Here is a 57,671-nt window from a genome sequence, read left to right on the forward strand (position 1 = left end):
TGTCGCCGTTCTGGCAGAGCGCCCTCACGGGCCTCGTCATCCTCGTCGCCGTCCTGATCAACGCCCGCGGCGCCGGCCGCCGCAGCCGCCAGATCTTGCCGCTGCACGGCACCGCCGCCCCAACCCACCGGAGTGCCGCGTGAACCCGACCACCACGATGCAAACTGAAAAAAACCCGGCCGCGACCTCGCGCTACACGATCCTCGACCGCGAAACGCCGCGCCTGAAGACCCTCCTCGGGCGCTGGGAAAGCCTGCTGGCGATGCTGTTCGTCGCCGTGTTCGTCGTCGACAGCATCGCGCTGCCGAACTTCCTCGACCTGTACAACCTGCTGGACGGCACCCAGAACTTCAGCGAAAAGGCGCTGATCGCGCTGCCGATGGCGCTGTTGATCATTTGCCGCGAGATCGACATCTCCGTCGCCGGCACGCTCGCGCTGTCGTCGGTCGCGATGGGTCTCGCGCAAGGCGCCGGCTTCCCGCCCGCAAGCCTGGCACTCGTCGCGCTGGCCACGGGCACCGCGTGCGGCTTCCTGAACGGCGTGCTCGTCACGCGCTTCGCGCTGCCGTCGATCGTGGTCACCATCGGCACCGTGTCGCTGTTCCGCGGCCTCGCCAGCGTCGTCCTCGGCGACAAGGCGTTCACCGGCTATCCGCAACTGATGGCCGACTGGGGCCAGGGTTACTTCTTCGGCATCGTGCCGCGCGAATTCGTCGTGCTGCTCGTGTGCGCCGCGCTGTTCGCCGTGCTGCTGCACACGACGAGCTGGGGCCGCCGCATCTACGCCATCGGCAACAACCCGGAAGCGGCGCGCTTTTCCGGCATCGCCGTCGACCGCTACCGCCTCGCGCTGTTCATGCTGACCGGCGCGATGGCCGGCCTGGCCGCATTCCTGCTGACGGGCCGCATCGGCAGCACGCGCCCGAACATCGCCACCGGCTGGGAGCTGGAAGTGATCACGATGGTGATCCTCGGCGGCGTGTCCATCGCCGGCGGCGCCGGCACGATCGCGGGCGTGATGCTGGCCGTGCTCACGATGGGCACAGTCACGTATGGCCTGTCGCTCGCCAACATCCCCGGCATCTACATGACGATCGTGGTCGGCGTGCTGCTGCTGGTGACGATCGCGCTGCCGAAACTGCTGCGCATGCGGCGCGCGCGATGAGCACCATGCACGACGCCCTGCTCGTCCTCGACATCGGCAAGACCAACGCCAAGCTGGCGCTGATCGACGCGTACGGCGCCGTCCTCGCCGAACGGCGCCGGCCGAACGCCGTGCTGGCGGACGGACCTTACGCCCACCACGACACCGACGGCCTGTGGGACTGGATGGTGGCCGCGTGCCGCGACTTCGCGACGCTGGCGCACGTCTCGGCCATCGTGCCGGTCACGCACGGCGCGACGGCCGCGCTGGTCGACGGCGACGGCCTCGTGCTGCCCGTGCTCGACTACGAGGCGGCGCTGCCGGGCCTGGACTACGCCGCGCTGCGCCCGCCGTATGACGAGACATTGTCGCCCGGCCTGCCGGCGGGCCTGAACCTGGGCCGCCAGCTCGCGTGGCTGCAGGCCCGCTTCCCGGCCGAATTCGGGCGCGCGCGCCACATCCTCATGTATCCGCAGTACTGGGCCTGGCGGCTGTCCGGCACGGCCGCGTCGGAAGCGACGTCGCTCGGCTGCCACACGGACCTGTGGAATCCGCGCCAGCAAACGTATTCGAGCCTCGTCGAGCGCATGGGCTGGACGGCCTTGATGCCGCCGCTGGCGCCGGCGCATGCGGCGCTCGGCCGGCTCCGTCCCGACATTGCGGCTGCCACCGGGCTGCCGGCCGACTGCGAGGTCTTGTGCGGCATCCACGACAGCAACGCGTCGCTGCTGCGCTACCTCGGCAACGACACGGGCACCGTGCTGTCGACCGGCACGTGGCTGATCGCCGCCGCATTCGGCGCGCCGCTTGGCGGCTTGCGCGAGCAGGCCGACATGCTGGCCAACACGAACGCGCTGGGCCGGCCCGTGGCCTGCATGCGCTTCATGGGCGGGCGCGAATTCGGCGAACTGGCCGGCGCGGCGCCCGTGCCGTGCGGCTTCGGCGACATCGAACGCCTCGTCGCGCAGGGCACGCTGGCGCTGCCCTGCTTCGCGGCGACGGGCGGCCCGTTCGCCGGCCGCGCGGGCACCATCGACGGCCCGCCGCCGGTCGACGCACGCGAACGCTATGCGCTGGCCACGCTGTACTGCGTGCTGATGACGGATTACTGTCTCGATGCGCTGGGCGTCGCGGGGCCGCTCGCGGTCGAAGGCAGCTTCACGGCGAACCCGTGGTTCGGGCCCCTGCTGGCGGCGCTGCGGCCGCAGCAGCCTGTGTCGTATTCGGACGATGCGAGCGGCACCACGTGCGGCGGCTGGATGCTGCGCTACCGCGACGCCGCGCCGCCCGGCACCAGCACGGCGATCGCGGCCCGGCTGCCTGCCGGTTTCAACGCATACAAGGCCCGCTGGCGCGCCGCGCTCACCTAACGCCGGTGGTAGACTGGACGGATTTCACGCCACGGAAACCACGATGAGCCTCGCCACCGTCACCGCCTTTTTCGCCAACCACGCGCCCGACATCGCGGTCGAGCGCTACGCCACCAGCACCGCGACCGTCGCCCTCGCCGCCGCGGCACTGGGCGTGGCGCCGGGGCAGATCGCCAAGACGCTGTCGCTGCGCCTGGACGACGAGGTGGTGCTGCTCGTCACGCGCGGCGACGCCCGGCTGGACAACCGCAAATACAAGGAACGCTTCGGCCAGAAGGCCCGCATGCTGGGCCTGGACGAGGTGGAGCACGAGACCGGCCACCCGGTCGGCGGCGTGTGCCCGTTCGGCCTGGCGCGGCCGCTGCGCGTGTTCTGCGACGTGTCGTTGCGCGCGTTCGATGTCGTGTTCCCCGCGGCCGGCGCGCCCGATGCGGCCGTGCGCATCACGCCGGAGCGGCTGGCCGTCCTCACGCAGGCGGCGTGGGTGGACGTGGCACAGGATGCGGCTGTCGTCGCCTGAGCGCGTCGTGGGCACGGGGTGCCCACCCTACGGCATATCGAGGTTATCTTGCTGATTTCGCGCCGTGGGCACGGGGTGCCCACCCTACGACATCCGACGTTACCTTGCGAAATCGATCGACCGTGCCCGCGCGAACACAGGCACCGCGCGAACATCTACACGGGCGCCGCCACCGTAGCGCGCTCCAGCCGCGCGATCAGGTCCGCCAGCGGCATCGGCCGGCAATACAGATAACCCTGCATGCACGGCCGGCCATTCTCCGCCAGGAAGCGCGCCTGCGCCTCCGTCTCGATGCCTTCCGCGACGACGCGCAGGCCCAGGTGGTCGGCCATCGCGAGGATCGTCTGCACGATCGCCGTGCCGTTGGCGTCGTGCGGGGTGTCGCGCATGAAGCTCTTGTCGATCTTGAGCTCGTACAGCGGCATCTTTTTCAGATAGCCCAGGCTCGAATAGCCGGTGCCGAAATCGTCGATCGAGAAGCGGATGCCGAACGCCGCCAGTTCGCGCATCTTCGCCGTGATGACGTCGAAGTCCTCGACGAGCAGGCCCTCCGTCACCTCGAACACGAAGGCGTGCGGCGCCACGCCCGATTCCGCGAACGCCGCCTGCACCTGCGCGACGAATTCGGGCTGGCGGAACTGGCGCGGGCTGACGTTGACGGACAACTGCAGCGGATGCCCCGCCCGCTCCAGCGCGAGGCGCGCCTGGCAGGCCTGGCGCAGCACCCACAGGCCGAGGGGAACGATGAGCCCCGTCGTTTCCGCCACGGGAATGAAGATGTCGGGCGGGACGAACGTGCCGTCGCCGCGGCGCCAGCGCATCAGCATCTCGGCGCCGACCGGCCCGCCCGCCGCATCGACCTGCAACTGCAGGTGCATGGACAGCTCGCCGTTGTCGAACGCGGCGGAGAGGTCGCGTCCCAGCGTGAGCTGGCGTTCGGCCGCGGCCAGCATGGGCGTCTCGAACACGGACACGCCGTTGCGGCCCGCCGCCTTGGCGTGGTACATCGCGAGGTCCGCGTCGCGCAGCAGGTCGGCGACGGACTGGCCGGGGCGCGTGGGCAGCGCCACGCCGATGCTGGCGGTCGAATTGTAGCTCTGGTCGTCGATCGTGACGGCGTCCGCCAGCGCGGCGCGGACCTTGTCCGAGACGGCCAGCGCGGCGTTCGTGGCAAGGGCGATGTCCGTCCCCAGGCCGTCGAGCAGCACGACGAATTCGTCGCCGCCCAGGCGCGCCACCGTGTCGCCCTTGCGCACCACGTTGGCGAGGTTCTTCGCGGTGTGCTTGAGCAGCGCGTCGCCCGTCGCGTGGCCGCGCGCGTCGTTCACGTGCTTGAAGTTGTCCAGGTCGATGTACAGCACCGCACCGAGCCCGCAGCCGGCGTTCGCCGCCGCGACCAGCGCGTCCAGCCGCTCCGTCATCAGGCGCCGGTTCGGCAGGCCGGTCAGCACGTCGTAGTACGCGAGGCGGTGGATGGCGTCGGCCGAGTGGCGGCGCTCCGTGATGTCGCGGCCCACGACGACCCAGTGGCTGATGCGCCCCGCGTCGTCGGTGAACGGCATCAATTCCATCTCGACCCAGTACGGATCGCCGGACTTCGTGTAGTTGACCATTTCCGCCGTCGCGGCCTGGCCGTTGCGCATCGACTCGACGATGCGTTCCACCACGGCCGGATCGGTGCCCGCGCCGTGCAGCACGCGCATGCTGCGGCCGACGATGTCGGCGTCGCTGTACCCCGTGCGGCGCTGGAACGCTTCGTTGGAAAAGATGATGGGCTGGTCGCGGTCGGGCGTGTCGACGGCGCGCGCGATCAGCACCATGTCGTTCAGGCGCGCCAGCGCGGCCGACGTCAGGCGCAGTTCGGCGTTCAGTGCCTGCAGCGCGTCCTGGCCCGTCTCCAGCGACTTGGCGAAGCCGCGCACCTCGTCCAGCGAACGCGAAAGGCCCTTGAGCATCGTGCCGCACGTGAGCGTCAGCAGCGCGCCCACGCAGGTGAAGTTGAGCGCCACGAGCAGCGCCGTCACGAGCGGGTCGTGGCCCATGTCCACCAGCGTCGGGTGGAAGTGGCTGATCCCGAGCACGAGGATGACGGCGCTGGCGACCAGCGCCGCCAGCGCCGGCGCGGTTCCGAGCAGGATCGCCGCCAGCACGGGCGGCGCCATCAGGTAGTTCTGGCTGACCGGTCCCACCTTCAGCATCAGGCAGATGGCCACCATGTAGATGATGGCGAGGAAGTTCAGGACGCGGAAGGTGTAGGGCAGGCGCTCCAGGCGCCACAGCACGAACAGCCATGCAAGCGCGGCGCCGTCCATCACGGCCACGGTCCACACACCGTGGCGCAACACGACGATCACGCTCGGGATGGCAGCCACCGTGCCCAGCACGAGCACTATCGCCAGCAGGCGCGAGAAGATCCGCGCGCGCCATTGTGCGATATCGTCGAAGCCTTGCATCAAACTGTTTCCTCGCGGCGCGCCCGGAGGAGATCCGGTCCGGCCAATGTTCTCGTAAGGCAACATTGTAAAGGCCGGACCCGGGACCTGTCACTTCTTTACTCCAAGGTGTTGCGCGCGGGTGACTGATAGTTCAATATCTCGACCCGCCCTGGCCGCTTTCCCCTTCGCCGGCCACGCCGCCGCGCGCGGCGCGCAACACGACGAGCCGCACGGGTTCCAGCGCGTTCGCCGGCTTGCCGTCCGTCGTCACCGCGAGGGCGATCGTATTCTCGCCGTGCGGGTCGAGGATGCCCGGCGGGATCACGAACACGCGTTGCGGCCCCACGCCGGCGATGAACTGCCCCATGTTCCAGCCGTTGACGAAGATGAGGGCGCGGTTGTCGCGGTCCGAGCGCGGGCTGCTCGTGTCGCCGAACGCGAGCCCCAGCTGGACGTCGTGGCCGCGCGGCAGGTCCAGTTTCACCTGCGTGCGCAGCCAGTACGTGCCGGGAGCGGGCGGCGCGTCCCCGACATGCGCTCTGGTCCATCCTTGCGCCGGCGCGCCCGGCAGATGCCAGCCCGAGCGCTCGCCGTACAAGCCGCCGTCATTGAGCGGACCGCGCATGCGATCGGCGATGTCCTCGCCGCCGCGGTTGCCCTGGATGCGCCAGCGGATCGGCACAGCGAACCGGCGCCCGCCCCGCGCCGTCAGCGCCGCCGCGATCAGCCCGCGCGCCTCGCGGTGCGCATCGTCGGCCATCAGGTCCCAGTTGTGCGAATCGTTGCGCACCATGACGGCGATGACGTGCGGTCCCGGCGCCAGCTTGCCGAGATCGAAGCGCACGCTGTCCGTCGTTTCCGGGAACGACCGGCCCGTGTCCAGCTCGTGCTGGCCGAGGAAGCGGCCGTCGACCCAGGCCTGCAGCATGCCCGCGCCGCCGCCGCCGTAGAACAGCTCGAGCCGGTTCGCGGCGGGATCGGCCACGTCGACGCGTCCCCGGTACCACACGTCGCCGTGGTGGAAGCCGTAGTCGCTCATCGCGAGCGTGGGCTGGCCGCGCTCCGGCTGGGTCCACGTCTGCGCGGCCGACGGACGGGCGTCCGCCCGCACCCAGTCGCGGTCGTCGAAGCCGGGCTGCGCCTCGACGCTGTCCATGCGCCGCGTCCACGCCAGCTTGCCCAGGTCCGGCACACTCACGCGTGCCGGACCCGCCAGCGTGGCGGCGCGCAGGCTGCCGTCCGGCTGTGGCGCCAGCGCGAGCGCCGCGCCGTTGAACGATGCCGCCGCGATGCCCGGCCCCCAGATCTCGAGCGGGCTGTCGGTCTCGGTGTCGCCCGTCAGCCGCAGGACGCCGGCGTCGATGCGCGCCGTGCGCACGAGCGCCGGCGTCAGTTCGAGCACGCGGCCCGCCGGGGTCTCCTGCGTCCAGAAGCGTTGCGACGTCGCCTCGTCGGCAACCAGGAGCAGCAGCGGCGCGCGCCCGCCGCCCGTGACGCGTACGCGCGCGAGGCCCGTGTGCGCATACACGAGCTTCAGGTCGCCGCGCGCCGCGTCGAACGTCGAACGGACCTCGCCCGCGAGCACCTCGACCTTCGGCGCCGATGCGTAGCGCAGCACGGTCTCGCCTTGTTCCCCGCTGCGGCCCTGCAGCAGCACGACGTCGCGCGCGCCGTCACGCATCTGCGCCTGCAGCTCGGAGGTGGAATACACCAGATGCTGGCGCTCCATGTCGTAGGCGGCCAGCAGCATCTTGGCATCCTGGCCGTTCAGGCGCGACGCGATCGTGTAGCGGCCGTCGCGCGTCTCCAGGTCGAACGCGAATGCGTCGTCCGTCACCAGGTCGGACGGGCCATGCACGGCGAACAGCACGTGCGCGCCCAGTTCCGTGTCGACGTTGTGGTACAGCCGCACGCGCGCGGACGTGGTCTCGATCGCCGGTCCCTTGTCCATGTGCACCAGCACGGCGCCGGCGGCCTGGACGAACATTCCCTGCTGCTTCAGCGCCAGCGCCTTGGGACGCAGTCCGCGGTCTTCCGCGATCGGCGCGCCGTAATCGTAGGAGGTGTACACGATGGGCCCCGGCAGCCAGCCCCACGAGGTGCCGCCGAACGCCATGTAGATGTTGTGGATCGTGATGCGGTTGATGAGGTTCGTGCCGTAGAACACGCGCTCGTAGCCCTTGCCCTGGCGTTCGGCCGTGCAGGCGTACGTGCCGTTCGAGCCCCAGTAATCGAACCAGCCGGCGCCCACTTCGGCCGCGAAGCCGGGCGTGCCGGGCGAGGACAGCGCGCCGGCCTTGGGTCCCGGCGCGGCGTAGATGCCCCAGTCGGGCGCCTTGTTCGGTCCCGCCGGATTCGCATGCACGTCGCAGCTGCCGCCCGGGTAGCCGTCGAACGCATACAGGTCGGTCGGCCCCGGATTCGCCCACGGCGCGCTGGACTTGGCCGGCGTCCAGTCGGGCAGGCGGCCGGCCGCGTTGTGGAAGAACGGGACCGTGATGCCGTCGGCGCGCGCCTTCGCGGCCAGGTGCGCCATCTGGCGCGCATGCTTGGGCTCCACCTTGCCCAGCTCATTCTCGATCTGGTAGGCGATGACGGTGCCGCCGCCGGTCGTCACCTGGTGGCGCGCGACGATGGCGTCGATCTGGGTCATCCATTCGTCCACGGCCGCGAGATAGGCCGGATCGTCCGTGCGCGCTTCCGCGCGGTTGCGGAACATCCAGCCGGGGAAACCGCCGCCGGACAGTTCCGCGTTCACGTACGGTCCCGTGCGCGCGATCACGTACATGCCCTCCTCTTCCGCGATCTCGAGCGCGCGCTCGACGTTGCGCACGCCGGAAAAATCGTACACGCCGGGCGCCGGCGAGTGATACGCCCAGTCGAAATAGAACGACACGCCGTTGAAGCCCAGCGCCTTCATCTTCTGGATCACGTCGCGCCACTGCGCCGGATCCGGCAGGCGGAACGGGTGGATCTCGCCCGACCAGACGACGACGCGTTTGCCGCCGATGATCAAGGAGTATGGGTCCCAGCCGACTTGTTGCGGCGCGCGCGGCGGACGCACGGCGGCGGCGACGTCGCCGGCCCGTTCGGCCAGCAGGTCGGGCGCGCCGACGCCCGCCGCGACGCCGGTCAAGGCCCGCTTCGGCGCCCATGTCCGCAGGCCGTCGCGGCTGTCCGCCTGCCACGCGTGGCCCGCCGCATCGGCGAAGACGGCGCGCCAGGCGCCGTCGGGCAGGCGCACGAGGTCCGCGCCGGCGGCCACCGGTCCGATTGCGTCGACGGCGCGCTCCACGGCCCACGGACCGGCCGGGTCGGGCGCGCGGGCGAGCGCCGGCACGCCATCGCCGCGGCGCCGCACGAGGGCAACGTAACCGACGCCGTCGCGCGCCACGGCCGCGTCCTCGTACGCATCCTGCAGCCCGGCCAGCGGACGCGGCGCGGACCAGTGCGCGAGGCCGGCGTCCGCCTCCACGAGCCAGGGCTGGAACCGCGCCGCGGCACCGTCCCGCGCCAGCGCCACGACGAGCGTCACACCGCCGTCGCGCGTCCGCAGCCAGCGCGGCGCGCGCACCCGCCCCGGCATCGGCACGGCGCGCACGAAGCTCCAGTGCTTGAGATCCGGCGAACGGGCCAGCCCGATCTCGCGGCCGGCGCCGCCCGCGTACGCGACCCAGTACGCGCCGTCGTGGCGGATCAGCGCCGGGTCGCGCAGCATGCCGCGCGGCGGCGCATACGCTTCCGACGCCTGTGTGACGAACTGGGTGCCGTCGTCCGAGCGGAACACGCTCAACCGGTCCGGCAGGCCCGGCGCGACGGCGGCCATCAGCCATACGGTGCCGGACGCATCGTGCACGTCGCTTGTGCGTGCAGCCGTGCCGCCCGCCTGCGCAACGCCGGGTTCCTGCGCCGCTGCCGTCCCGATGGCGGCCGCCAGCAGCGCGATGAGGAAACGCGCCGCGCTCATGCCGGCACCTCCGGGTGGTTGTCGAAGCCGACCACGTTCTCCGCCACCACGGGCGTGCCGCGCACCGTGCGCACCGCCACGTCGCGCAGCACGACGTCGCACACCGGCAGCTCGGCCTCGCCCTTGATCATGCAGACGAATCCGGCGTCGTCGACCCGGATGCCCTCCACGTGCAAGCCCTCGATCGGCGTCAGGCGCCGCTCCAGGGTCGGCACCAGCGTCTTCCACTGGTACAGCACGTCCGTCTCCACGGCCAGCACGCCGCCCTTGATGCGCGTGGCGCTCACGTTCGTCATGTGGATGTTGCGCACGAATCCGCCGCGGCGTTCGTTGGTCTTCACGTACAGCAGGTTGTTGATGGTGCTCGGCACCGAGGAATCCGCATGGTCGAAATGGCAGTCGTCGACGAACACGTTTTCCACGCCGCCCGACAGCTCGCTGCCGATCGCCATCAGCTGGTGGCCGTTCTTGATGCGGCAGCGGCGCATGACGACGTTGCGGCTCGCCACGCCGATGCGCCAGGCGTCGCGGTCGCGCCCGGACTTCACGGAGACGGCATCGTCGCCCTGGTCGAACACGCAGGCGTCGATCAGCACGTTCTGGCTCATCTCCGGATCGACGCCGTCGTTGTTGTGGCCGTGCGCGGCGATGTCGACGCGCCGGATGACGACATCGCGGCACAGGTAGGGATGCAGTACCCAGAACGGGCTGTCGACGATGTGGATGTCCTCGACGAGCACGTGGCGGCAGCGGTTGAACTGGATGAAGTGCGGACGCAGGTTGGCCTGGCCCGTGGTCATGTCGCGCCGTTCCACCGGCACGCCGTCGCGGCAGGCCATGTAGTACAGCGCCACCAGCGCGTCCATGTGCGCCTTCGGCCGCGCATACCACCGGCGCCACACGTCCAGCCGCGCGCGCAGCGTGCCGCGGCCCGTCACGGCCACGTTCTCGCAATCGTACGCATAGACGAGCGGCGAATAATTCATGCATTCCAGGCCTTCCCAGCTGGTGGGCACGGCCGGCAGGTAATCGCGCGGTTCGGCGGAAAACAGCAGGGTCGCGCCCTCCTCCACGTGCAGCGCGACGTGGCTCTTCAGGTGGATGGGTCCCGTCGGCCACGTCCCCGGCGGCACGACGACGACGCCGCCGCCCGCCGCGTGGGCTTGTGCGATGGCCCGCGCGATGGCGGCGCTCGTCCTTGCCTGGTCATCCTGCGCGGCGCCGAACGCGGCGATGGCGAAGCGCGGAGACGCGGAGAAATCGGGCACGGCGATGGCCGGCATGGCGAACGGCGCGGCCACGCGCACGTCGGTGCGCGCGAGTGCGCGCGGGGCCTGCTTGAACGACTGGCAGCCGGCCAGCACGGGCACGGCGAGGCCGGCGCGCAGCAGCGCGCGCCGTGAAATGGAACTGGACACCGGTTGTCTCCTTTGATTGTGCACCGCGCACGCGATGAGCGCAAAAGCACGCGCGCCGCCCGTATTGTGCCGCCTGTGCGTGCGCTGTTGTCGATTCGCCATGCAAGCGCTCAACAACGTGATTATTCATGCGAACGGCACGGAAGGAGGATTCGCGGCGCGATGCTTGGCGCTACCATGCCCCCGTCTATATGGCCGACCGAGTCATTGATCACAACATGGAGACTACAACGATGAGTTTCACTGGACACCCTGGAAACCTGCACCCGCTGGCACGCCGCAGCCGCATCAGCATCGGCGTGCTGGCCATGCTCGCATCGCTGCACGCACACGGGCAGGAGGCCGCGCCCGCCGCGGCCGCGGCCACGAACGGCACCACCACCGCCGCCGACGGCAAGGCAGCGGAAAGCGTCGTCGTCGTGACGGGCTTTCGCGCGAGCCTGAACAGCGCGCTGAACACGAAGAAGAACAGCGACGGCATCGTCGACGTCATCAAGGCCGAGGACATCGCCAAGTTCCCCGACGCGAACCTGGCGGAATCCCTGCAGCGCGTGCCCGGCGTGGCGCTGGCGCGCGGCGACGGCGGCGAAGGCAAGCAGATCACCGTGCGCGGCCTGAACGCGGGCTTTACGCGGGTGCGCATCAACGGCATCGAAGGCGTGGCCGCGACCGGCGCGTCCGACATCAACGGCAGCACCAACCGCGGCCGCGGCTTCGACTTTTCCGTGTTCGCATCGGAGCTGTTCAACAGCCTGGAGGTGCGCAAGACGTCCGAGGCCGACATCGAGGAAGGCTCGCTGGGCGCCACGGTCGACCTGCGCACGGCCCGCCCGTTCGACTTCAAGGGGCGCACGTTCAGCATCGGCGGCCAGGAAAGCCACAACTCCCTGTCCGGCAAGACGCAGCCGCGCATGACCGCGCTGCTGTCGGACCGCTGGGACACCCGCTACGGCAAGGTCGGCGCGCTGCTGTCCGCCGCGTATTCGAAGCGCCGCGCGACGGAGGAAGGCTACGAGGCCGTGGAGCTGCTCAGCGCCAGCAACGACGGCGGCTTCTGCTCGCCCATCGGCGTGACGCCGCAGAACCCGGGCGACAACGCGGTCAAGGGCATCACGGCGACGACGTGCGGCACCGGCATGCCGCGCGCGACCGATCCGACCGCGTACAACAACGTCATGGGCCGCAAGGACAATTACGGCGGCACGGTCGCCAACCCGGCCGCCGGCTCGGGCGCGTTCGCGCCGCGCATCCCGCGCTACCGCCGTTCGCAGACGGACTACCAGCGCACGGGCATCACCAACTCCTATCAGTGGCGCACCGCCGACAGCGAGCTGGATCTCGACCTGATGTACGGGAAGTTCGCCAACAAACGCTACGACAACTATATCGAGGCGATCTCGTTCGGCCGCAACCTGGGGTCGAACGGCAAGCCGCAGACGTCGATCCTCGATGCGAACTTCGACCAGAACGGCAGCTGGGACTACGGCAAGTTCAACGGCGTCGACGTGCGCACGGAAGGCCTGCTGGACGTCTACACGACCAAGTTCCGCCAACACGTGCTGTCCGGCCGCCACCGGTTCAGCGACACCGTCAAGGCCGACTTCATGGCCGGTAACTCGAACTCGAACCTGAACGAGCCGATGCGCGCCACCGTGCAGTTCGACGCGCCGAACGTGGACGGCGTCTCGTGGGACTTCCGCAACAACCGCAACGTCCCGGCGCTGAACTTCGGCATCGACGTCGCCGATCCGGCCAACTTCCAGTTCGCCCCGCAGGACGCCGCCGGCAACGTGCGCGGCATGTTCGTGGGCCGCTACCTCGACACGACGAACAAGCTGCAGACCCAGGCCGTGAACCTGCATTGGGAGCTGAACGACCACCTGACCAGCCACTTCGGCGTCTCGGCCCGCAAGAACATCTGGACCAACTACGAGATCGGCAACAGCGCCAACGCCGTGCCGCTGCCGGCCGGCGTCACGATGGCCGACATCTCGCGCCAGATCAGCGGCTTCGGCTCGGGCCTCGGCGGCACCGGCGTGCCGTCGTCGTGGGCCGCCGTGGACCTGCCGAAATTCCTCGGCGTCGTCAACACCGAATGCCACTGCGACGCCGTGCCGGGTTCGCAGTACAACTACCTGGCGCAGACGAACCGCCGCGTGGAGGAAGACATCAACGCGCTGTACGGCATGGTCGACTTCAACTACGACTTCGCGAACATCACCTGGCGCGGCAACGTCGGCGTCCGGGGCGCCGACACCAAGGCCACGTCCACGGCGATGATCAACGTGCAGGGCCAGCTGCAGCCGAATACGGGCACGAAGAAATACCGCGACTGGCTGCCCGCCTTCAACCTGACGGCCCAGCTGCCGAAGGACGTGTTCCTGCGCTTCTCGGCCGGCAAGACGCTGTCGCGCCCCGAGTACACGGACCTGGCCCCGAACGCCACCGTGTCGCCGATCTCACAGTCGGTCTCGATCGGCAATCCGAACCTGGACCCGATCCGCGCCAACACCTACGACCTGCAGGCCGAGTGGTATTACGCGAAGAACGCGATGATCTCGATCGGTCACTTCCGCAAGGACATCAAGAGCTTCATCCAGAGCGTCAACGAGCGCGTGCCCTACAACACGCTGGGCCTGCCGAACGAACTGCTGATCCTCAACGGCTGCTCGCTGACGGGCGCGCCCATCTGCCAGACCTTGCCCACGACGGAAGTCAACGTGAGCCGCAAGGTCAACACGGCCGGCGGTCCGCTCAAGGGCTATGAGTTCAACCTGCAGGCACCGTTCAGCTTCCTGCCCGGCATCTGGAGCAATTTCGGCCTGCTCGCCAACGCGACGCGCGTGAAGTCGAAGATCACGTACATCACCCGCGTCGACAACCCGGCCACGCCGGCCAACGAGCAGCTGACGCAGGTGGCCGACTTCACGGGCCTGTCGCCGCGCACCCACAACATCACCCTGTACTACGAGGATGCGAAGTTCAGCGCGCGGGTGTCGGCGGCGCACCGTTCCAGCTACATCTATGCGGTGCTGGGCGACGTCAACGGCGCCGACTACACGATGGTGGACGGCTCGACCAACATCGACATGAGCCTGTCGTACAACCTCACGCCGCAACTGCGCCTGTCGCTGGAAGGCCAGAACCTGACCGACACGCCGCTGCGCTACGGCCGCGACACCCAGCGCAACGACACGCTGCTGTACGTGCACTCGGGCCGCTCGTTCGTGCTGGGACTGAACTACAAGTACTGACGGCCGCCCCGCGACGGACGGCGATCTGGTATGCTTGCCGATTCGACCACGATCCCGTCCAGCGACATGGCCTTCGTCACACGCGACAAACGCTTCAACGGCAACACCTTCATGGCGCGCCACGCGCGCTTCATCGTCCCCGCCTGCTGGCTGCTGGCCGCGGCCATGCGGCTGGTGGACGCCGTCCGCACCGGTGCCACGAGCGCCTGGGTGGGGACGGCGGGCTTCGCCGGTGTGGCCGTGATCCTTTACCTCGCGTTCAGGCAGGTGCACCTGAAACGCCGCGCCGACGCCGGCCGGGACGGCGGATCCTGAATCCACCCAGGAGGCATCATGTACACCCTGTCCCGCGTCACCCCGGTCCTGCGCATCTTCGACGAAACGAAGGCGCGCGAATTCTACATCGACTTCCTCGGCTTCAAGGTCGACTGGGAGCACCGTTTCGAGGGCGGCGACTTCCCCGTCTACATGCAGGTATCGCTGGGCGACTGCGTGCTGCACCTGTCCGAGCACTACGGCGACGGCAGCCCGGGCGCGTCGATCCGCATTGCCGTACGTGACCTGGACAGCTACCGCGCCACGCTGCTCGCCAAGGAATTCAAGTATGCGCGGCCCGGCATCCAGACGATGCCGTGGGGGACGCGCGAGATGACGATCCGCGATCCGTCGTCCAACCGCCTGTCGTTCGAAGAACCGGTTGCCGCCGGCGCCTGAAGGCGCGCCGCATACCGCTCGTCCATGATCCGGGCGGACCGGTACACTTCGCGCCGGACCGGCGATACAGTGCCGGTCACAATCCGCCGACTGTTCCTGTCGGTGCGGGGCGCCGCCGCGTAGACTCGTCGCATCTTCCCCTCGCGAGACCCACATGGCACGCCACCCGTTCAAGACCGTCGACGTTTTCACCGCCATCCCGTTCCAGGGCAATCCGCTCGCCGTCGTGTTCGATGCCGACGGCCTCTCCACCGCGCAGATGCAGCGGATCGCCAACTGGACGAACCTGTCCGAGACGACGTTCGTCCTGCGGCCGACCCGGGCCGGCGCCGACTACCGCGTGCGCATCTTCACGCCCGGCGCCGAACTGCCGTTCGCCGGCCACCCCACGATCGGCACCGCGCACGCACTGCTCGAAGCGGGCGCGATCGCGGCGCGCGACGGCCGCATCGATCAGGAATGCGCGGCGGGCCTGGTCCGGCTCGACGTCCGGCATGCGGACGACGGCGCGCGCTGGCTGTCGTTCGAACTTCCCCCGCACACGATCACGCCGCTGGATGCCGCCGCCGCCGCCGAGGTGGCGCAGATCCTCGGCACGCCGCCGGTCGCGCCGCCCTGCCTCGTGGACGCCGGCGCGCGCTGGGTCGTCGCGCAGTTGCCCGATGCCCGCGCCGTGCTGGCGGCGGCACCGGACCTGCTGCGCATGAAGGCGCGCGACAGTGCCAGCGGACACACGGGCGTGCTGGTCTTCGGCCCGCATCCGGACGGCAGCGCCGCGCGGATCGAAGTGCGCGCATTCGCCCCCGCGCACGGCGTCGACGAGGATCCGGTCTGCGGCAGCGGCAACGGCGCCGTCGGGGCCTACCTGCGCCACACGGGCCAGCTCGACGCGTTCGGACGCGACTTCCTGTCCAGCCAGGGCGCCGCCGTGGGCCGCGCCGGCATCCTGCGCCTGACCGTCGACGCGGATGCGATCAGGGTCGGCGGCAATGCCGTCACCTGCGTGGACGGCCACCTGACCTTCTGATCGCGCTTGATCGGCGCGCACGTTCAGGCTAGGCTGGCGGCTTCGATCACGACACCGGAAGGACGCCATGGCAACGGAACGCAGCTTCATCGACTACGTCGCGGAAGTGGTGGGATTGGGCGCGCGGCTGACGCACAAGAAGATGTTCGGCGAGTACGCGCTGTACGTGGACGACAAGGTGGTCGCCTTCGCGTGCGACGGCAGCCTGTTCGTCAAGCCGTCGGACGCCGCCGCGCGGCTCGCGCCCGACCTGCCGCAAGGGCCGCCCTATCCCGGCGCCAAGGACTATCCGGTCGCCGACGAACTGCTCGACGATCCGCCGGCGCTCCGCCAGCTGCTGCTCGAGACCGCGGCCATCATGCCCCCGCCCAAGCCGAAAAAGCCCGCCGCGGCGCGCGCGAAACGGACGCCGGGCTGATTTTTAGTTATCGATATCATTTTGCGCGTAACGTGTGCTAGCATGACGGCTTTCAACCCGACCACGCCACCCGATGCGCATTCCAGCCAGCCCCCTCGCCGCCCTGATGTCCGCCATGTCGATTGCCGTCGCCGCCCACGCGGCGATGCCGGTCGCAGCCACGCCGATCGCGGCGCGCTTCAATGCCGACCCGTCGCCCCACTGGTTCCCCGCCGCGAAAGGCTTTTATCTGTACGCGACGGACGACGCGTCGAATTCCGGCAAATACTGGGATTCCGTCACGTGGCGGCTGTACACGTCGCCGGACATGAAGACGTGGCGCGACGCCGGCGTGCCGCTCGCCGTCACCGTGTTCAAATGGGCGCGGCCGGATGCCAAGGCCTGGGCGCCGGAAGCCGCGTACCGCAACGGGAAGTATTATTTTTATGCGCCCGTCGGCGGCGACAAGATCGGCGTCGCCATGTCGGACCGGCCGGACGGCGGCTTCGTGGATGCGCGCAACAGTCCCCTCGTGGACCGCGCACGCGACGTGAACGCGGGCGACGAGCCGATCGATCCGGCCGTCTTCATCGACAAGGACGGGCAAGCCTATATGTATTTCGGCACGCGCGTGCCGAAGGTCGTGAAGCTCAAGGCCGACATGGTGTCGCTGGACGGCCCGATCCGGATCGTCACGATCAACGGCCTGTCGGCATCCGACACGAAGAAGAAGTACGGCGAAGCGCCGTTCATGCACGAGCATAACGGCATCTACTACTTCACGTTCTCGTCCGGCTGGCCGGGCCAGATCCTGTACGCGACGGCGCGCTCGCCGCTGGGCCCCTTCACGTACCGGGGCGTCGTCATCGACTACCTCAAGATCTCCACGAACCACCAGGCGATCCTCGAACACGGCGGCAAGAGCTGGATCTTCTACCACGACGCGCTGCTGCCGGGTGGCGGCAGCTTCCGCCGCTCGATCGCCATCGCGCCGCTGGAATACGGCGCGGACGGCGCGATCAAGCAGGTGCCGGTGACGCCCGGCCAGCCGAACGACTAACCGGGCGCGGCGCCGTCAAGCCGGCGTCTTGGCGGACAGCCGCTTGAGCCGCTCCAGCGCGCTCTCGCCGGCCGTCTCCGGCTGGCTGACGGACTTGCGGATCGCATCGAGTTCGGCCTGCTGGTCCAGCGGCTTCTGGCCGATGTCGGCGACGATGCGCAGGCCCTGCGCCTCGTTCGTCACGGCCTCGGCGCGGCGCGTCAGCGCGGACAGGGCCGTCGAGTTGCCGCGCATGCTCGTCAGGCCATTCAGCTGTTCCTGGCGTTCGAGGCGCATTTCCTGCAGGTCCTTCTGGGCCTTGGCCGCGGCCAGCGCCTGCAACGCCTTCTTCGCCTGCGCGTCGAACTCCGCCAGTTGCTTCGACAGCGCGTCGACGATCTTCTGCAGCTCGTCCATGTACGCCTTCGCGTCCGCTTCCTCCTGGATTTCCTGCGGCAGGCGGGCCTTGTTCCCTTCCAGCTCGTCGCAGAACATCGTGACCGTGGCTTCCGAAATCGTGCCGGCGGCGAGGCGCTCGGCCAGCTTCTCGGCCGCGCGTTCGTCTCCGGCGATCAGGTTCTGCAGGTTGGCGACGTCGCCATGCTCCTTGTCGAACGACGCGCGCGCCGTCGCCAGCAGTTGCGCCGTCTCGCGCAGGGTGGCGACCAGGCGGTCGCGGTCGGCTTCGGTCGCGGTCTCGGGGTCGAAGTTGGCGATGGCCTCGGAGATGCGGTTGCCCAGTGCGCCAAAATGCTTCGTGACCAGCCGTGCGGTCAGGCCCCATCCACTAGCGTTGCTCATTGTTGTTCCTTTCGTGCGGTGATGAAAACGGTTTATACGATTACTGGATGACGATGCGTTCCTGCTCGACCGGGATGCCGATGACGAAATCGACGTGGATCCCGCGCCGGTTCGTATCGCCGTCGACGCTCTCCACGATCTCCGTCGTGATCAATAAATATTCGCGGCCGCCGTCCGCCAGCGTGCGGACGTACGGCATGAAGTACATCTGCTGGCGCAGGCCGTGCGTACCGTCGGCATCGTCGATGCGCGTCTCACGGCCCTCGAACGGCTTGACGAACTGCGCGTCCGGCGCGCCCGCGTCGCGGGTGTAATCGACCCGGTCGGCTGCGCCGAACACGGTGTCCAGCGTGGCCGCGTCCAGCATGTCGGCCAACTGCTCGCGCCACAGCGTATAGCCCGGATCGCCCAGTCCATAGCCGGCGGCGCCCGTGTACGCGTCCTGGTCGTCGGCCGTCTCGGGAATCACGCGCGCCAGCTGGGTGCAGTACAGGACCTCGGCCACCTTGCCGTCGTCGCCGCAGAACACCTGCAGGAATTTTTCCCGCGCGTCGTCGTCGCCCTTGTCGAGGTACAGGCGGTACAGCGCCGTGTGCGGCTCGAGGCGGATCTGCGACACGGCCAGGATGCGCGTGTCGGCGGCGGCCGGCGTCGCGATCAGCGAGCCGCCCGCCTGCGCCCGGATCATCGGCGCGCATTGCAGCTGCACGACGCTGCCGATGCGTGCGCCCATCGGCACGGCGTCGTCGGCGTGGTGCTCGCCCTGCGTAACGCCCTTGTTGGCCGCGACGGCACGCACGTAGCTGAAAACATCCTTCCAGGCCATCTGCTCAATTCCTTTCAAACGAATAATTCGGTTTCTTCGCCGCGCGGCTGCGGCGCACGCGGCGCCACACGAAGTACACGGCCCAGCCGACGAGCGCCAGCACGCACAGCGTCATGAACACGCCCAGGAACGAGGTGCCGCCCGAACGCGCCGGCGGCATCGGCGCGCCGCCCGGCGTGGACGGGTACCCGCCCGGATAGCCGTTGTTGTTCGCATGCGCGCCGCGCGCCATGTTCGCGAGCACCGCGCCCGCGATCACATGACCGAGGCCGCTGTCCTGGCGGACGATGATCGGCGCCTGCGGCTGCTGCGCCTGGCCGTACTGCGGCGCCGGCTGGGCGTTGCCCCCGTGTTCGTAGCCCGGCACCGGCCGCGTGTCGCGCGCCGCCTGCTCCTGCGCCTGGCGCCGCGCATCCAGCGTCCGCAGCGCATTCGCTTCCGACGCGTCCTTGTTCAGCTTTTGCGACAGCGCGGAATCCGATTTCCGCGGCGCCGCCGCGCCACCGCCGAACGAGCCGAAGCCGCCGGACGGCCTGTCCGCGGTCGACGACTGGGCGGGCGCGGGCGCCGCCGCGGCGGACGACGAATGCCGGCTGAACGAGCCGAAGCCGCCGCCCGACTTCGCCGACGTGTACGACGGCTTCGACGACGACGACGAACGGTGCGACGAAAAGCCGCTCTTGAAAGAGCTCGACGACGTCGTCGGCCTGGCGTCGGCGCTGCCGACATGCGCCAGCGGCAGCAGCAGCGCCAGCACGAACGCAACTTGATAAGACTTCAACATGGTCAGGAGAGCGATCAAAAGTTAGAATTAGTGTAACGACCGGAATGTTGACACGCACCGGTTAAATTAGCAAAGGATTACCATGACCCGCCGTTACCTCGACATGAACCAGCACGACGCCCTTTATACGGTCGCGCGCAAATACCCGGGCGGCATCGACGCGCTGGCGCGCGAGCTGGACATGTCGGCCAATGTCTTGCGCAACAAGCTGGCGCCGACGATCGCATCGCACTATCCGTCGTTCGAGGAGGTGTCGCAGATCGTCGAGTGCTGCCACAAGGCGGGCGTGGCGGATGCGCACCTGCCGCTGCATGCGCTGCTCGTGCGCCACGGGATGGCGGCCTTCGTCGTGCCGCAGCCGGAAGCGGCGCGCCAGGACGACCTGTCGCAGACCGTCTGCCGCGTGATGAGCGATGTGGGGGCCGTGGCCGAGGCGGTGTCGAGCGCCCTGCTCGACGGCACCGTCACCCCGGTCGAGGCCGACCTGATCGAACGTAAGTTCCATGCCGCGCTGTCCGCCCTGGGCGCCTGGCGCGCACGTCTGCGCCAGGAGACCGAGGCCGGCCTCCGCTGATCAGGAACGCAGGCGGCGTGCCGGTGCCGGCTCGTCGTCCTGCGCCACACCGCGCAGGGAGCGCAGGAACAAACCGAGGCCGCCGAAGGCCAGCGCCAGGATGCAGATGAGTTCAAAGGCCGACATCGTGCGCAGCGACATGTTCACGGACGCGATCACGCCGAACACGAGCGCGGCAAACGCGCCGACGGCAAGCAGCCAGCCCAGGGCGCTGCGGGCGTTGTAGAAGATCATGGCGATGCCGATCACGAGGGGAATCAGCACGATCCCGCCCGTGATGCCGTAGCCGCCCACGCCGAACAGGCGCGTGCCGAGGCCGAAGCTGGAGCTCACCACGACGCTGTTGAGCAGCAGGTAAAATCCGCCGCACATCAGGATGAGCCCGAGAAAAAACCGGCCCGTCCCCCCGCTCGTTCCGCCCGCACCGTTCATTGTGTCCTCCGTCTTTATATTTGTTGCGACGGCGACAACAATACCAGAATTTCCGGTCACATTGCTACTGTGTCCGGCGGTGATGGCGTGAATGTTTTACCGCGCCACGACGGGCCGCGGCGCATCCGCGACCGGTTCGCCGAAGTCGGGCATGCCGTCCGGCCGCCAATGGATGACCTGGGCGCGCGTATGCCGGTTCGGGTCGTGCAGCGAATCGCCCTGGATCTCGCGGTAGTTGCGCGCGTGGTAGACCAGCACGTCGGTCTTGCCGTCCGGCGTCGTCGTGAACGCGTTGTGGCCCGGCCCCCACTGGCCGTTCTTCGCGCTGCTCCTGAACACGGGTTGCGCCAGCTTGGTCCACGACTTGGGGTCGAGCAGGTCGGCGTCGTCCGGCGCGCTCGTCATGCCGAGGCAGTAATTCTCGTCCGTGGCGCTGGCCGAGAACGTGACGAACACGCGGCCGTGGCGCACCAGCACGGCCGGGCCCTCGTCGACGGCGAACTTCACCTTTTCCCACGCATACTCCGGCTTCGACAGCATCACGGCCGGTCCCTTGATCGACAGCGGCGTGTCCATCTTCGCGATATAGATATTGGTTCCCTTGCTCCCGTCGGGCGCCGTCTGCGTCCACACGAGGTAGCGCTGGCCGCGGTTCTCGAACGTGGTGGCGTCCAGCGAGAACGATTCCCAGCCCGTCCTGACCTGGCCGCGCTCGACCCACTGGCCCGTGAACGGATCGGCGGACGCGTTTTCCAGCGCGTACAGGCGGATGTCCCACGGATGCTCGGCGCTGCCGGCCGTGAAATAGATGTACCACTTGCCGTCGATGCGGTGCATCTCGGGCGCCCAGATGTGCGCGCCCATCGCGCCGGTCGCATGCTTGCGCCAGACGGTCTGCGCCGGCGCGGCGCCCAGGTCGTCGAGCGAACGCGCGCGGCGGATCTCGATGCGGTCGTACTCCGGCACCGTCGCCGTGAAGTAGTACCAGCCGTCGGGCTGCAGCGACACCTGCGGGTCGGCGCGCTGCCGCACCAGCGGATTGTGGAACACGGGTTCGGCGGCGCGGGCGGACGACGCCGCGGCGGCAAGGCACAGCACCAGCGCCGGCAAGGCGCGGACGGAAAAGCTGGACATCGGTTCTCCCAATTGGTTAGACAGGCGGATCGAGCCGGATGGCGACGGGCGCATCGCGGTCCGTGCGCACGACGCCGCCCTCCTCGATCAATTCGCTCACCTGGATCAGGCTGCGCCGCTGTTCGGGTCCGTCGCGCTTCGCATCCGGCCCCTGGCGGCCCGGATGGACGAAATAGAACAGGTAGGCACGGCCGCCGCTGACGACGACGTCCGCATGGCCGCCCATCACGCCGTCGTCCGGCCCGTGGCCCGGCTGCTCCAGCAGGGTAGCATCCTGCTTGCGCCACGTGAGCGCGTCGCTTGACCGGAATACGGCGAGGCCGTGCCACACGTCGACGATCATCCACCAAGCGCCGTGCCAGCGGAACACCTTGGGCCCTTCGCCGCGCTGGGCGACGGCCAGGCCCCGGTCCGTCCAGTGTTCCAGGTCCGGGCTGTCCGCGTAATACGTGTTCTTGTGATCGAGCTCGTTGTTGTACCACATGCGCCAGGTTCCGTCGGGCAGCCGGGCCAGCGACGGGTCGATCACCTTGTCGTTCGCCAGCGGCACGCGGGCCGGATGGCGCCACGTGCGCAGGTCCGTGCTCGTCAGGTGCACGATCACGCGCGGATGCTTCCAGTCTTCGAACACGCCCGGCACGACCGTGAGGAACATGTGGAACGTGCCGTCGGCGGCGCGCACGATGTCGGGCGCCCAGTGCGTCGCGTCCTTGCCGCCCAGGTCGGGCGGCAGCTCGATGTCGGCCGTGCCGACGTAGGTCCAGTGCGCGCCGCCGTCGGGCGACTCGGCGATGCCGATGCGCGTGCCGTGCACCCACGTCACGCCCGGCAGGCCTGGCGCCGTCGCGCGCCGGTTGGTGTAGAACATCCACCAGCGGCCCCGTGCCGGGTTCCATATCAGGGTCGGGTCCGCGGCGCCGTCGTACACGGGGTCGCGGAACAGGGGCTTGGCGGCGACTTCGCCAGCGGCGGCGGGTGGCGCGGTCCGCTCGACGGCGCAGCCGGCGAGCGCCGACAGCGCCAGCAGCAGGCACGCCGACCTGGCCGCGAACGGCCGTAACGTGGACAACAAATCGTCTCCTTTTCCAGTGCGGTCTTCAGCCGCCGTCAATCTGGCGCGATGATAGTGCCGGACCGGGCGGCCGACCAATGAAATTTTTCGCGCCACCGATACGTTTTATACACGCCGGCTTCACTGGGCGGGCGGGCGCCGGCGCCGCGGCCGGTCGTCCATGCCCGCCTCGTCGACGTCGGCCGACGTCGAGCGCGAGCGCTTGTATTCGAGTTCGCCCGCTTCGTCCGGCAGCGCGGGGCCCGTGTACAGCACGGCCACGTCGGCCAGCGCGCTGGCGCGGTCGTCGCCGAAGCCGGACAATGGCGTCAGCCGCAGCCGGCGCGCCGTCACGGTCCGGCCGAAACGCACCGTCTGCGGATCGAACGTGGAGCCCAGCACGGGCCGCGCCACGTCGCGCCAGTCGGCGCCGTCGTCGCTCGCCTGGATCAGCCATTCGTGCACGTCGCCCTCGTGGTCGCGGTGGTTCTGGCGCGGCATCAGCACCAGGCCGTCGAACGGCACGGGGTGCGCGAATTCGATGGTCAGCGGCGGCTGCGGCCGCGGCGCGTCGCCCTTCACGGCGACGAGGCCATAGGTGTTCGGATCGCCGTCGACGACGTTCGCCGCGTCGGGCCAGCCGCTCGCCGTCGCGCCCAGCTTGTTCATCACGCGCGTGTCGAACAGGCTGGCGCGCAGCGCGGCGGGATCGACGGCCGTCGCCGGCTGGAAGCGCGCGCCGGCCATATAGTCGAGCAGCGAGCGGCGCAACTGGCGCGCGGCCGGGCGCTCGTCGAGCCGGTTCTCCAGGTCGAACGTCGACACGACGAGCCGGCCGCTGCCCACCTTCGCCTCGAACACCGCACCCAGCCGGTAGTTGCGGTTCCAGTCGTCGATCGGCTGGACGATGGGGCGCAGGCCGGCCGGCAGGCGCTCCAGGTTGAAGGCGCGGGCGCCCGTCACCAGGTCGCTCCACTGCCAGTCCATGTGGTCGGCCGTCGGGAAGCCGGCCAGTGCGGGATGCGCGCGGTCGACCCACAGGCCCAGCATGCGGCTCCAGCCCGGATTCATCAGGCGGTTCCAGAACACCGGCACGTCCGCGAGCGGCGGCGAGGTCCAGTCCAGGTCCGCCTTGCGCGGCAGGTACAGCACGCTGCCGCCCTGCGCCAGGCGGGCCTCGGCTTCCGGCCACGCCTGCGTCACGAGCACACCGGCGGGGACGGCCGCGTCGACCCGGTCCGGATACAGCCAGAAGTTCCAGTCGTTGGCGATGGCGGTGCCGTCGAGCCCGACGATGAGCTTGTAGTGCGCCGGCGCCGGCAAGCGCGCGAGATCCGTCGCGACCCGGCCCAGCGGGATGTTCTTCCCGATCGGGATGTCGCGCTGCGCGAAGCGCCCTTGCGCGACGGCGCGCCCGCCATCGTCCTCGATGCGCCACCACGGCCGCGAGCCGGCCAGCGGCCGTTGTCCGTAGTGCGCGATCTCGACGGGCACGTCGAACGTGTCGCGCGTCGTGAGGACCGGGCGCGTAAGGCGGGCCAGCGGCACGGTCTCGCCATTGAAGCGGCGGAAGGCTTCCGGCGTCGCATACCCCTTCGATTCCCAGAACGTGTCGAGGATGCCGACCAGCGCCGTGCCCTGGCCCAGGTAGTCGTGCAGGTCCAGCAGCTGGTAGCCGCTCATGCCGCGCGTGCGCAGCGCGGCCTCGATCTCTTCCTTGTAGCACGCGACCTGCCACCGTCCGGATGCGAGCGCGAAGTCATGGTCGCGGTCCAGCACCCCGTGGCGGCGGGCGGACTCGCGGAAGATCTCGTAATTTCCCGGCTGCAGATAGCCCGTGAACTTGTCGATGACGGAGAAATCCGGATACGCGACCCACTGCCCCATCTCGTGCGCGATGACCGGCACCTTGATGCCGTCCAGCGAGGCCGCGTAATCGCGTCCGAACCAGCCGGTCTTGTTGCGCAGCGGCTTGGGGCCGATGCGCTGCACGGCCAGGTAGTCGGTGTCCTTGTCGAGGTCCGGCACGACCTTCTCGGTGTGGCCCGTGCCGTTGGTGTACAGGCGGCGCGGGTCCTCGGCGCGGAAGCGCGCGATCCACTTCGCGAACACTTCCTTCCAGCGGCCCGACGGCTCGTTGCTGGGGCTCAGCAGCAGGAACGACGGATGGTTGCCGTAGGCGCGGACCAGGCGTTCGGTCTCGTCGACCAGCATCGCCGCGATGGGCGAACCGGGTTCGAACCGGTTCCACATGCCGGGTTCGATCTGCAGGTAGATGCCCACTTCGTCCGCCGCCTGGAACGCGGCGTCCGGCGGCGTGAACGAGTGGAAGCGGATGTGGTTGATGCCCCAGGCCTTGTTGATGGCGAAGATCTTCTTCCAGTACGCGACGTCGGTCGGCGGATACCCGGTGAGCGGGAAATCGCCGCCGTCGTGCGTCCCGCGCAGGAACACGGGGCGGCCGTTGACGAGGATGTCGGTGCCGCGCGCGGCCACCTGCACGAAGCCGAACGACACGTTCCGGGCATCGTCGGCGCCGGGTCCGCGCAGGCGCAGCCTGAGCGACTGCAGTGCCGGGTGCCACTCGTCCCACGTCTGCGTATTGCCGGGGTACTGCACGCGGAATTCGGCGCTGCCGCCGGCCTCGGTCCAGCGCACGGCGATGCGCCTGCCGTTGGCCTCGATCGTACCTTGCCCCGCCTTGCCGCCGCCGTTGCCGACCTTGAGCTTCACGAGGACGCTGCGGGTCGCCACGTCCGGGAACACCTGGGCGTCGTCGATGTACACGGGCGACGTGGCGCGCAGCTCGGCGCGGCCGACGATGCCGTTCCAGCTCATGCCGAGCGAATCCGAGATGCTGTGCGAGTCGGGCCGGTAGGCCATCAGCACGCGCGAATCCACGCGCACCGTGATGCGGTGCTTGCCCGGCGCCAGCATGCCGATGTCGTAGTCGTGCGGCGCCACGAGGCTCAGGTCGGACCCGAGCGCGCGGTCGTCGATCCAGGCGCTGGAACCCCAGCGGGGCCGCTCCAGGTGCAGCACGACCCGCTTGCCCCGCCACCCGCGCGGCACCTCGACGTCGCGCTGGTACCAGGCCGCGCCGAGGTAGTGGCGCGGCGGCTGGCTCAGGAACGGCACCTTCACCTGGCCCGGCGTCGTGAACGCCTTGTAGTCCTCGCGCAGGTTCCAGTGCTTGTCGTACAGCGATAGCACCCAGGGCGTGTGCGCCGTGATCTCGTCGCCGTAGCCTTGCGCGTTCAGGATGCCAGGGATGCGGATGCGGTCGGGCAGCGTGCGCGTGTCCCAGTGTTCGGCCACGCCGGCGTCGGCGCGGTCGAGCGCGAAGCGCCACGTGCCTGCCAGGTCGAGGGTGTCGGCGGCGTTGGCGGAAGCAGACGCCCCGAACAGCATGGCGGCGGCCAGAGCAAAACGTAAGCGGGACAGGAAGTTCATGCGGTTCTTCATTCGGTGTCGTGATCGTGCATTGTGGCATGCGTGCCCGCGTCCGGCGGCGCCGTGCCGCCAGGTTGCGGACGCCAGCGGCATGCCGCCAGGCGGTCGAGCGGCACGGCGGCCGCCATCGCGCGATAACCGGCCGGCGACGGGTGCAGGCGGTCGCCGGAATCGAAGGCTTCACGCAACCGGCCGGGCGCGTCGGGGTCGCGCAGGGCGGCGTCGAAGTCGGCCACGCCGTCGAACAGCGGGCTGGCGCGCAGCCAGGCGTTCAGCGTCAGGCGGTCCGCCTCGTTGTCCGGGCCGGGTTGGTAGATGCGGCTGCCGCCGTATGGGACGATCGTCCCCGCGATGAGGCACACGCCGCGCGCGTGCGCCTGTGCGGCCAGTGCCGTCCACCCGTCCTCCAGGTCGTGCAGCAATGCCCGGCGCGCGTCCGGCGTATCCCGTCCGGCACGATGCTGGACGCCGAGGTCGTTCACGCCGATCAGCACGAGCGCATGGGTCACGCCGGGACGATCGAGTACGTCGTGCGCGAAACGGGCCGCCAGCTTCGGACCGTTCCCGTCGGCCAGCATGCGGTTGCCGCCGATGCCTGCGTTCACGACGGCCAGCGCCGGCGCATGCGTGGCGCGCAGGCGCCGCTGCAGGTAATCCGGCCAGCGCTCGTCGCGGTCGAGACCCGCCCCGGTGCCGTCCGTGATCGAATCGCCGATCGCCACCAGCTCGGCCGCGGGCGCGGACGGCAGCACGTCGATCTCGTCGACCTGATACCACGACGTCAGCGCCCGCGCCCCGTCGAGAGCGGGCCGCGCGGCCTGGTCGCCCGGCGCGAGGAATTGCGTCGCGTGAGCCGCGATGTGGACGCTCTGGCGCGCCGGCAGCGCCTCGACGGCCAGCGACACCGCGACGAGATCGCCCGCCACGCTCGGGAAATCCAGCGGGTCGCTCACGATCTCGGCGCCCGGCGCGACGGTCACGCCGGGCTTGCCCCCGAAACGCAGCGGCAGCGGCGACCCGGCAAGGTCGCCCGCGCCGGCGCGCGCGCGGCCGACGGTCGCGGCGCCGATCGCGAGGGGCTCGTCACCGAAGCGGTTGCTGATGCGCACCCGCAGCGCGGTGCCGCCCAGCGACAGGCGCATGGCCTGGCGCAAGGTCGCGTGCGCGGCGGAGGCCGGCGCCAGCGCCACCTTGTCGTTCGGGGCCATCAGCGCCGTGCCCCAGGCGGCGATCCAGTCCGGCGCCGGCTGCGCCTGGGCGGCGGCGGCCAGCAGGCCGGCCGCGACGAGCGTCGTGCGAACCTTCATGCGAACCTCCATGCGATGTTTCCGTGTTCGTGAATGAAAAGAGCGCGACCCGCCCGGCGGATCGCGCTCCAGCCGCCCGCGGGCGCGGGCGGCGTCTCGCTCATCAACCGCCGAAGCGGAAGTTCGCGCCGGCCATGATGCGGCGGCCGGCGTAGCTGTAGTCCAGGACGCTCGGGGCGCCGCTGGAGAACGGCACGTACGAACCCTGGCTGTCGCTGGTCGCGGTGTTGCCCAGGTTGCGGCCTTCGACGAACACCTCGATGTTCGGGGTGATCTTGTAGCTGACCTTCGCGTCGACGTAACGGGTAGCGTCCTTGAAGTTCGGCGAGCCCGGGTTGTAGGCCGGCGGGCGGGTGTTGCCGCTGGCATTCGGGTAGTTGTTCAGGTAGTTGCTGCTCGAACCCGAAATATTGTTGAAGTAGCTGGCCACGCCCTGCACGGCGACGCGCGCCGACAGGCGGCCATCGTCATACCAGATCGCCCAGTTGTACTGGAACTTCGACTCGCGCAGCGGCGGCAGCGGCGTCCCGGTCAGCAGGTCCACGATGTTCTGGGTCGAGGTGACCGAGGCCAGCTTGGTGTAGTTGCCATCGAAGCCGAGATAGCGCAGGCGCCACGGCAGGAACGTGAACGCGGTCTTGGTGTTGAACTCCCAGCCCTTGCGGGTGGTCGGGACGCCGTTCTCGTACGTCGGGAAGGAGAACGGCAGCTCGGCCAGCGACCGGCCGGTGGTCGGGTCGACCAGTGCCAGGCCCAGCGTGCCGTTTTCGGTCTGGACGATCGATGGACCGACGATGCCGCGCTGGTTGAAGTACGAAAGCGAGAACATGGTGTCCTTGCTCGGGTAGTATTCCGCGCTCCAGTTCTGGTTCAGGTTCTTCTGCGCCTGCAGGGCCGGATTGCCGACGGTCTTGGTGCAGGTCTGCGTTCCTTCGGCATCGACGCGCTCGTCGTAGCGGCACAGGCCGGAAGGCAGCAGGGCCGTGACCGGCGGACGGGCGACCGTGCGGGCGCGGTTGTAGCGCACCACGAACTTGTCCGGCACGAGCCACATGGCCAGGTTGTAGATCGGCAGGAAGTCGTGCGTGGTGGCGTCCACCGCGGTGTTGGTCGACACGGTGACGTCGTTGACGCCGCCGGCCGCGTTCGGGTTGGCCGGATCGAAGGCGGCGGTCCGCGTGATCGACTGGAACTGCATGTTGCCGACGCCGTGCACCTTGGTGCGGATATATCGGTATCCCAGATTGCCTTCGAGATCCCAGCCGAACGGCAACGATCGCTCGGTGAAGGGGATGTGGTCGATATTGAAGTCGGTCATGACGTAGGCCGCTTCGGAGCGCTCGCTCATCCGCGTCACCGGGGCGTCGTAGGTTTTGCCGTCGGTGCCCGTGCAGCTGCTGACGCAGTCCAGGTTCGCATTCGTGATGCCGGCCAGCTTGAACACCTTCTGCACGTCGATGTTCGGCCAGTTGGTCACCGCGCTGTCGAACTGGCCGTTGGCGCCGTTGAAGAACTGGGTCTTCGTGATGTTCCCGGTGATCGTCTTGGCGATGATGTCCTGGAACTGCTGCGGCGTCACGGTGACCGTGCCCGAGCCCTGGCTGTCCCAGCGGTTGCTCGGCACGTAGCCGTACTGGCACTTGTTGCCGCCCGTGCCCAGCGAACCCGCCGTATCCTCGCAACCCACGAGGGTGCTGCGGACCAGGCCGCGGTTTGCGTAGATGATCGGATCCGAGCTCACCTGGTAGCCGTTGCCGACCTTGGTGTCGTACTTGGTGTCGCGCAGGTTGAAGCCGGTCTTGAAGCGGGTGAAGAAGGGAACGGCCTCTGGCATCTGGAAGGTGAAGTCCGCCTTGGCGGTGCGCTCCTCGGTACCGGTGATGCCCGGATTGTAGGTCAGCTGCGGCTGCGAATACGTCAGCAGCGGCTGCTGGGCCTGGGTGTACGCCGGTATGTTGTTGATGTACGTGGTGCCGCTCGTCTGTGCGGCTGCCTTGTCCGGCTGGACCATCTGCACGTAGTTGGCCGGATTGTACAGATTGAAATTCGAGCCCTGCGGGAAGTTGTACCCCCACAGGCCGTTCGGCGTCACGGACAGCTGCGCCGCGCCATAACGGGTGGCGAACGTGGTGCGGAATTGTTCGGTCGTATAGTTCGACTTGGCGTCGCCGACCATCCATTCGGCCGTCATCCCATCATGCCGCCATTCGCCGCCGGTCTGGAAATACTTCGTCACGGTATCGGACTTCTGGACGATCTGGTCGACGCCGGCCGCGCCGTCGCTGATACCGAAACCGGTCACGTGGTGGCTCGCATCCACGGTGACGGTCGATGGGTCGACGTTGGTCACCGCGCCCTGTACGGCCGGTCCGTTGCTGAGGTAGCTGACGTTGCCCGGGTACAGGTAGTAGCCTGCGCCGTTCGCCCCGGAGGCGACCGCACGCACGCCGTTCGTGTCCGTGAACGTCTTGGCCGTGTTGACATTCATCCCGCCCAGGCTCAGGAACGAGGTGTTGTTGTCGGTGTGCCGCTTCGAGTAACTGCCCTTGGCGTACACGGTCAACTCGCGATTCACCTTGAAGTCGGCGCGCAGGTCGAGGTCCTGGCGGCGGTCGACCTCGGTCTGGATCTTGTTGCGGATCAGCGAAGGCGTGTAGTCGTTCCACTGGTTCAGGCAGCTGATCAGTTCATTCTGGCGCTCGTTCACCGCATTGGTACGATTCGACGAGCTGAGGTTCTTCAACGTGGCGTCGGTGGTGGCCAGTTGCGGGAAGGCCGTGTAGCAGGCGGCCTTGGTCTGGGCGGCGGCCGACTTGGTCAGGATGTCGTATGGCGAATTGGTGGTGTAGTTGCCGGTGCCGTTCGTGTACGGATAGATGCCCGTCGATCCGGCGGCGGGGCCGGCCGGCGTCGTCGACGCCGGGTCGTCCATGTTCAAGGTGGACGGGTTGTACGTGAACGTCTTCTCGGGCGAATTGTCGAAGTCGATCGCACGCGAATAGCCGGCGGCCGCGCTGGTCGCGACCTGCATCTGGTGTTGTTCGTTGGCGGTCGTCGATTTCGACGCGTTCAAGATCACGCCGAGGCGGTTGTCCATGAACTTGCGCGACAGGATGACGTTCGTGTCGGGCTCCCACTTCTTGTTCAGGTTGTTCGTGGTGCCGGAAATGCGCACGGCGGCGAACGGCTCCTTGAAGTCCAGGCCGGTGCGGGTCTTGATGATGATGCCGCCGCCCAGCGAGCCCTCGACCATGTCGGCGGTCGAGCCCTTGACGACGTCAACACTCTTGATCAGGTCGGCGGACAGTTGGCGGAACTCGCTGCCGCGGCCGTTGGACGCATTGTTGGCCGACTGCACGGCCATGCCGTCGATCTCGACGCGGGTCAGGTCCGGACCGTTGCCGCGCACGGCGACGGTGACGCCCTCGCCGAAGTCGCCGCGGTCGAGCGCGACGCCGGCCATGCGCGAGATCGCCTCGCCGATGTTGCGGTCGGGGAGCGAGCCGACGTCCTCGGCGACGATCGAGTCGAGCGCGGTGGCGGCGTTTTTCTTGCGGGCGATCGACGATTGCTGCGATCGGCGGGTTGAGACGATGACGGTCGCGATGCCGCTCGCGACTTCGTTGTTGCCCTTTGCAGCCGGGGCGGCGCTCGCGCCGGTGCCGGGCGCCTGCGTGTTGGTGGCGTCCTGCGCCGGCGGATTGTCCTGCGCCAGCGCGGCGTGGCTCGCCATCAGCGAGACCGCCAGCGAGACGGCATAGGCAAGGCGGGTGGGACGGATGACGTTGCGGATGTCGTGCATTTTTCTGTCTCCTTGGTGGACCGTGGTGAGCGGTCTGTCTTTTTTCGCGGTGACGCCGCAGGTCTGGTGCTGCGGTCGTTGGCTCTTCGACTCAGGGACAGTGTAGGGTTGCGGACGCCCATCGTGATATATCAGCGGGAAATACTCATCCACGTGAGCGAAGCGTGTGCTCGAATGGCCACACGCACCGATCAAAACCACGATTGCGATACCATTTTTTGCGCGGGATGACGCCGGCGCCCTGCGAACGGTTATCGCAACGCCGCGGGCCGTGCCCGCGCCCCGCCGAAACGATCAATCCGGTGAGCGAATCGCGCGGGGGCGCACGGCGCGATCGCCCTGCGCTATCCTTGCCCGCGCAAGCCGCGCCCACCTACGAGGAGACCCGATGAAGACGACCCGATCACAGACCATCCCCGCTTTGCTTTCGCTCCTGCTGCTGGCCACGGCGCACGCCCAGACGGGCACCGTGATCGTGAACGGGACGAAGGCGCGCGCCGGCGATCCGCATGCGATCAACGCCGCGAAGGACCGGATCCTGAACGGCCGGTCGGCGTCGTCGTGCGCGTTCATGGACCCGCACAACCCGGCCTACGATCCGGTCATGACGACGTACATGAGCGACTTCGGGCTGGACGACAGCCTGTCCAACGACGTGCCGCACTTCTCCGACCTGGCGCCGGGAGGCGACGTGTCGAATGCGGTCGATTCGTCGGGCATCGCCCGCGACCCCGGCATGTCCGGCCAGATCGCGCCGACGAACACGTCCGGCTGCGGTCCCGCCGACCGGCGCTTCGCGGCGGGCCGCAACCGCATCGCGCGCAACGACAAGTCGCTCGCCTTCGGCTACGAAGCCTACGACAACAAGGACTACGCGCGCGCGCTGGAGCAGTTCACCACCGCGTGGAACAAGGTCGGCTACGACGAGGCGGCGCTGATGCTGGCGCGCCTGCACCTGTACGGCCTCGGTACGCCGAAGGACGGCGCGCAGGCCGTCGCGTGGCTGCAAAAGGTGGACAACCAGCGCTACGATCCCGCCGACCGCCTGCACTTCGATCCGGCGCACCCGGACGCGATGACTCCGCGCGTCGAAGCCGCCTTCATGCTGGCGCGGATGTACGACCGCGGCATCGGCGTACCGCGCGACGCGGACAAGGCGCGCTCGTGGTACGACAAGGCGGCCGGCTACGGCTTCGTGCCCGCCCTCGACATCCTGGGCGCGCGCGCCCTGGCCGGCAAGGACGAGCCGCGCGATCCCGTCAAGGGGCTGGCGCAGTTGAAGGAAGCGGCGGACGCCGGCTACCCGGCCGCGCAGTACCATCTCGCACGCGCCTATTACACGGCGGACGGCGTGCCGCGCGACGTCAAGATGGCCGGCGCCTACTTCGAAGCGGCGGCGCACGCCGGCATCCCCGCCGCCATGTTCGCGGCCGGGCACATGATCGACCTGGGCGAAGGCGTGAAGGCCAATCCCGCCAGGGCCATCGTCTACTACAAGGATGCGGCCCTGAAGGGCGACCGCGACGCCCAGTTCGCGCTCGGCACGTATTTCTACAGCGGCGAAGTGGTCGGCAAGAACCTCGCCACGGCAAGGCAGTGGTTCGCCGCCGCCGCGCGCCAGGGCCAGCCGGACGCGCTGTTCAACCTCGGCGCGATGACCGCCAACGGCGAAGGCGGCGCGAAGGATCCGGCCGCGGCGTACGTGCTGTTCAACCTGGCGACCCAGGCGGGCTACGACGGCGCCGCCGGCGTGCTGAAGGCGCTGACGCCGACGCTGACCGCGGATGAGCGCAAGCGCGCGGAGGCCGTGCTGCATCCGCGGGTCGCCTCGTCGCACTGACGGCCGGTTCACGCCGGCGCATAGTCCGCCGGCAGCAGCATGTCGGGAAAGCGCTCGCGCAACACGTCCAGCGCCTGCAGGGTGCCGGACAGATGATCGCGCACGGCGCGCTGGGCGCCGGCCGCGTCGCCGCGCGCGACGCAGCGCGCGATCCGGCCGTGCTGCTGCAGGATCGACAAGGCCTTGCCGTTCAGGGGCAGGTGCAGGCGCCGCAGCCGATCCAGGTTGCCGCTGCAGCTACGCATCATCGCCCACAGGTCCGGCAGCTCGGATGCGTCGTACATGCACTTGTGGAAGTCCATGTCGATGCGCGTAAACTGTTCCAGGTCGCCCGCCGCCAGGCAGCCGCGCTGGCGCGCCGCGAGGTCCAGCAGTTGCTTGCCCAGCTCCGGGCGGGGCGCCCGCGCCAGCACCCACACCATCTCCAGCTCCACGGACAGGCGGAAGAAATGCGCCTGGCGCGCCGCGGCCAGGTCGATGGCGCGCACGCGCGTCTGATGCTGCGGGTAGATGTCGACGAGGCGCTCTTCTTCCAGCCGCAGCAGCGCTTCGCGGATGGGGCTCTGCGACAGCTGGAAGTACTCGCACAACGCCGGCCGCGCCAGCACCGTGCCCGGTTTCAGGGCGAGGCCGACGATCTGCGCGCGCAAGTGCTCGAACACCTGCACGGTCGCGTTGCGCGCGCGGTCCAGGCGGAACGGGACGTCGACGGCGCTCATCGCTTACGGCCGTTCATAGAATTCCGCCTCCACGATGGACAGCGTCGACGTCGACACGCCCTTCGTGCCGGTCGCCGTATTCGCCTGGTTGGCGACCTCCGTCAGGCGCATGCCGCCGCCCTCTTCCGCGCGGCCGGCCAGCGCGATGCGCACCGTGCGGCCCTGCATGGGCTTCAAGGGCAGCGTCACGTAACCGAGGCTCGTGGGCGTGAGGCCGCTCCACGCTTCCTGGCCATCCACGTACACCTTGAGCGGATAACTGCGCTCGCGCCAGCCCGTCAGCTTGAGCACGACGTCCGTCAGGCGCGCGGCCCGGGCCAGCGTGTACGTGATCTCGGCCGCGGCGCCTGCCTTGCTCGTCCACGCGGTCGTCTCGTCGTCGTCGATGGATTTGTTCCCGTCCGGCGCATCGACCGCCGCAACGGGCACCGCCACGCGCGACACGGTGAACGAGGGTGTGGCCGGCGTCGGGCCGCGGTCCAGGTGCGCCGGCGGCGCGGGCGGCAGCGCCGCCAGGCCGTCCCGCACGGTCACCGGCGTTGAGTCCAGCACCAGCTCGGCCGGCGCCAGGCCCTGCGCACGGGCGCGGACGACGATGCGGCCGGCCGTCGGCGTCGTGCGCAGCAGCACGCGATTCACGCCGCCCTCCACCGGCAGCGAGCGCGCGAGGATGTCGTTGTCCGGCCCCTGCGCGATGCCGCCGCGCCATTCGGCCGGGCCCTGCACGTCGAAATCGACGGTGTCGAGCGCGAGCGGATTGCGGCGGCCGGCCGCGTCGACGGCCTCCACCTGCACGAGCGCCATGTCGGCGCCGTCGGCGCGCAGGCCGTGCGGCGAGACGATGGGCGTGAGGCGCAGCGCGACGGGGGCGCCGGCCGTCGCCAGCGTCGTCTCGCAGACCTGCCTGCCGTGCGCGTCGTAGCCGATGGCCTTGAGTTCGCCCGGCTGCCAGGCGACGCCGTCGAACGTGAACAGGAAGCGCGCGCTCTGCCGCGCGGGGCCGAGCTCCTTCCCGTTCAGGAACAGCTTCACGGTGTCCGCGCTGGAGACGACGGTGACCGGCTTGACCGTCCCCGCCGGATAGTTCCAGTGGCCGGCGATGTGGACGCGCGGGTGCTCCACGTCGACCCAGCCGTCCCACATGACCTGGTGCGCGTACCACGCGTCCTTCGGAATGCGCATGGCGTCCACCTCGCCGCTGCGCCGGTAATTCTCGGCACCGCGGTGGTGGGTGTTCGAGTCCGAGAACACGATGTTCACGCCGCCGCTGGACACGCGCGTGCCGGTGCCGGGCCGCTCGCGCCAGTAGTCGTACCAGCGCTTGACGTCCTCGATGGTGAAGCTGTCCTGGTTGCGGTTGTAGGCGCTCGCGTCCTGGCCCTTGTGCAGCGGCCCATCGCCGTCCTTGTGGTAAGGCGGGCTCAGATCGTCCCAGTATTTGCGCAGCGCCTCGTCGCGCGCGTACTCCATCGCCCACATCGGCATGTCCGCGCTCTTGTTTATGTACAGCATTTCGCCGCCGTATTCGGCGACCTGCTTCAGCTCCCGGCTCAGCATTTCGCGGCTGCCCGACGCGCGCCCGCCGTACGGGTCGTACTCGTCGCGCAGCGCCTTCATCGCCCGCATGTGGTCCGCGCTCACGCCCTTGTTGCCGCTTTCGTAGAACACGATGCTCGGGTTGTTGCGGTTGTACACGATGGCGTCGCGCATGACCTCGAGGCGCTGGTCCCAGCGGCGGTCCTTGACGTCGCCTTCCGAATCGCCGGCCGGCATCGCCTCCATCAGGCCCAGGCGGTCGAGCGATTCGACGTCCTGCTTCCACGGCGTCACGTGCATCCAGCGGAACAGGTTCGCGTTGCCGGCCAGCGCCAGGCCGTTGCTGTAATCGGAGAGCCACGCGGGCACCGACATGCCGACCGCCGGCCATTCATTGGTCGTGCGCTGCGCGTAGCCGTGCACCTGGATCACGCGGTCGTTCAGTTCGATCATGCCGTTGCGGAACGCCGTCTTGCGAAAGCCGGTGCGGGTCGTGACCGCGTCGAGCGGCCTGCCGTCGACCTTCAGCGTGGTCACGACGTCGTACAGATAGCCGTAGCCCCAGCTCCAGAAGTGCAGGCCGGCGACGGGCGCGTCGGCCTTCAGCGTGACGGTGGCGCCGGGCGCGATGGCCTGCGCGGGTGCGGCGAAATGCGCGACGCGCGTGCCGTCGCGGTCGCGCAGCTCGACGTCGTATTCCACCTTGCGCGCCCTGCCCGATTCGTTGCGCACCTGCGACTCCGCGTGGACGGTCGCCTTGCCGTGCGCGATGTCGAAGTCGCGCGCATACACGTACACGCCTGTCGTGCCGAGGCTCGCGAGCAGGGGCAGCGTCTGGTACACGGGCTCCGTCACGTGCAGGCGCACGTTCTTCGACAGCCCGCCGTAATTGGCATAGAAATTCTTGTCGTTCCACTGGAAGCGCTGGCCCGTGGCCCGCTCGCGGTAGTCCCAGCTGTTGTCGGTGCGGACGGCCACGACGTTGTCGCCCTTGAGGAGCGCGCCCGAGATCTCGACGCCGAACGCGTTGATGCCGTTCTCGTGCAGCCCGACGGATCGGCCGTTGACGAACACCTCGGCGGCCTGGCGCGCGCCCTCGAATTCAAGGAACACCTTCTGGCCGGGCTTCAGGCCGGGCACCCGGAAATGCTTGCGATACCAGGCCACGCCCGTGGACAGGTCGGCGATGTCCTTGCGGAAGGCGTCGTCCTCGTTCCATGCGTGCGGCAGGCTGACGGGCTTCCACGCGCCGTCGTCGAAGCCGGGACGGGCCGCGTCCCGCGGGTCGCCGACGATGAGCTTCCAGCCGGGGTTGAAGTCGTACAGGGCGCGCGCCGCGTGGGCCGGCGCGGCGGCGGCGAGCGCCATCGCCAGGGCAAAACGGAGATTCATGAAGGTCCAGTCAACGGGAAAGTGGGCACTGAAATATTAGCAGTCCAGTATTCGACCTTCGCGTGCTCCCGCCAATTACTCAACATGCTGAGCGTTCGCCGCGCCCCGATTGACGCCCCTGCCGTTTGGGCAGGTAATGACGGTCCAACAACAACAGCAATCAAGGAGACGGCATGGCATCAAGGCAGCAGTACCTCGTGCGCGGCGCGTTCGCGCTGGCGATCCTGTCCGGCGCGGGCGGCGCGGCGGCAGCGACCTATTACGTGGCCCCTGGCGGCAACGACGCCGGCGCCGGCACGCAGGCGGCGCCCTGGGCGAGCTTCGCGAAGGCGCAGGCGGCCGCGGTGGCCGGCGACACCGTGTACTTCCGCGGCGGCGCCTACGTCTACCACGCTGGCCTGAACCAGTGCGCCAGCATGACGGACACCGTCAACGTCATCACCCTGAACAAGAGCGGCGCATCGGGCAAGGCGATCCGCTATTGGGCGTATCCGGGCGAAACGCCGGTGTTCGACTTTTCGCAGATGAAGGACAACTGCCGCGTGAAGGGCTTCAACGTGACGGGCAGCTGGATCCACCTGAAGGGTCTGGAAGTGACGGGCGCGCCGCAGCAGCCGGGCAATCTGCTGAACAACGAATCGTGGGGCGTGTGGAACAGCGGCAGCAACAACACGTTCGAGGCGCTGAACACGCACCACCACATGGGTCCCGGCATGTTCATCGCGAAGGGCAGCAACAACCTCGTGCTGAACGTCGACTCGCACCACAACTACGACCCGTACAGCAAGAGCGGCCCGGGGCAGAACGCGGACGGCTTCGGCGTCCACATCGGCGCCAACCAGCCCGGCAACGTGATCCGCGGCTGCCGCGCGTGGGCGAACACGGACGACGGCTACGACACCATCAACGCCTATTCGCCGGTGCTGATCGAGAACTCGTGGGCGTGGATGATGGGCTACTATCCCGGCACCACGACGTCGGTCCCGGCCGGCAACGGCAATGGCTTCAAGCTGGGCGGCTACGGCGGCGTGTACGTCGCGAACGCGCCGCAGCACACGGCCCGCTTCAACGTCGCCTTCAAGAACAAGGCCTACGGCTTCTACGCCAACCACCATCCGGTCGCGAACTACTTCTACAACAACACGGGCGTCGCCAACCACGCCGACTTCAACATGCTCGGCATCGACCCGAGCGGCGCCGCCATCAGCCTCGGCATCCTGCGCAACAACCTCGCCTGGCAGGGCACGCTGGTGATGAACATGGGCGGCGCCGACGTCGCCAACAACAGCTGGAACCTCGCCAGCGTGTCGGTCACCAGCGCCGACTTCCAGAGTGCGTCATTGGACGGCTGGGATGCGCCGCGCCTGCCGGACGGCAGCCTGCCCGTGCTCCCTCACCTGCGCCTGGCCAGCGGCAGCGACCTGCTCGACAAGGGCGTCAACGTCGGCCTGCCGTACAGCGGCGCCGCGCCGGACCTGGGCGCGTTCGAAGGCAGCGCGCCGGTGACGCTGTTCACGGATGTCGGTGCGAACATGAAGGTCACGCAATCGGGCCTCACGCTGAACCGCACGACGCAGCAGATGAGCGGCACGCTCAGCTTCACGAACCGCTCGACGACCACGTACGACGGCGTGCTGATGGCGCGCCTCGACACCCTGAGCGATGGCGTCGTGCTGTCCAACCGCAGCGGCAGCCAGGGCGGCGCGCCGACGCTGACCGTGACGTCGGCCCATCTCACGCCGGGCCAGACGGTGACGTTCCCGCTGGTCTTCGCCAACCCGGCGCACGTCGCCATCGGCTATACGCCGCGCCTGTTCGCGGGCCAGCCATGAAGCGGCTCGCACTCGCCCTGTCCCTGCTGTGCGCCTGCGCCACGGCCGCCGCCGGTCCCACCTACCACGTGGCCGTCGACACGCGCGACTACGCCGGCCAATCGGGCTACCTCGACTTCCTGCTCCTCGGCCAGGCCGCCGCCAGCGCCATGCACGCGACCTTGAGCGGCTTTGCCGGTATCGAGCCGGATGGCGGCGCGGCGGACATCGCCGCCGGCGACGTCAGCGGCTCGGCGGCACGCGCCGTGGTGCTCGGCAACGACACCGGCTGGAACGAGTTCGGACTGTGGACCCGCTTCACGGGCCAGCTGGCGTTCGACGTCGCCTTCGACATCGACCCGCTGCCCGGCGCCGGCAGCACGCTCGAGGTGGCGCTGCTGGACGCCGGGCTGAACTACCTGGGCCCGGACGGCGACGTCTTGACGTTCGCCACGCTGCCGGGCGCGGCGCCGGTCGTGACGGCGACGGCCGCCGTGCGCCTGCCGGAAGCGCCGGCGCCGGCGCTGTGCCTGACCGGGCTCGCGCTGCTCGGGCTGGCCCGCCGCCGGCGCGCCTGAATCGGGACGGACTGGTCAACGGGACGGGAACGCTGTTAGCATTGCGGCACGCGGGCCGACCGCGTGTCCGCCTTCCCTTTCCCGTATCAAGTAGATAAAGTAATCGAGCGATGACGAAACCATTCAAACGCATCCTGTTCACCGGCGCCGCCGGTAACCTGGGCCGCCGCCTGCGCGAGCGCCTGCACGAATTCGCCGACATCGTGCGCCTGTCCGACGTCGTCGATGTCGGCCCGGCCGCGGCGCACGAGGAAATCGTCCTGTGCGACCTGGGCGACCGCGACGCCGTCACGCGCATGTGCGAGGGCGTCGACGCCATCCTGCACTTCGGCGGCATCTCCACCGAAGAGGAATGGGCGCCGATCATGCAGGCCAACATCCTCGGCATGGTCAACCTGTACGAAGCCGTGCACAAGCTCGGCATCCGGCGCGTGATCTTCGCCAGCACCAACCACACGATGGGCATGTACAAGACCACCGACCTCGTCGACGCCACGATGCCGCCGCGCGCGGACGGCTACTACGGCGTGTCGAAGGTCTTCGGCGAGACGCTGTCGCGCTATTACTGGGACCGTTTCGGCGTGGAGACCGTGTGCATCCGCATCGGCTACTGCTGGCCGGAAGCGACCAACTACCGCCAGATGGTGACGTGGCTCTCCCTCGACGACCTCGTGCAGCTGCTGCACCGCGCCCTCGCCGCGCCGCGCGTGGGCCACACGATCACGTTCGGCATCTCGGACAACGAGGGCCGCTGGTGGGACGACCGCCACGCCGCGTTCCTGCGCTACCAGCCCAAGGACAGCTCGGCGCAATTCGCGCACAAGCTGCCGCAGACGGTGGAGTATCCGCCGGCCGACGACATCACCACGTTCTACCAGGGCGGCGTGTTCCTGCACAACGGGCCGAAATACAAGCCGTGACACGGCCCTGAAGCACGGGTCGGCACGTCAGATGTCGTCTGACGTCCGACCTCAGTGTCGTCGTCCCCGCGCAGCTATGCTCCGTCGTTCCCGCGCAGGCGGGAACCCAAGTATCGTCGGATCACGGTTAACTTGGGCCCCCGCCTGGGCGGGGGCGACGGGGCTACTTTTTGCGGACTTGCCGGATCAACGGGTCCGCCCGGCCGAACGGCCTCCCACCTGCGCGGCAACCACGGTGTTTTTGTACCGGTGTCCACATTTTTTCGCAGGCTTGTCAGACAAGTGAGGCCGCACAGCTATAATCATGGCCTGGAGCCACTGTTTACCACATGCGCATGAACTCGCCGACCGTCCTGCTGCCCGCCCGCAAGAAATACCGCAACCTCGCCCAGGGCGTCGTGGAAGAACTGAGCGCGCGCATCCGCCGCTCGGAATTCAACCCGGGCGACAAGCTGCCGCCGGAATCGGCCATCATGGAGGCCTACGGCGTCAGCCGCACGGTGGTGCGCGAGGCGATCTCGCAGCTGCAGGCGGGCGGCCTCGTGCAGACGCGCCACGGCATCGGCACCTTCGTGCTGGAGCCGCCCGCGACGACGCTCGGCATCGGCACCGACAGCGTGGTGACGGTGCGCGACGTGCTCGCGATCCTGGAACTGCGCATCAGCATGGAGACCGAGGCCGCGTGGCTGGCCGCGTCGCGTCGCACCGACGAACAGGTGGCGCGGATGGGCGAGGCGCTGGGCGAGATGCAGCGCGCCCTGGTGAACGGCCGCACGTCCGTGGAGGCCGACGTGCGCTTCCACCAGCTGATCGCCGAAGCGACCGACAACCGCTACTTCGTCGAACTGCTGGGACAACTGGGCAGCGCGATCATCCCGCGCGCGCGCCTGAACACGCCGGGGTTCGGCGAGGACAAGCCGGCCGACTACCTCGAACGCGTGAACCGCGAGCACGAGGACATCTACAAGGCGATCCTGCGGCGCGACCCGGAGGCGGCGCGCGCCGCGATGCGCACCCATTTGTCGAACAGCCGCGAGCGGCTCCGCGAAGCGCAGCAGCGCCTGCAGGACCACCCGGCGGGCTGAAACGATCATGGGCGCGTGGGCACCACCGTGCCCACGCGTGACGCCGGCACATCGCCACCGTCGCGCGGGCACGGGGTGCCCGCCCTACGGGATCAACGGTACTGCAGCGCGGCGTTCCGCACGACGGTCAGCCTGGGCCGCGTCGCGCGCGGCGCCGGCGCTGGCGCCGCATCGCGCTCCAGCGTGAAGATGCCGACGGCTTCCAGCAGCGACTGCGCCTGCGCCTTCAGGCTTTCCGCCGCGGCCGCGGCTTCTTCCACCAGCGCCGCGTTCTGCTGCGTGATGCCGTCCATCTGGTGCACCGCGGTGCTCACCTCGGCGATGCCGTGGCCTTGCTCGTTGCTGGCGCGGGCGATGTCGGCGAGGATGCCGGACACCTGCCGGATCGCGTCCATGATCTCGTCCATCGTGTTGCCGGCCTGGTCGACGAGGCGGCTGCCCGTCTCGACGCTCTGCACGGAATCGCTGATCAGGCCCTTGATTTCCTTGGCGGCGCCCGCGCTGCGCTGGGCCAGGCCGCGCACTTCCTGCGCCACCACCGCGAAGCCGCGTCCCTGCTCGCCGGCGCGGGCCGCTTCCACGGCCGCGTTCAGCGCGAGGATGTTCGTCTGGAAGGCGATGCTGTCGATGACGCCGATGATGTCGCTGATGCGCGCCGAGCCGTCCTTGATCTGGCCCATGGTCGACACGACCTGCGCCATCACGTCCCCGCCCTTGCCCGCCACGGTGGTGGCGCGCGCCGCGAGCTCGTTGGCGTTCTGCGCGTTGGCGGCGTTGCGCTGGACGGTCTGGGTCAGCGTCTCCATGGCGCTGGCGCTCTCCTCCAGCGATCCGGCCTGCGCTTCCGTGCGCGCCGACAGGTCGGCGTTGCCGGTGGCGATTTCGTTCGTCGCCGTCGCCATGCTTTCCGTGCTCGTGCGGATCTTGGCGAGCATGTCGTGCAGGTTGCCGTTGATGGTGGCGATGGCCCCCATCAGCCGGCCCACCTCGTCGTCGAATTCGACGGCGATCTCGCCCGACAGGTCGCCGCCGGCGATGCGGTCGGCGGCGTCGACGGCCTTGTTCAGGTTGCGCATGATGTAGCGGTACACCATGTACAGCGCCGCCGTCGTCAGCACGAGCGACACGACCATCAGCGCGATGGCGGCCGTCATGGCGGTGCTCGTCGCGTGCCCGGCGGCGGCGACGGCCGCGCCGGTGCGCTCGTCCAGCAGGCGCAGGAAGTCGTTCAGCGGCACCATGATGCGCGCCTTGTTCCGGTGGTAGGCCGCGTCGTGCATGATGGTGCGGGCGAATTCCGGATTCGGGTCGGCCTTGCGCGTGAAGCCGCCGTGGCCGTCGTCGAACAGGCCCTTGACGGCGTTCATCGCAATGACTTCCGTCTTGACGAGCGCGTCGGAGTCGTCCTGGGCTTCCTTGAGCTTGGCGAACTCCTGGTCGGAAAAGCCGGCCTGGCGCATCAGCTGCTGCAGCGGGATCGTCTGCCCGCTCGACGGCGGGACCGCCACGCCGCCGGCCACGAGGTCCCAGTAGATGCGCTCGTAGTGCTCGGGCCGCGGCTTCGTGCCGTTGCGGATGGCGAGGATGTCCATGTATTGCTGCTCGTAGCGCGCGTCGCCCGTGACGACATAGGTGCGGGCGAGGCGCGTCAGGTCGTCGGAACTCTGGCGCAGTTCGTCGGCCAGCAGGTAGGACCGGTAGCGCGCGTCGCTCGCCGCCGTCGCGCGGCTCTGCGCCGACGAGACCCGCGACAGCGCGACCAGCATGAGGCCGGCCATCAGGAGCGTCAGGGCCAGCAGGGTGATGAACGTTTGTTTGATCGTAAGGTGCCGCATGATGTCTCCTCGGTGGACACCTACAATCTATCCAAATCTATCCACTGGAAACAGCAAAAACTGCACTGAAGTGCAAAATGTTTTCATGACGCAACATATGATGCACTGAATACAATCGCCGGCCGGCGGCGCGGCGTGCCGTCCCCGCGCCGCCGGCCGGTGCTCAGAAGCTCATGCGCACGCCGGCCCGGTAGCTGCGGCCGATCACGTCGTACAGGGCCGGATTGATGCCGATGCTCAGGTTGGTCTGCGGCACGAGCACGGGGCCGCGGTCGGCCAGGTTGTCGATCTTGAAATACAGCATCGAATCCTTGGCAAACCGGTACGTCGCGCCGATGTCGACGTAGGTGGCGCCCGCGATATGGTTGTCGTAGATGGTCGGGTGCGCCGCCGTCGGCAGCGGGCAGTTGGTCTGGCATTCGATGTATTCATTGCTGAACACGCCGGCGCTGACCCAGCGCTCCGTCAGGCTGACGCCCAGCTTGCCGTCGTCCCACGATTCCGTCACGAGCGCCTTCCACTTGGGCGTGCTGCCCGTCATATTGCCCGCGCCTTCGCTCGGCGTGGTGCCGGGCACGCCGGGATCGGACACCGCGTGGATCGTGCGCGTGGCCATGCCGCGCAGCGTGAACGCGCCCGGCAGGCCGTAGTCGCGCAGGTTGGTGCGATACGCGGTCTCGAAGTCGACGCCCTTCGTGTGCAGCGACGCGAAGTTGAAGCTCTGGGCCAGCACGTAGTTCGTGCCGGCCGGACCGTTGATCGACACGGCCGGGCACACGTTCTGGTAGCCGGCGTAGCACAGGTCGACTTCCTGCTGCGGGCCCAGCGAGTTGATCACGTTCCGGACCTTGATGTCGTAGTAATCGACGGAGAGGTTGAAGCCCCGCGCCCATGCCGGCTGGCTCAGCACGATGCCGAATGAATTGTTGCGGGCGACTTCCGGCTTGAGGTCGGGATTGCCGACGTTGCGCTGCTGGACCTGGACCGACGAGCCCTGTGAATTGTTCACCGCCTGGTTGGTGACCGTCATCGCGGCGTACAGCTCGGACAGGTTAGGCGCGCGCACGTCCTTCGAACTCACGGCGCGCAGGCGCAGGCCGTCGACCGGCGTCTTCCACGTCGCGCCGATCTTCCAGGCGTTGGCGTTGCCGGCCGTGCTGTACTTCTCCTGGCGGTCGGCGACGTTCAGGTTGGCTTCGCCCCACGTGGCCGATTTCAGGAACGGGACGTTGAACTCGACGTAGGCTTCCTTGACGTTGAACGCGCCGCGGCCGTTGTGGTAATTCCCCGCGAACCAGTTGTCGCCGCCCGCCGCGAGGGTCGTATCGAGCGGATAGCTGGGGCCGTAGCGCGATTGCAGGTCCACGCCGGCGCCGTACGGGTCGCCGTACACCGAGTAATCCTCGCGGCGCCATTCGGCACCGGCGGCCATCGAGACCGGTCCGGCCCAGGCCTCGACCAGGTCGCCGTGCACGTTGGCGCTGACGACGTTCTGGCTCGAATCGGTGTGCTGCATCGGACCGTTCAGCGGGGCGATGTACGACCAGCCGGCCATATTGATCGGCACGTCGCCGAAGATGTCGATCGGCTGGCAGCCGTTGGCGCGCGCGCCGGCGTCGCGGCAGACGACGGTGCCGCCGGCGTCGCGCACCGCATCGATCGCGTAGTTGTAGCGGCGGTTCAGCGTGATGTCCTGCACGTGGATCACGGTCGTGTTCTCCCCGTGCTCGGCGTACGCGTCGTACGACCAGTCCTTGCCGAACAGGCCAAAGCGGCCGTCCGCGCCCACGACGACGCGGCGCTGGGTGCGCGTCGGGTGCACGGTGATATTGGCGGGGAATTCCGCGTTCGCGGTACCGACCTGCATCACGCCGTTCGGGTAGCCGGACGCGCAACCGGCCGCGATCGACGCCGGCAGGTAGGCGTTGTCGCACTTGATGCCGAGATTGGCCTGCTTGGCCGCGCCCGGATTCGGCGAGAACACGGACGTCACCTGCGCCCAATTGCCCGTCACGTAGATTTCGTTGTCCGCGTCGAGGTCCCACGACACGCGCGTGTACGCGACCTGGCGCCTGAAATTCATCGCGAGGTTCGTGCCCGCGCCCACGCTGCCGGCCAGGTCGCCGCCCACGCAGAAGTTGCCGCCGCAATTCGTCCCGTACTGGAACGGATACGGCGTGCCACCCGGCCCGAACGCCGTGCCCTTGAGCGGACCGTCCGTGATCAGGCCGTATTTCGCGTACTGGACGTGCTGCGCATGCAGGATGCTCTTGTAGCGCGGCGCGCCCGCGGCCTGCTGCGCCTTCGTCGACTCCTGCAGGGCCGGGTTCATGAACCAGCTGCGGCCGTTCGCGCCGACTTCGCCGAAGCCCGGCGAATCGATGCCGTTCTCCTTCGTGAACTCGGCGCTCGCCTCGACGTGCAGGCGGTCGTTCGCGAAGCCGCGCCCCCATGCCGCCTGCAGCGTGCCGTTCTTGTCGTCGTGATACTGCGTCATGCCGCCTTCGGCATTGAACTTGAAGCCATTGAACTTCTTGTCCGTGATGAAGTTGACGACGCCGCCCACCGCATCCGAACCGTACGACGCCGACGCGCCGCCCGTCACCACGTCGACGCGCTTGACGAGCAGTTGCGGGAACTGGCTCACGTCCGTCACGCCCGTCACGTTGGCGCCGACGACGCGCTGGCCGTCCAGCAGGGTCAGCGTGCGGATCGTGCCCAGGCCGCGCAGCGACAGCGACGACAGGCCCTGCACGCCGCTCGACGTGCTGTACGTGAAGGTCGTGCGGCCCGTGCTGCCCTGGAGGGCCGGCAATTCGATCAGGGTTTCGAACAGGTTCGGCTTGGCGGCCTTGGCGAGGTCGTCCGCCGTCAAGGTGGTCGTCGGCGTCGGCTGGCTGAACCCGCGCGCGGCGATGCGCGAGCCGGACACGACGACGGTGGTGACGGCCTCCGGCGCGGCCGGGGCGCTCTGGCCCTCCTGTGCCCATCCCGGCACGGCGGCAACGCCGCAGGTGCTGGCGACGGCGAGGTGGATCAGGGTCTTGCGAAACTGCGTTGGCATATTGTCTCCGTTTTATTGTATCGGTATCGTTTGTTGCCTCTGCTGCTGTTCCTTTGTGGTGCATCGCGCGGTGGTAACGCTATCTGTTAGCGCTATCAAAGCGAGATCCGGATTTTGATCCATTCCGTAAATATGCGTCCAATAACTTTTATCAATCGTACGATGCAAAAATCACATCGAATCCTATGCCGATGGCGGTCCCGGCGGCCAACGCGCGCCGAATTTCCACTTGCCCTTTTCACTCGCCACTTGTACGATGACTGACAATTGTAGAGCGTGCATTCCTGCGCGTCGTGTCATCGCCTTTTTCCTGGAGCCTCCATGAATCCGCAAGAACTCAAACAGGTCATGTCGTCCGGCCTGCTGTCCTTCCCCATCACCGACTTCGATGCCGAAGGCAACTTCCGCCCCAGCACCTACATCGAGCGCCTGGAATGGCTCGCCCCGTACGGCGCCACCGCCCTGTTCGCGGCCGGCGGCACCGGCGAATTCTTCTCGCTGACGCACGACGAATACGCGCAAGTGATCAAGACCGCCGTCGACACCTGCGCCGGCAAGGTGCCCATCCTGGCCGGCGCCGGCGGCCCGACCCGCAGCGCCATCGCGTTCGCCCAGGAAGCCGAACGCCTCGGCGCCAAGGGCGTGCTGCTGCTGCCGCACTATCTGACCGAAGCGAGCCAGGACGGCCTCGTCGCCCACGTCGAGCAAGTCTGCAAATCGGTGAACATCGGCGTCGTCGTGTACAACCGCGCCCAGTGCCGCCTCACCCCGGATTCGCTGGAAAAGCTGGCCGACCGCTGCCCGAACCTGATCGGCTTCAAGGACGGCATCGGCGACATCGAACTGATGGTCTCGATCTGGCGCCGCATGGGCGACCGCTTCAGCTACCTGGGCGGCCTGCCGACCGCGGAAGTCTATGCCGCCGCGTATAAGGCGCTGGGCGTGCCCGTGTACTCGTCGGCCGTGTTCAACTTCATGCCCAAGCTGGCGATGGATTTCTACCACGCGGTCGCCAAGGATGACCACGCGACGACCAACCGCCTGCTGGACGAATTCTTCCTGCCCTACCTGGCGATCCGCAACCGCAAGGCCGGCTATGCCGTGTCGATCGTCAAGGCCGGCGCGCGCCTGGTCGGCCACGACGGCGGCCCGGTGCGCGCACCGCTGACCGACCTGACGGCGGAAGAATCGGAGATGCTGCACAAGCTGATCATCGCCCAGGGCGCCCAATAACCACTACGATCAGGAAGACAACCACATGAGCATCCAAGGTGAAATGATCATCGGCCGCCGCCTCGTGCGCGGCAGCGCCGGCACGACCCGTGCCTTCAATCCCGCGACCCGCGCGCAGATCGAGCCGGAATTCGGCCTCGCGACGGAAGACGACGTCGCCGCCGCGTGCGCGCAGGCGGAACTCGCGTTCGACCCGTACCGCAGCCTGCCGCTCGAACAGCGCGCACGCTTTCTGGAAACCATCGCCGACCGCATCATGGACATCGGCCCGCTGCTGATCGAGCGCGCGTCGGCCGAATCCGGCCTGCCGGCGGCACGCCTGGAAGGCGAGCGCGGTCGCACCTGCAACCAGCTGCGCCTGTTCGCCAAGGTCGTGCGCGACGGGAACTTCCTCGAAGCGACGCTCGATTCCGCCCTGCCGCAGCGCACGCCGCCGCGCTCCGACCTGCGCATGCGCAAGATCGGCCTGGGCCCCGTCGCCGTGTTCGGCGCGTCCAACTTCCCGCTCGCATTCTCCGTCGCCGGCGGCGACACCGCGTCCGCGCTGGCGGCCGGCTGCCCGGTCGTGGTGAAGGCGCACAGCGCCCACCTGGGCACGTCGGAACTGGTCGGCAAGGCCGTGCGCCAGGCCGCCGAGGATTGCGGCATGCCGGACGGCGTGTTCTCGATGCTGATCGGCGAAGGCCGCGTGGCCGGCCAGGCGCTGGCCGCACATCCGGCCATCAAGGCCGTCGGCTTCACCGGTTCGCGCCAGGGCGGCCTTGCCCTCGTGCGCACGGCGAACGCGCGCCACGAACCGATCCCCGTCTATGCCGAAATGAGCAGCATCAATCCGGTGTTCATCCTGCCGGGCGCCCTCGCCGCCGGCGGCGCGAAACTGGCCGGTGCCTTCGTCGATTCGCTCACGCTCGGCGTGGGCCAGTTCTGCACCAACCCGGGCCTCGTGATCGCCCTGGCCGGCACGGACCTGGACGCGTTCCGCGCCGCCGCCGCCGAGGCCTTGGCCGCCAAGGGCGCGGGCACGATGCTCACCGCGGGCATCCACCAGGCCTACGTCGACGCCGTCGGCCGCCGCTCGGGCATCGCCAACGTGGAACTGGTCGCGCAAGGCAGCGCCGAAGGCACCGGCTGCGCCGCGCAGGCCGCGCTGTACGCCACCGACGCCGCCACGTACATCGCCAGCCCGGCGCTGGACGAAGAGATCTTCGGCCCGGCGTCGCTGGTGATCGCATGCCGCGACGAGGCCGAGATGCTGGCCGTGGCGCGCCACCTGGAAGGCCAGCTGACGGCCACCGTGCACGCCACGTCCGCCGACCGCGCACTGGCCGCCGGCCTGCTGCCGACGCTGGAGCGCAAGGCCGGCCGCGTGCTGTTCAACGGCTTCCCGACCGGCGTCGAGGTGTCGCACGCCATGGTGCACGGCGGCCCGTTCCCGGCCACGTCGGACAGCCGCTCGACGTCGGTGGGCGCCACCGCCATCGAACGCTTCCTGCGTCCGGTGTGCTACCAGGACGTGCCGGCCGACCTGCTGCCGGAAGCCCTGCGCGACGACAACCCGCTGGGTCTCGCGCGCATGGTCGACGGCACGCTGCAGGTCGCAAAATAATCATCATGTAGACGTTTAGCAGCACCGGGTGGCTGGTACGATGTGCCGGCCACCCGCCGTCGCCCGCCCATCCGGCGGCGACGGCAACGGCCGGAGGAGACGCCGGCCGCGCACAAGTCGGCACAACCTGATAGAAGGCCTGACCATGACACGCAATCGCACAAGCGACGCCGCCCCGACCGCCGGCGGCAACTTCCGGTGGACCATCTGCGCCCTGCTGTTCTTCGCCACCACCGTCAACTACCTCGACCGCCAGGTGCTGAGTCTTCTCGCCCCTTCGCTGTCGAAGGAATTCGGCTGGTCGAACACCGACTACGCCAACATCGCCGCCGCGTTCCAGTTCGTGTACGCGATCGCCCTGCTGCTCGCGGGCCGCATCGTCGACCGGCTCGGCACCAAGACCGCGTACACGCTCGCCATCGTCATCTGGTCGGGCGGCGCCGTCGCCCACGCGTATTCGATCGAACTCGGCGCCGGCCTCAAGGCCATGCTCGGCCTCGCCGTGCCGGCCTCCGTCCTCGGCTTCATCGTCGCGCGCACGATCCTCGCGATCGGCGAAGCCGGCAACTTCCCGGCCGCGATCCGCGCCACCGCCGAATACTTCCCGAAGTCCGAGCGTTCGTTCGCGACGGGCATCTTCAATTCCGGCGCCAACATCGGCGCGATCCTGGCGCCGCTGACGGTGCCCGTGCTCGCCGCGATCTGGGGCTGGCAGGCCGCATTCATCTGGATCGGCGGCATCGGCTTCCTGTGGGTCGTGTTCTGGGTCTTCCTGTTCGACGAGCCGGCACGCCAGCGCCGCCTGTCGCGCACGGAACTCGACTACATCCGCAGCGACGACGCCGGTGCCGCACCGGTCGCCGCGACCGGTCCCGCGCCGGGCTGGCGTACGCTGCTCGGCCTGCGCCAGACGTGGGCGTTCATCGTCGGTAAATTCCTGACGGACGGCGTGTGGTGGTTCTTCCTGTTCTGGCTGCCGAAATACCTGACCGACAAATACGGCATGGCCACGTCCGACCTCGTGCTGCCGCTGGCCGTCCTGTACAGCATGACGATGGTGGGCAGCATCGGCGGCGGCGCGCTGCCGACGCGCTTCATGCGCCGCGGCGACGCGCCGTACGACAGCCGCATGAAGGCCATGCTCATCATCGCCTTCTTCCCGCTCGTCGTGCTGCTGGCGCAGCCGCTGGGCCACTTCGGCTACTGGGTGCCCGTGATCCTGATCGGCGTCGGCGCCTCGGCGCACCAGGCGTGGTCGGCCAACCTGCTGACGATCACGTCGGACCTGTTCCCGCGCCATTGCGTCGCGTCGGTGGTCGGCATCGGCGGACTGGCGGGCGGCATCGGCGGCGTGCTCGTCACCAAGGTCGGCGGCAGGCTGTTCGACTACTACGGCGGCCTGGGCCAGATCCAGACCGGCTACATGATCATGTTCGCGTTCTGCGCGCTGGCGTACCTGGCGGCGTGGATCATCATGAAGATGCTCGTGCCGACCCAGGCGACGGCCCGCCTGCCGGAGGAGCTGGCGCATGCTTGACGCGGTCGTGGAAAGCGTCGACGGCGTCCGCTGCACCGTCGGCGAGAGCCCGGTCTGGCACGCGGCCGAGCAGGCCTGGTACTGGGTCGACATCCCCGCGCGCCGCATCTGGCGCCTGGATCATGCGACGGGCGCCGCGCGCCACTGGACGGCGGCCGAAATGGTCGCCTGCATCGCGCCGCGCGCCAAAGGCGGCCTGATTGCCGGCATGGAGACCGGCATCTTCGCCGTCGACCTCCAGGATGACGGCACCGTGCGCGCCGAGCGCATGGGCGCACCGCCCGAACTGGCGCCCGGCATGCGCTTCAACGACGGCCGCACCGACCGCCAGGGCCGCTTCTGGAGCGGCACGATGTGGATGGACATGGCCGCCGCGCTGCCGATCGGCCGCCTGTACCGCTACGACGCGGCCGGGCTGTCGGCGCCGCTCGTCTCCGGCCTCGTCACGCAGAACGGCCTCGCCTGGTCGCCCGATGGCCGCACGATGTATCTGTCCGATTCGCATCCCACGCGCCGCCGCGTGTGGGCGTTCGACTACGACGTGGACGCCGGCGTCCCGCACGGCCGGCGCCTGTTCGTCGACATGGCCGCGTACGCGGGCCGGCCGGACGGTGCGACGATGGACAGCGACGGCTGCTACTGGGTCGCCGGCAACGACGGCGGCAGCCTGCTGCGGTTCACGCCGGGCGGGAAGCTGGACCGCGAACTGGCGCTGCCGGTGCCGAAGCCGTCGATGCCGTGCTTCGGCGGACCGGCGCTCGATACCCTGCTCGTCACGTCGATCGTGCAGCCGGGGCGGGAGGACGATCCGCTGGCGGGCGCGGTGCTGCTCGTGCGGCCAGGCGTGCGCGGGGTGGCGGAGGTGGCGTTCGGCGCGTGAATGCGGTGACATCGTTCGATGGAACGATGTCGGTGTCCATTCAAGTGCCGGCGGAACGTCCGGGGTCGGCGACCTCCGCCCTCGCGCACGCATGCGACACGCGAACGTCGCGCGTGCGACATGCGAGCCGCACGCGCGGGCACGGGGTGCCCGCCCTACGAGTTTCGGTGTCGCGGCGCATCGGTTAGTTGCAAACAACCGGGAAACGATGGCACCGCCCACACCCGCGGCCCGATGCGGTATCGTGACGGCCGCACACAGGAGTCCCGATGAACGACAGCACCCATTTCTACGAACCGCGCGCCGGCCACGGCCTGCCGCACGATCCCTTCAACGCCATCGTCGGGCCGCGTCCCATCGGCTGGATCTCGTCGCGCAGCCGCGCCGGCGCCCTCAACCTCGCGCCGTACAGCTTCTTCAACGCCTTCAATTACACGCCGCCCATCGTCGGTTTCGCCAGCATCGGCTACAAGGACACCGTCCGCAACGTCGAGGAAACCGGCGCGTTCTGCTGGAACCTGGCCACGCGCACCCTCGCCGACCGCATGAACGCCACCTGCGCCGCCGTGCCGCCCGACGTCGACGAGTTCGCACTGGCCGGCCTGACGCCCGTGGCGGCGCGGCTCGTCGACGTGCCGCGCGTGCTGGAAGCCCCCGTCTCGTTCGAGTGCCGGCTCACCCAGGTCGTGCGGCTGCAGGGCGCCGACGGGCAAGCCGTGCCGAGCTGGCTCGTGCTGGGTGAAGTGGTCGGCGTGCACATCGACCGGGCGCTGCTCACGGACGGGGTCTACGACACGGCGCGCGCCGGTCACATCCTGCGCGGCGGCGGGCCGGCCGACTATTTCGAGATCGGGCCGGCGCAGCTGTTCCGCATGTTCAGGCCGCAGTGATATACGTAATATCTGGCGAACTAAGCAACATCGCCCGCGATCACGTATGATCGCGTATCGCCGTCGACCACGGCGCCTCCGTCTACGCCTGCGCCAGGAGCGCGCGTACTGCCCCGGCCACCCGTGCCGTGCGGGCGACGGACGGCGCCCACGGTACCGCTTTCGACTCGAAACGCGGCGCATGTCCCGGCACACGTCGCCCCGCGGTCCCTGCCGCGTACGGGAACGGCAGCAACGAATACACAACATCGTCCGCGTCAAGCGGCATAGGAGAAGCAATGAGTACCGAAAGCAGCCTGAACGAGGCTAAAGACACCCAGCTGCGCGCCGACGCGCTCGAATACCACCGCAGCCCCGTGCGCGGCAAGATCGAGGTCGTGGCGACGAAACCCCTGTCCAACCAGCGCGACCTGTCGCTCGCCTATTCGCCCGGCGTGGCCTACGCCTGCGAAGAGATCGCCGCCAACCCGGCCACCGCCGCCGAGTACACGTCGCGCGGCAACCTGGTCGCCGTGATCTCGAACGGCACCGCGGTCCTTGGCCTGGGCAATATCGGCCCGCTGGCCAGCAAGCCCGTCATGGAAGGCAAAGGCTGCCTGTTCAAGAAATTCGCCGGCGTCGACGTGTTCGACCTGGAACTGGCCGAGAACGATCCCGATAAACTCATCGACGCAATCGCCATGCTCGAGCCGACCGTCGGCGGCATCAACCTGGAAGACATCAAGGCGCCGGAGTGCTTCTACATCGAGAAGAAGCTGTCGGAGCGGATGAACATCCCCGTCTTCCACGACGACCAGCACGGCACCGCCATCATCTCGTCCGCCGCCCTGCTCAACGCATTGAAAGTCGTCGGCAAGGACATCGGCCAGGTAAAACTGGTGGCGTCCGGCGCCGGCGCTGCGGCCATCGCCTGCCTCGACATGATGGTGAGCCTGGGCGTGCAACGCGGGAACGTCTTCGTCGCCGATTCGAAGGGCGTGATCTGGCAGGGCCGCGACGCGAACATGGAAGCCAACAAGGCCCGCTACGCGCAGGATACGGGTGCGCGCACGCTGGCCGACATCGTCGCCGGCGCCGACGTGTTCCTCGGCTGCTCGACCGCCGGCGTGCTCACCGGCGACATGGTGAAGACGATGGCCGACCGCCCCGTCATCCTGGCGCTGGCGAACCCGGAGCCGGAGATCCGTCCGGAAGTGGCGAAGGCCGCCAGGCCGGACTGCATCGTCGCGACCGGCCGTTCGGACTATCCGAACCAGGTCAACAACGTGTTGTGCTTCCCGTACATCTTCCGCGGCGCCCTCGATTGCGGCGCGACGCGCATCACGACCGAGATGAAGCTGGCGTGCGTGAGCGCGATCGCCGAACTGGCCGAGGCGGAAGCCAACGACGCCGTCGCCGCCGCCTACGCCGGCCAGGACCTGACCTTCGGCCCCGACTACATCATCCCGAAACCGTTCGATCCGCGCCTGATGGCCGCCATCGCGCCGGCCGTCGCCAGGGCCGCGGAAGCGTCGGGCGTCGCCACGCGCCCGATCGCCGACATGGATGCGTATCGCGACAAGCTGGGCGAGATGATCTACCACACCGGCTTCTTCATGAAGCCCGTGTTCGCGAAAGCCAAGGCCGCGCCGAAACGCGTCGCCTACGCCGACGGCAGCGAACCGCGCGTGCTGCGCGCCGTGCAGACCGTCGTCGACGAGGGCCTCGCGAAGCCCGTCCTGATCGGCCGCGCGGCCGACGTGGAACAGGCGATCAGGCAGTCCGGCCTGCGCCTGAAGCGCGACGTCGACTACACGCTCGTCGAGGCCGAGGGCGACACGACCCTGCAAGGTGCCCATCTGCTGAACGCGGGCCAGGTCGACTCGCTGATCTGCGGCATGCAGGGCAGCTACGACACCCACCTGGCGCACGTGAAGAACGAGATCGGCCTCGCGCCGGGCGCCGACGTGCTGGCCGCGATGAACGCGCTGGTGCTCGACAAGATGACCCTGTTCATCACCGACACCTATGTCAACGACAATCCGTCGGCGCAGGAACTGGCGGCCATCACGAAGCTGGCCGCGACGGAGATGCGCCACTTCGGCGTGGAACCGAAGGCGGCGCTCGTGTCGCATTCGATCTTCGGCTCGTCCCAGCGGCCCTCCGCGCAGCGCATGCGCGACGCGCGCGCGCTGCTGGCTGCGAGCGCGCCGGAGTTGCCGGTGCTGGGCGAAGTGCATGGCGACGCCGCGCTGTCGGAAGACATCCGCCGCGTGTACCAGTCCGACGACGGTTTCGCGGGCAGCGCCAACCTGCTCGTGATGCCGTCGCTGGACGCCGCCAACATCCTGTTCAACGTGCTCAAGGTCACGTCGGGCAAGGGCGTGACGGTCGGCCCGATCCTGCTGGGCGCGGCGAAGTCCGTGCACATCCTGAGCCCGAGCGCGACGGTGCGCCGCATCGTCAACATGACGGCGCTGGCGGTGGCAGAAGCGCGCTAGGACCTTCTGCCAGAAAGAAGCGCGCCAGCGTCCATTTGACTGGCTTGTATCGCCAGCAGTAAGACCGTCGCCCCTGCGCAGGCAGGGGCCCAAGATCGTCGCATCTCGCAGCATGCGAACTTGGGGGTAGAAACTGCGAAAAGAAGCCCGGCAAACACTCGGGGACGCGCCCCCGAGTGCCGGATTCTTTGCTAAGCTGTCGAGCTGAAACCGATTTCACACAGCCCGACACACCATGCCCACTCCACGCAAGACCGCCCTCGCGCTGGCCCTGCCCTGCGCCCTCATGGCCGCCGCCCACGCGGCGTCCGACATTCCCGTCCACACCCTCGACAACGGCAGCGTGCGCGCGACCGTCACGGACGCCATCGGCGGCCGCCTGCTGTCGTTCGGGCTGGCCGGCCAACCCAACTTCCTCAAGGTCGACACCAAGGCCGGCGACCCCGGAGAACCCGTCGACGCGACCAGCGACAACGTCGGCTATCTCGGCCACGAGATCTGGGTCGGCCCGCAAAAGGAATGGTGGTCGCATCAGGACGTGAATCCGGCGCGCGCCGGCGCGCCCTGGCCGCCCGATCCCTGGCTGAGCCTGGCCCGCTACAAGATCGAGGACAAGCGCGCCGACGCCATCACGCTCGCGAGCCCGGCCAGTCCCGTGAACGGCCTGCAGCTCGTGAAGCGCTACAGCCTCGTCGCCGGCAAGCCGCACAGCCTGCGCCTCGACGTGGATGCGGCGAATATCCGCACGAGCCAGGTGGCCTGGGACATCTGGTTCAACACGCGCGCCCATGCGGACACGCGGGTCTACGTGCCGGTCGCGCGCCGCGAGGACGTGCGCCAGCAGGCCATCGAGCCCAAGCCGGACATGGTGCCGCTCACGTGGACGCTGACGGACGGGCTGTTCTCGCTGGACGCCTACCCGGCCGGCAAAGGCCAGCCTCACCGCAACGGCAAGATGCTGCTGCAGCCGTCAGGCGGCTGGATGGCGGGCTTCCACGGCGGCCAGGTGCTGGTGATCCAGTTCGCGCACCAGCCGCGCGCGGCCATCCATCCGGACCAGGGCCAGATCGAGTTGTACAACGACTGGCAGCCGGACGCGCCCGACAAGGGTTTGATGGAGATGGAAGTGCATGCGCCGTACGTCCGGCTGGCGCCGGGGCGGCACATGCAGGCGTCGGAGCTGTGGACGCTGCTGCCTTACGACGGGCCGGACACGCGCGCGGCGCAGGTGGCGTTCCTGCGGACGAACGCGAAGGCGTTGGGGTTGGAAGGACTGTGATCGTATGAACGTCGCCCCCGCGGAGGCGGGGGCCCTATTTTGCATGCGCCAACGAGACGCCCGCAGAACTGGGGTCCCTGCCTTCGCAGGGACGACGGTGTTACATCAGAAGCTGTAGCGCATCTTGGCCGTATAACGCGGCCCCGACACGAACCATGCGCGGCCCTTGAACCCGATACCCTGCTGCATCAGCTGGCGGGTCTTGGAATCCGTCAGGTTCTGCGCTTCCACGCCGAACGCCAGCCGCTCCGTGATGTTGTAGAACACCGAGGCGTCGAGCTGGCCGTAGCCGTCCGACCACACCGGCAGCGCCCACGCCACGTTGTGCTGGCCATAGGTCGGGCTGCTCGGGTTGGTGTCGGTGCCGTCCGTGCCCTGCGTGCCGTTGACGTTCACGTTCTGCAGGTTCTTCGAGCGCCAGTTCCAGGCCAGGCGTGCCGACAGCGGCCCCCTGTCGTACATGAGCGCCAGGTTGTACGTCTGGCGCGACAGGCCGATCAGCGGCAGGTCGCCGAACGTCTTGCCGTCGATGTCGCAGCCGTTCAGGTTCAGGTTGTAGTTGTCGGCCGTATTCCCGCCCGAGCAATACACGGCATGCACCGGCGTGTGCAGGTCGATCTTGCTGTCGACAAAGGTGAAGTTCGCCTGGACGCCGAAACCCGACAGCCAGCCCGGCAGCATGTCGAAGTATTGCTGGTACGCGATCTCGGCACCACGCGCATGACCGTCCGCGCCGTTCACGGGACCCGTCACGGTGAACGTGTACGGCTTGCCGGTGTTGTCCGACACGTTATAGCCGTAGGACTGCTTGATGATGACGTCCTTCAGCTGCTTGTTGAACAGCGCAAAGGTCAGCGAGCCGGACGGCGCGAAATACCACTCGGCCGTCAAGTCAAACTGGTGCGAACGGACGGGGCGCAGGTTCGGATTGCCGGTGCCGGTACCCGTGTAGGTGACGAGGCCGCTGGAATTGTCGACGTTCTGCGACAGCGTCGTATAGCCCTGCAGGTCGCTGAAATCGGGGCGCGAGATGCCGGTGGACAGGCCGAAGCGGAATTGCAGCTTGTCCGTCGCCTTCATGCGCAGGTTCAGGCTCGGCAGCACGTTGTTGTAGCTGTTGCTGAAGTCCTGCTTCTGGGAGAAGCCGGTGAAGACCGGAATGGCCGGGCCGGTCGACGTGCTCGGCGTGAACACCGTGTAGCCGTGCGCCGTCATGTCGGTCTTCACGTAGCGCACGCCGATGTTGCCGTCGACGGGATATTTCAGGTCGTCGAAGCCGAAGCGCAGTTGCGAATACAGCGCGCCGGTCTTCTCCTTCTGGTCGTTGATGCCGGCCGGATCGGTACCGAACGTGGCCGGGTTCCACGACGTGCACTTGCCGCTGCCGTCGTTACACAGCATGTTCGGATACGTGTGCAGCTGGGCATACGTGCCCGGATAGCCGGTCGCCAGCGACACGGCCGGGAAGACCAGCGCCGGCACCGAGGTGTTGTTGTTGAAGAAGTTGTTGAACGAGTGGATCTGCACCTGGTTGTTG

General features: G+C 68.7%; 39 protein-coding genes (1 of these 39 running past the window's edge). 22 read left to right on the forward strand and 17 right to left on the reverse strand.

Annotation, left to right across the window (positions count from 1 at the left end):
• Positions 1-157: 157 nt before the first annotated feature.
• From U9J41_RS05530 to U9J41_RS05540, 3 genes are read left to right on the forward strand one after another with little or no spacing between them, the layout of a single operon-like run.
• Positions 158-1,165, forward strand: a complete 1,008-nt coding sequence (locus U9J41_RS05530; protein ID WP_322400733.1) for an ABC transporter permease — start codon at positions 158-160, stop codon at positions 1,163-1,165.
• Complete coding sequence (locus U9J41_RS05535; protein ID WP_322400734.1) at positions 1,162-2,514, forward strand: FGGY-family carbohydrate kinase; 1,353 nt, start codon at positions 1,162-1,164, stop codon at positions 2,512-2,514. The genes U9J41_RS05530 and U9J41_RS05535 overlap by 4 nt, the downstream gene beginning before the upstream one ends.
• Before the next feature lie 43 nt (positions 2,515-2,557).
• On the forward strand, positions 2,558-3,034 hold the full coding sequence (locus U9J41_RS05540; RefSeq protein ID WP_322400735.1) for a YbaK/EbsC family protein: 477 nt from the start codon (positions 2,558-2,560) through the stop codon (positions 3,032-3,034).
• 155 nt (positions 3,035-3,189) lie between these two features.
• Here the strand turns inward: U9J41_RS05540 and U9J41_RS05545 are convergent, their stop codons facing one another.
• From U9J41_RS05545 to U9J41_RS05555, 3 genes are all read right to left on the reverse strand, one after another.
• Positions 3,190-5,487 carry a putative bifunctional diguanylate cyclase/phosphodiesterase gene (locus U9J41_RS05545; RefSeq protein ID WP_322400736.1) on the reverse strand — a complete coding sequence of 766 codons (2,298 nt, stop codon included), beginning with the start codon at positions 5,485-5,487 and terminating at the stop codon, positions 3,190-3,192.
• A 133-nt stretch (positions 5,488-5,620) separates the two neighbouring features.
• Positions 5,621-9,436, reverse strand: a complete 3,816-nt coding sequence (locus U9J41_RS05550) for a beta-galactosidase (RefSeq protein ID WP_322400738.1) — start codon at positions 9,434-9,436, stop codon at positions 5,621-5,623.
• Entirely contained in the window at positions 9,433-10,854 is a 1,422-nt protein-coding gene (locus U9J41_RS05555) for a glycoside hydrolase family 28 protein (protein ID WP_322400739.1), read from the reverse strand. Before U9J41_RS05555 ends, U9J41_RS05550 begins: the two co-directional genes overlap by 4 nt.
• Positions 10,855-11,087: 233 nt before the next feature.
• On the opposite strand from U9J41_RS05555, the gene U9J41_RS05560 reads away from it, so the two are divergent.
• The 6 genes from U9J41_RS05560 to U9J41_RS05585 all read left to right on the forward strand — a co-directional run bounded on the left by U9J41_RS05560 (position 11,088) and on the right by U9J41_RS05585 (position 17,306).
• Entirely contained in the window at positions 11,088-14,108 is a 3,021-nt protein-coding gene (locus U9J41_RS05560; protein WP_322400740.1) for a TonB-dependent receptor, read from the forward strand.
• Positions 14,109-14,138: 30 nt separating this feature from the next.
• Complete coding sequence (locus tag U9J41_RS05565) at positions 14,139-14,423, forward strand: hypothetical protein (RefSeq protein ID WP_322400741.1); 285 nt, start codon at positions 14,139-14,141, stop codon at positions 14,421-14,423.
• An 18-nt stretch (positions 14,424-14,441) separates the two neighbouring features.
• Positions 14,442-14,822, forward strand: coding sequence for a glyoxalase superfamily protein (locus U9J41_RS05570; protein ID WP_322400742.1), 381 nt, complete (start codon positions 14,442-14,444; stop codon positions 14,820-14,822).
• A 154-nt stretch (positions 14,823-14,976) separates the two neighbouring features.
• Positions 14,977-15,849, forward strand: coding sequence for a PhzF family phenazine biosynthesis protein (locus U9J41_RS05575; RefSeq protein WP_322400743.1), 873 nt, complete (start codon positions 14,977-14,979; stop codon positions 15,847-15,849).
• A 67-nt stretch (positions 15,850-15,916) separates the two neighbouring features.
• Complete coding sequence (locus tag U9J41_RS05580; RefSeq protein WP_322400744.1) at positions 15,917-16,267, forward strand: TfoX/Sxy family protein; 351 nt, start codon at positions 15,917-15,919, stop codon at positions 16,265-16,267.
• Between the two features lie 73 nt (positions 16,268-16,340).
• Positions 16,341-17,306: a family 43 glycosylhydrolase gene (locus tag U9J41_RS05585; RefSeq protein WP_322400745.1), complete on the forward strand. Its 966-nt coding sequence runs from the start codon at positions 16,341-16,343 to the stop codon at positions 17,304-17,306.
• A 15-nt stretch (positions 17,307-17,321) separates the two neighbouring features.
• Here the strand turns inward: U9J41_RS05585 and U9J41_RS05590 are convergent, their stop codons facing one another.
• Genes U9J41_RS05590 through U9J41_RS05600 form a run of 3 tightly spaced genes read right to left on the reverse strand, consistent with a single transcriptional unit; the run spans position 17,322 to position 19,696 of the window.
• Positions 17,322-18,086 (reverse strand): hypothetical protein, encoded by a 765-nt coding sequence (locus tag U9J41_RS05590; protein WP_322400746.1) that lies wholly within the window; start codon positions 18,084-18,086, stop codon positions 17,322-17,324.
• A 40-nt stretch (positions 18,087-18,126) separates the two neighbouring features.
• Positions 18,127-18,912, reverse strand: a complete 786-nt coding sequence (locus U9J41_RS05595) for a DUF2491 family protein (RefSeq protein WP_322400747.1) — start codon at positions 18,910-18,912, stop codon at positions 18,127-18,129.
• Positions 18,913-18,916: 4 nt separating this feature from the next.
• The gene (locus tag U9J41_RS05600) at positions 18,917-19,696 is read right to left on the reverse strand and encodes a hypothetical protein (RefSeq protein ID WP_322400749.1); all 780 of its coding nucleotides are present in this window, start codon (positions 19,694-19,696) and stop codon (positions 18,917-18,919) included.
• Positions 19,697-19,778: 82 nt separating this feature from the next.
• Here U9J41_RS05600 and U9J41_RS05605 point away from each other — a divergent pair, with 82 nt between their 5' ends.
• Positions 19,779-20,270, forward strand: a complete 492-nt coding sequence (locus U9J41_RS05605; RefSeq protein WP_322400750.1) for a phage regulatory CII family protein — start codon at positions 19,779-19,781, stop codon at positions 20,268-20,270.
• On the opposite strand, the gene U9J41_RS05610 is transcribed toward U9J41_RS05605, so the two are convergent.
• From U9J41_RS05610 to U9J41_RS05635, 6 genes are all read right to left on the reverse strand, one after another.
• Entirely contained in the window at positions 20,271-20,702 is a 432-nt protein-coding gene (locus U9J41_RS05610) for a hypothetical protein (protein WP_322400751.1), read from the reverse strand.
• Positions 20,703-20,798: 96 nt separating this feature from the next.
• Positions 20,799-21,836, reverse strand: a complete 1,038-nt coding sequence (locus tag U9J41_RS05615) for a glycoside hydrolase family 43 protein (protein WP_322400753.1) — start codon at positions 21,834-21,836, stop codon at positions 20,799-20,801.
• A gap of 16 nt (positions 21,837-21,852) precedes the next feature.
• Positions 21,853-22,905: a family 43 glycosylhydrolase gene (locus tag U9J41_RS05620; RefSeq protein ID WP_322400754.1), complete on the reverse strand. Its 1,053-nt coding sequence runs from the start codon at positions 22,903-22,905 to the stop codon at positions 21,853-21,855.
• Positions 22,906-23,028: 123 nt separating this feature from the next.
• Positions 23,029-26,340 carry a discoidin domain-containing protein gene (locus U9J41_RS05625; RefSeq protein WP_322400755.1) on the reverse strand — a complete coding sequence of 1,104 codons (3,312 nt, stop codon included), beginning with the start codon at positions 26,338-26,340 and terminating at the stop codon, positions 23,029-23,031.
• A gap of 8 nt (positions 26,341-26,348) precedes the next feature.
• The gene (locus U9J41_RS05630; RefSeq protein ID WP_322400756.1) at positions 26,349-27,647 is read right to left on the reverse strand and encodes an SGNH/GDSL hydrolase family protein; all 1,299 of its coding nucleotides are present in this window, start codon (positions 27,645-27,647) and stop codon (positions 26,349-26,351) included.
• Between the two features lie 103 nt (positions 27,648-27,750).
• Complete coding sequence (locus U9J41_RS05635; protein WP_322400757.1) at positions 27,751-31,449, reverse strand: TonB-dependent receptor; 3,699 nt, start codon at positions 31,447-31,449, stop codon at positions 27,751-27,753.
• Positions 31,450-31,837: 388 nt separating this feature from the next.
• On the opposite strand from U9J41_RS05635, the gene U9J41_RS05640 reads away from it, so the two are divergent.
• Positions 31,838-33,289 (forward strand): SEL1-like repeat protein, encoded by a 1,452-nt coding sequence (locus U9J41_RS05640; protein WP_322400759.1) that lies wholly within the window; start codon positions 31,838-31,840, stop codon positions 33,287-33,289.
• A gap of 8 nt (positions 33,290-33,297) precedes the next feature.
• Here the strand turns inward: U9J41_RS05640 and U9J41_RS05645 are convergent, their stop codons facing one another.
• Both U9J41_RS05645 and U9J41_RS05650 read right to left on the reverse strand, forming a co-directional pair.
• The gene (locus tag U9J41_RS05645; protein ID WP_322400760.1) at positions 33,298-34,008 is read right to left on the reverse strand and encodes a GntR family transcriptional regulator; all 711 of its coding nucleotides are present in this window, start codon (positions 34,006-34,008) and stop codon (positions 33,298-33,300) included.
• Between the two features lie 3 nt (positions 34,009-34,011).
• Positions 34,012-36,936, reverse strand: coding sequence for a glycoside hydrolase family 2 protein (locus U9J41_RS05650; protein ID WP_322400761.1), 2,925 nt, complete (start codon positions 36,934-36,936; stop codon positions 34,012-34,014).
• Positions 36,937-37,109: 173 nt separating this feature from the next.
• On the opposite strand from U9J41_RS05650, the gene U9J41_RS05655 reads away from it, so the two are divergent.
• From U9J41_RS05655 to U9J41_RS05670, 4 genes are all read left to right on the forward strand, one after another.
• Complete coding sequence (locus tag U9J41_RS05655; RefSeq protein WP_322400762.1) at positions 37,110-38,768, forward strand: right-handed parallel beta-helix repeat-containing protein; 1,659 nt, start codon at positions 37,110-37,112, stop codon at positions 38,766-38,768.
• Positions 38,765-39,325 carry an NF038129 family PEP-CTERM protein gene (locus U9J41_RS05660; protein ID WP_322400763.1) on the forward strand — a complete coding sequence of 187 codons (561 nt, stop codon included), beginning with the start codon at positions 38,765-38,767 and terminating at the stop codon, positions 39,323-39,325. Before U9J41_RS05655 ends, U9J41_RS05660 begins: the two co-directional genes overlap by 4 nt.
• A 110-nt stretch (positions 39,326-39,435) precedes the next feature.
• Positions 39,436-40,245 (forward strand): NAD-dependent epimerase/dehydratase family protein, encoded by an 810-nt coding sequence (locus U9J41_RS05665; protein ID WP_322400764.1) that lies wholly within the window; start codon positions 39,436-39,438, stop codon positions 40,243-40,245.
• Positions 40,246-40,580: 335 nt separating this feature from the next.
• Positions 40,581-41,330, forward strand: a complete 750-nt coding sequence (locus U9J41_RS05670; protein WP_322400766.1) for a FadR/GntR family transcriptional regulator — start codon at positions 40,581-40,583, stop codon at positions 41,328-41,330.
• Between the two features lie 92 nt (positions 41,331-41,422).
• Here U9J41_RS05670 and U9J41_RS05675 read toward each other — a convergent pair whose 3' ends face one another.
• Together U9J41_RS05675 and U9J41_RS05680 are read right to left on the reverse strand one after the other, a co-directional pair.
• Positions 41,423-43,165 (reverse strand): methyl-accepting chemotaxis protein, encoded by a 1,743-nt coding sequence (locus tag U9J41_RS05675; protein WP_322400768.1) that lies wholly within the window; start codon positions 43,163-43,165, stop codon positions 41,423-41,425.
• A gap of 163 nt (positions 43,166-43,328) precedes the next feature.
• Entirely contained in the window at positions 43,329-46,229 is a 2,901-nt protein-coding gene (locus tag U9J41_RS05680; protein WP_322400769.1) for a TonB-dependent receptor plug domain-containing protein, read from the reverse strand.
• Positions 46,230-46,550: 321 nt separating this feature from the next.
• On the opposite strand from U9J41_RS05680, the gene kdgD reads away from it, so the two are divergent.
• The 7 genes from kdgD (at position 46,551) to U9J41_RS05715 (ending at position 56,134) form a co-directional block, all read left to right on the forward strand.
• On the forward strand, positions 46,551-47,462 hold the full coding sequence (gene kdgD / locus U9J41_RS05685; protein ID WP_322400770.1) for a 5-dehydro-4-deoxyglucarate dehydratase: 912 nt from the start codon (positions 46,551-46,553) through the stop codon (positions 47,460-47,462).
• A 25-nt stretch (positions 47,463-47,487) separates the two neighbouring features.
• Complete coding sequence (locus tag U9J41_RS05690) at positions 47,488-49,068, forward strand: aldehyde dehydrogenase (NADP(+)) (protein WP_322400772.1); 1,581 nt, start codon at positions 47,488-47,490, stop codon at positions 49,066-49,068.
• A 145-nt stretch (positions 49,069-49,213) separates the two neighbouring features.
• The gene (locus tag U9J41_RS05695) at positions 49,214-50,605 is read left to right on the forward strand and encodes an MFS transporter (protein WP_322400773.1); all 1,392 of its coding nucleotides are present in this window, start codon (positions 49,214-49,216) and stop codon (positions 50,603-50,605) included.
• Positions 50,598-51,485, forward strand: coding sequence for an SMP-30/gluconolactonase/LRE family protein (locus U9J41_RS05700; RefSeq protein WP_322400775.1), 888 nt, complete (start codon positions 50,598-50,600; stop codon positions 51,483-51,485). Before U9J41_RS05695 ends, U9J41_RS05700 begins: the two co-directional genes overlap by 8 nt.
• Before the next feature lie 269 nt (positions 51,486-51,754).
• Positions 51,755-52,375, forward strand: a complete 621-nt coding sequence (locus U9J41_RS05705; protein WP_322400776.1) for a flavin reductase family protein — start codon at positions 51,755-51,757, stop codon at positions 52,373-52,375.
• A gap of 278 nt (positions 52,376-52,653) precedes the next feature.
• Positions 52,654-54,855: an NADP-dependent malic enzyme gene (locus tag U9J41_RS05710; protein ID WP_322400778.1), complete on the forward strand. Its 2,202-nt coding sequence runs from the start codon at positions 52,654-52,656 to the stop codon at positions 54,853-54,855.
• Positions 54,856-55,090: 235 nt separating this feature from the next.
• The gene (locus U9J41_RS05715; protein ID WP_322400780.1) at positions 55,091-56,134 is read left to right on the forward strand and encodes a DUF4380 domain-containing protein; all 1,044 of its coding nucleotides are present in this window, start codon (positions 55,091-55,093) and stop codon (positions 56,132-56,134) included.
• 105 nt (positions 56,135-56,239) lie between these two features.
• On the opposite strand, the gene U9J41_RS05720 is transcribed toward U9J41_RS05715, so the two are convergent.
• On the reverse strand, positions 56,240-57,671 hold the final stretch of the coding sequence (locus tag U9J41_RS05720; protein ID WP_322400781.1) for a TonB-dependent receptor. The gene runs 1,529 nt beyond the window's last position; only the last 1,432 of its 2,961 coding nucleotides appear in the window; its start codon lies beyond the right edge, outside the window; its stop codon occupies positions 56,240-56,242.

This window comes from Massilia luteola, assembly GCF_034420155.1.
Classification (GTDB): Bacteria; Pseudomonadota; Gammaproteobacteria; order Burkholderiales; family Burkholderiaceae_D; genus Telluria; species Telluria luteola.

Excerpts from the sequence above, each read along its gene's own strand:
- U9J41_RS05625 (WP_322400755.1), bottom strand. The coding sequence starts at position 26,340 with ATGAACTTCCTGTCCCGCTTACGTTTTGCTCTGGCCGCCGCCATGCTG.
- U9J41_RS05710 (WP_322400778.1), top strand. The coding sequence starts at position 52,654 with ATGAGTACCGAAAGCAGCCTGAACGAGGCTAAAGACACCCAGCTGCGC.
- U9J41_RS05545 (WP_322400736.1), bottom strand. The coding sequence starts at position 5,487 with ATGCAAGGCTTCGACGATATCGCACAATGGCGCGCGCGGATCTTCTCG.
- U9J41_RS05695 (WP_322400773.1), top strand. The coding sequence starts at position 49,214 with ATGACACGCAATCGCACAAGCGACGCCGCCCCGACCGCCGGCGGCAAC.
- U9J41_RS05605 (WP_322400750.1), top strand. The coding sequence starts at position 19,779 with ATGACCCGCCGTTACCTCGACATGAACCAGCACGACGCCCTTTATACG.
- U9J41_RS05680 (WP_322400769.1), bottom strand. The coding sequence starts at position 46,229 with ATGCCAACGCAGTTTCGCAAGACCCTGATCCACCTCGCCGTCGCCAGC.
- U9J41_RS05670 (WP_322400766.1), top strand. The coding sequence starts at position 40,581 with ATGAACTCGCCGACCGTCCTGCTGCCCGCCCGCAAGAAATACCGCAAC.
- kdgD (WP_322400770.1), top strand. The coding sequence starts at position 46,551 with ATGAATCCGCAAGAACTCAAACAGGTCATGTCGTCCGGCCTGCTGTCC.
- U9J41_RS05530 (WP_322400733.1), top strand. The coding sequence starts at position 158 with ATGCAAACTGAAAAAAACCCGGCCGCGACCTCGCGCTACACGATCCTC.
- U9J41_RS05560 (WP_322400740.1), top strand. The coding sequence starts at position 11,088 with ATGAGTTTCACTGGACACCCTGGAAACCTGCACCCGCTGGCACGCCGC.
- U9J41_RS05565 (WP_322400741.1), top strand. The coding sequence starts at position 14,139 with ATGCTTGCCGATTCGACCACGATCCCGTCCAGCGACATGGCCTTCGTC.
- U9J41_RS05610 (WP_322400751.1), bottom strand. The coding sequence starts at position 20,702 with ATGAACGGTGCGGGCGGAACGAGCGGGGGGACGGGCCGGTTTTTTCTC.
- U9J41_RS05705 (WP_322400776.1), top strand. The coding sequence starts at position 51,755 with ATGAACGACAGCACCCATTTCTACGAACCGCGCGCCGGCCACGGCCTG.
- U9J41_RS05595 (WP_322400747.1), bottom strand. The coding sequence starts at position 18,912 with ATGGCCTGGAAGGATGTTTTCAGCTACGTGCGTGCCGTCGCGGCCAAC.
- U9J41_RS05600 (WP_322400749.1), bottom strand. The coding sequence starts at position 19,696 with ATGTTGAAGTCTTATCAAGTTGCGTTCGTGCTGGCGCTGCTGCTGCCG.
- U9J41_RS05655 (WP_322400762.1), top strand. The coding sequence starts at position 37,110 with ATGGCATCAAGGCAGCAGTACCTCGTGCGCGGCGCGTTCGCGCTGGCG.
- U9J41_RS05690 (WP_322400772.1), top strand. The coding sequence starts at position 47,488 with ATGAGCATCCAAGGTGAAATGATCATCGGCCGCCGCCTCGTGCGCGGC.
- U9J41_RS05585 (WP_322400745.1), top strand. The coding sequence starts at position 16,341 with ATGCGCATTCCAGCCAGCCCCCTCGCCGCCCTGATGTCCGCCATGTCG.
- U9J41_RS05665 (WP_322400764.1), top strand. The coding sequence starts at position 39,436 with ATGACGAAACCATTCAAACGCATCCTGTTCACCGGCGCCGCCGGTAAC.
- U9J41_RS05715 (WP_322400780.1), top strand. The coding sequence starts at position 55,091 with ATGCCCACTCCACGCAAGACCGCCCTCGCGCTGGCCCTGCCCTGCGCC.
- U9J41_RS05590 (WP_322400746.1), bottom strand. The coding sequence starts at position 18,086 with ATGAGCAACGCTAGTGGATGGGGCCTGACCGCACGGCTGGTCACGAAG.
- U9J41_RS05570 (WP_322400742.1), top strand. The coding sequence starts at position 14,442 with ATGTACACCCTGTCCCGCGTCACCCCGGTCCTGCGCATCTTCGACGAA.
- U9J41_RS05645 (WP_322400760.1), bottom strand. The coding sequence starts at position 34,008 with ATGAGCGCCGTCGACGTCCCGTTCCGCCTGGACCGCGCGCGCAACGCG.
- U9J41_RS05635 (WP_322400757.1), bottom strand. The coding sequence starts at position 31,449 with ATGCACGACATCCGCAACGTCATCCGTCCCACCCGCCTTGCCTATGCC.
- U9J41_RS05700 (WP_322400775.1), top strand. The coding sequence starts at position 50,598 with ATGCTTGACGCGGTCGTGGAAAGCGTCGACGGCGTCCGCTGCACCGTC.
- U9J41_RS05575 (WP_322400743.1), top strand. The coding sequence starts at position 14,977 with ATGGCACGCCACCCGTTCAAGACCGTCGACGTTTTCACCGCCATCCCG.
- U9J41_RS05675 (WP_322400768.1), bottom strand. The coding sequence starts at position 43,165 with ATGCGGCACCTTACGATCAAACAAACGTTCATCACCCTGCTGGCCCTG.
- U9J41_RS05580 (WP_322400744.1), top strand. The coding sequence starts at position 15,917 with ATGGCAACGGAACGCAGCTTCATCGACTACGTCGCGGAAGTGGTGGGA.
- U9J41_RS05535 (WP_322400734.1), top strand. The coding sequence starts at position 1,162 with ATGAGCACCATGCACGACGCCCTGCTCGTCCTCGACATCGGCAAGACC.
- U9J41_RS05540 (WP_322400735.1), top strand. The coding sequence starts at position 2,558 with ATGAGCCTCGCCACCGTCACCGCCTTTTTCGCCAACCACGCGCCCGAC.
- U9J41_RS05640 (WP_322400759.1), top strand. The coding sequence starts at position 31,838 with ATGAAGACGACCCGATCACAGACCATCCCCGCTTTGCTTTCGCTCCTG.
- U9J41_RS05650 (WP_322400761.1), bottom strand. The coding sequence starts at position 36,936 with ATGAATCTCCGTTTTGCCCTGGCGATGGCGCTCGCCGCCGCCGCGCCG.
- U9J41_RS05630 (WP_322400756.1), bottom strand. The coding sequence starts at position 27,647 with ATGAAGGTTCGCACGACGCTCGTCGCGGCCGGCCTGCTGGCCGCCGCC.
- U9J41_RS05550 (WP_322400738.1), bottom strand. The coding sequence starts at position 9,436 with ATGAGCGCGGCGCGTTTCCTCATCGCGCTGCTGGCGGCCGCCATCGGG.
- U9J41_RS05615 (WP_322400753.1), bottom strand. The coding sequence starts at position 21,836 with ATGTCCAGCTTTTCCGTCCGCGCCTTGCCGGCGCTGGTGCTGTGCCTT.
- U9J41_RS05660 (WP_322400763.1), top strand. The coding sequence starts at position 38,765 with ATGAAGCGGCTCGCACTCGCCCTGTCCCTGCTGTGCGCCTGCGCCACG.